At 65.0% G+C, this 53,645-nt stretch carries 57 protein-coding genes and 1 pseudogene (1 of these 58 only partly in view); 45 read left to right on the top strand and 13 right to left on the bottom strand.

What is annotated here, in order from left to right:
• Positions 1-91: 91 nt before the first annotated feature.
• A complete protein-coding gene (locus BP26_RS0111450) occupies positions 92-310 on the top strand; it encodes a hypothetical protein (protein ID WP_029920717.1) in 219 nt (72 codons plus the stop codon).
• Positions 311-370: 60 nt separating this feature from the next.
• On the opposite strand, the gene BP26_RS0111445 is transcribed toward BP26_RS0111450, so the two are convergent.
• The 6 genes from BP26_RS0111445 to BP26_RS0111420 all read right to left on the bottom strand — a co-directional run bounded on the left by BP26_RS0111445 (position 371) and on the right by BP26_RS0111420 (position 5,682).
• A complete protein-coding gene (locus tag BP26_RS0111445; RefSeq protein WP_029920716.1) occupies positions 371-1,828 on the bottom strand; it encodes an MFS transporter in 1,458 nt (485 codons plus the stop codon).
• Complete coding sequence (locus BP26_RS0111440) at positions 1,825-2,352, bottom strand: hypothetical protein (protein WP_211254896.1); 528 nt, start codon at positions 2,350-2,352, stop codon at positions 1,825-1,827. Before BP26_RS0111440 ends, BP26_RS0111445 begins: the two co-directional genes overlap by 4 nt.
• Before the next feature lie 226 nt (positions 2,353-2,578).
• Positions 2,579-3,652, bottom strand: coding sequence for an AsmA family protein (locus BP26_RS0111435; RefSeq protein WP_029920714.1), 1,074 nt, complete (start codon positions 3,650-3,652; stop codon positions 2,579-2,581).
• Positions 3,653-4,025: 373 nt separating this feature from the next.
• Positions 4,026-5,018, bottom strand: a complete 993-nt coding sequence (locus tag BP26_RS0111430) for a lysylphosphatidylglycerol synthase domain-containing protein (RefSeq protein WP_029920713.1) — start codon at positions 5,016-5,018, stop codon at positions 4,026-4,028.
• The gene (locus tag BP26_RS0111425; protein WP_029920712.1) at positions 5,015-5,287 is read right to left on the bottom strand and encodes a hypothetical protein; all 273 of its coding nucleotides are present in this window, start codon (positions 5,285-5,287) and stop codon (positions 5,015-5,017) included. Before BP26_RS0111425 ends, BP26_RS0111430 begins: the two co-directional genes overlap by 4 nt.
• A gap of 131 nt (positions 5,288-5,418) precedes the next feature.
• Positions 5,419-5,682 carry a hypothetical protein gene (locus tag BP26_RS0111420; protein ID WP_029920711.1) on the bottom strand — a complete coding sequence of 88 codons (264 nt, stop codon included), beginning with the start codon at positions 5,680-5,682 and terminating at the stop codon, positions 5,419-5,421.
• A gap of 303 nt (positions 5,683-5,985) precedes the next feature.
• Here BP26_RS0111420 and BP26_RS0111415 point away from each other — a divergent pair, with 303 nt between their 5' ends.
• The 4 genes from BP26_RS0111415 to BP26_RS29460 all read left to right on the top strand — a co-directional run bounded on the left by BP26_RS0111415 (position 5,986) and on the right by BP26_RS29460 (position 8,827).
• Positions 5,986-6,327: a cupin domain-containing protein gene (locus BP26_RS0111415; protein ID WP_029920710.1), complete on the top strand. Its 342-nt coding sequence runs from the start codon at positions 5,986-5,988 to the stop codon at positions 6,325-6,327.
• A 143-nt stretch (positions 6,328-6,470) separates the two neighbouring features.
• Entirely contained in the window at positions 6,471-7,193 is a 723-nt protein-coding gene (locus BP26_RS0111410) for an endonuclease/exonuclease/phosphatase family protein (RefSeq protein WP_245611777.1), read from the top strand.
• Positions 7,190-8,413 carry a cardiolipin synthase ClsB gene (gene clsB / locus BP26_RS0111405; RefSeq protein ID WP_029920708.1) on the top strand — a complete coding sequence of 408 codons (1,224 nt, stop codon included), beginning with the start codon at positions 7,190-7,192 and terminating at the stop codon, positions 8,411-8,413. Before BP26_RS0111410 ends, clsB begins: the two co-directional genes overlap by 4 nt.
• 27 nt (positions 8,414-8,440) lie before the next feature.
• Positions 8,441-8,827, top strand: coding sequence for a hypothetical protein (locus BP26_RS29460; RefSeq protein ID WP_157572487.1), 387 nt, complete (start codon positions 8,441-8,443; stop codon positions 8,825-8,827).
• Between the two features lie 29 nt (positions 8,828-8,856).
• Here the strand turns inward: BP26_RS29460 and BP26_RS0111395 are convergent, their stop codons facing one another.
• Complete coding sequence (locus tag BP26_RS0111395; RefSeq protein WP_029920706.1) at positions 8,857-9,348, bottom strand: GFA family protein; 492 nt, start codon at positions 9,346-9,348, stop codon at positions 8,857-8,859.
• 167 nt (positions 9,349-9,515) lie between these two features.
• Here BP26_RS0111395 and BP26_RS0111390 point away from each other — a divergent pair, with 167 nt between their 5' ends.
• Genes BP26_RS0111390 through BP26_RS27575 form a run of 3 tightly spaced genes read left to right on the top strand, consistent with a single transcriptional unit; the run spans position 9,516 to position 10,650 of the window.
• Complete coding sequence (locus BP26_RS0111390) at positions 9,516-9,941, top strand: hypothetical protein (protein ID WP_051748862.1); 426 nt, start codon at positions 9,516-9,518, stop codon at positions 9,939-9,941.
• Between the two features lie 59 nt (positions 9,942-10,000).
• A complete protein-coding gene (locus BP26_RS0111385; protein WP_029920704.1) occupies positions 10,001-10,183 on the top strand; it encodes a hypothetical protein in 183 nt (60 codons plus the stop codon).
• A gap of 8 nt (positions 10,184-10,191) precedes the next feature.
• Positions 10,192-10,650, top strand: a complete 459-nt coding sequence (locus BP26_RS27575; protein WP_051748861.1) for a PA2169 family four-helix-bundle protein — start codon at positions 10,192-10,194, stop codon at positions 10,648-10,650.
• Between the two features lie 46 nt (positions 10,651-10,696).
• On the opposite strand, the gene ku is transcribed toward BP26_RS27575, so the two are convergent.
• Both ku and ligD read right to left on the bottom strand, forming a co-directional pair.
• The gene (ku, locus tag BP26_RS0111375) at positions 10,697-11,566 is read right to left on the bottom strand and encodes a non-homologous end joining protein Ku (RefSeq protein WP_029920702.1); all 870 of its coding nucleotides are present in this window, start codon (positions 11,564-11,566) and stop codon (positions 10,697-10,699) included.
• Positions 11,567-11,586: 20 nt separating this feature from the next.
• Positions 11,587-14,142 carry a DNA ligase D gene (gene ligD, locus BP26_RS0111370; protein WP_029920701.1) on the bottom strand — a complete coding sequence of 852 codons (2,556 nt, stop codon included), beginning with the start codon at positions 14,140-14,142 and terminating at the stop codon, positions 11,587-11,589.
• Between the two features lie 118 nt (positions 14,143-14,260).
• Between ligD and BP26_RS0111365 the strand changes: the two are divergent.
• Both BP26_RS0111365 and BP26_RS0111360 read left to right on the top strand, forming a co-directional pair.
• A pseudogene (locus BP26_RS0111365) lies at positions 14,261-14,488 on the top strand (DUF72 domain-containing protein); the annotation flags it as partial.
• Positions 14,489-14,625: 137 nt separating this feature from the next.
• Positions 14,626-15,021: a low affinity iron permease family protein gene (locus tag BP26_RS0111360; protein WP_051748860.1), complete on the top strand. Its 396-nt coding sequence runs from the start codon at positions 14,626-14,628 to the stop codon at positions 15,019-15,021.
• Positions 15,022-15,066: 45 nt separating this feature from the next.
• On the opposite strand, the gene nadB is transcribed toward BP26_RS0111360, so the two are convergent.
• Positions 15,067-16,665, bottom strand: a complete 1,599-nt coding sequence (nadB, locus tag BP26_RS0111355) for an L-aspartate oxidase (protein WP_029920698.1) — start codon at positions 16,663-16,665, stop codon at positions 15,067-15,069.
• A 129-nt stretch (positions 16,666-16,794) separates the two neighbouring features.
• Between nadB and rpoE the strand changes: the two genes are divergently transcribed.
• The 30 genes from rpoE (at position 16,795) to BP26_RS0111205 (ending at position 47,411) form a co-directional block, all read left to right on the top strand.
• Positions 16,795-17,370, top strand: coding sequence for an RNA polymerase sigma factor RpoE (gene rpoE, locus BP26_RS0111350; RefSeq protein WP_029920697.1), 576 nt, complete (start codon positions 16,795-16,797; stop codon positions 17,368-17,370).
• A gap of 181 nt (positions 17,371-17,551) precedes the next feature.
• Positions 17,552-18,253 (top strand): sigma-E factor negative regulatory protein, encoded by a 702-nt coding sequence (locus tag BP26_RS27570; protein WP_084183010.1) that lies wholly within the window; start codon positions 17,552-17,554, stop codon positions 18,251-18,253.
• An 11-nt stretch (positions 18,254-18,264) separates the two neighbouring features.
• Entirely contained in the window at positions 18,265-19,293 is a 1,029-nt protein-coding gene (locus tag BP26_RS0111340; RefSeq protein WP_169740690.1) for a MucB/RseB C-terminal domain-containing protein, read from the top strand.
• A gap of 137 nt (positions 19,294-19,430) precedes the next feature.
• Positions 19,431-20,963 (top strand): Do family serine endopeptidase, encoded by a 1,533-nt coding sequence (locus BP26_RS0111335; protein ID WP_029920694.1) that lies wholly within the window; start codon positions 19,431-19,433, stop codon positions 20,961-20,963.
• 7 nt (positions 20,964-20,970) lie between these two features.
• Entirely contained in the window at positions 20,971-21,219 is a 249-nt protein-coding gene (locus BP26_RS0111330; protein ID WP_029920693.1) for a glutaredoxin family protein, read from the top strand.
• Between the two features lie 57 nt (positions 21,220-21,276).
• Positions 21,277-23,091 carry a translation elongation factor 4 gene (gene lepA / locus BP26_RS0111325; RefSeq protein WP_029920692.1) on the top strand — a complete coding sequence of 605 codons (1,815 nt, stop codon included), beginning with the start codon at positions 21,277-21,279 and terminating at the stop codon, positions 23,089-23,091.
• Positions 23,092-23,103: 12 nt separating this feature from the next.
• Positions 23,104-23,889, top strand: a complete 786-nt coding sequence (gene lepB / locus BP26_RS0111320; protein ID WP_029920691.1) for a signal peptidase I — start codon at positions 23,104-23,106, stop codon at positions 23,887-23,889.
• Positions 23,890-23,940: 51 nt separating this feature from the next.
• Positions 23,941-24,333, top strand: a complete 393-nt coding sequence (locus BP26_RS0111315) for a DUF4845 domain-containing protein (protein WP_029920690.1) — start codon at positions 23,941-23,943, stop codon at positions 24,331-24,333.
• The gene (gene rnc / locus BP26_RS0111310) at positions 24,330-25,022 is read left to right on the top strand and encodes a ribonuclease III (protein ID WP_029920689.1); all 693 of its coding nucleotides are present in this window, start codon (positions 24,330-24,332) and stop codon (positions 25,020-25,022) included. Before BP26_RS0111315 ends, rnc begins: the two co-directional genes overlap by 4 nt.
• Complete coding sequence (gene era, locus BP26_RS0111305; protein WP_029920688.1) at positions 25,015-25,899, top strand: GTPase Era; 885 nt, start codon at positions 25,015-25,017, stop codon at positions 25,897-25,899. The genes rnc and era overlap by 8 nt, the downstream gene beginning before the upstream one ends.
• A 105-nt stretch (positions 25,900-26,004) precedes the next feature.
• Positions 26,005-26,694: a DNA repair protein RecO gene (gene recO / locus BP26_RS0111300; RefSeq protein ID WP_029920687.1), complete on the top strand. Its 690-nt coding sequence runs from the start codon at positions 26,005-26,007 to the stop codon at positions 26,692-26,694.
• Positions 26,695-26,759: 65 nt separating this feature from the next.
• Positions 26,760-27,518: a pyridoxine 5'-phosphate synthase gene (pdxJ, locus tag BP26_RS0111295; protein WP_029920686.1), complete on the top strand. Its 759-nt coding sequence runs from the start codon at positions 26,760-26,762 to the stop codon at positions 27,516-27,518.
• A gap of 31 nt (positions 27,519-27,549) precedes the next feature.
• Positions 27,550-28,440 carry a cysteine synthase CysM gene (gene cysM / locus BP26_RS0111290; protein ID WP_029920685.1) on the top strand — a complete coding sequence of 297 codons (891 nt, stop codon included), beginning with the start codon at positions 27,550-27,552 and terminating at the stop codon, positions 28,438-28,440.
• A gap of 158 nt (positions 28,441-28,598) precedes the next feature.
• Positions 28,599-29,300: a polysaccharide deacetylase family protein gene (locus BP26_RS0111285; protein WP_211254895.1), complete on the top strand. Its 702-nt coding sequence runs from the start codon at positions 28,599-28,601 to the stop codon at positions 29,298-29,300.
• An 8-nt stretch (positions 29,301-29,308) separates the two neighbouring features.
• Positions 29,309-30,109 carry a 3'-5' exonuclease gene (locus BP26_RS0111280; RefSeq protein ID WP_029920683.1) on the top strand — a complete coding sequence of 267 codons (801 nt, stop codon included), beginning with the start codon at positions 29,309-29,311 and terminating at the stop codon, positions 30,107-30,109.
• The gene (gene rlmD, locus BP26_RS0111275; protein ID WP_029920682.1) at positions 30,109-31,431 is read left to right on the top strand and encodes a 23S rRNA (uracil(1939)-C(5))-methyltransferase RlmD; all 1,323 of its coding nucleotides are present in this window, start codon (positions 30,109-30,111) and stop codon (positions 31,429-31,431) included. Before BP26_RS0111280 ends, rlmD begins: the two co-directional genes overlap by 1 nt.
• Positions 31,432-31,442: 11 nt before the next feature.
• On the top strand, positions 31,443-31,928 hold the full coding sequence (locus BP26_RS0111270) for a CYTH domain-containing protein (RefSeq protein WP_029920681.1): 486 nt from the start codon (positions 31,443-31,445) through the stop codon (positions 31,926-31,928).
• A 120-nt stretch (positions 31,929-32,048) separates the two neighbouring features.
• A complete protein-coding gene (nagZ, locus tag BP26_RS26640; RefSeq protein WP_245611776.1) occupies positions 32,049-33,008 on the top strand; it encodes a beta-N-acetylhexosaminidase in 960 nt (319 codons plus the stop codon).
• Positions 33,005-33,553 (top strand): hypoxanthine-guanine phosphoribosyltransferase, encoded by a 549-nt coding sequence (locus BP26_RS0111260; protein ID WP_029920680.1) that lies wholly within the window; start codon positions 33,005-33,007, stop codon positions 33,551-33,553. Before nagZ ends, BP26_RS0111260 begins: the two co-directional genes overlap by 4 nt.
• 272 nt (positions 33,554-33,825) lie before the next feature.
• A complete protein-coding gene (locus tag BP26_RS0111255) occupies positions 33,826-35,658 on the top strand; it encodes a CHASE2 domain-containing protein (protein ID WP_029920679.1) in 1,833 nt (610 codons plus the stop codon).
• 36 nt (positions 35,659-35,694) lie between these two features.
• The gene (locus BP26_RS26635) at positions 35,695-36,162 is read left to right on the top strand and encodes an SH3 domain-containing protein (RefSeq protein ID WP_051748857.1); all 468 of its coding nucleotides are present in this window, start codon (positions 35,695-35,697) and stop codon (positions 36,160-36,162) included.
• Positions 36,162-37,034 carry a M48 family metalloprotease gene (locus tag BP26_RS0111245; RefSeq protein WP_029920677.1) on the top strand — a complete coding sequence of 291 codons (873 nt, stop codon included), beginning with the start codon at positions 36,162-36,164 and terminating at the stop codon, positions 37,032-37,034. The genes BP26_RS26635 and BP26_RS0111245 overlap by 1 nt, the downstream gene beginning before the upstream one ends.
• A gap of 40 nt (positions 37,035-37,074) precedes the next feature.
• The gene (locus tag BP26_RS0111240) at positions 37,075-37,839 is read left to right on the top strand and encodes an S-methyl-5'-thioinosine phosphorylase (protein ID WP_029920676.1); all 765 of its coding nucleotides are present in this window, start codon (positions 37,075-37,077) and stop codon (positions 37,837-37,839) included.
• Positions 37,840-37,930: 91 nt separating this feature from the next.
• Positions 37,931-39,031 carry an SPOR domain-containing protein gene (locus BP26_RS0111235; RefSeq protein WP_029920675.1) on the top strand — a complete coding sequence of 367 codons (1,101 nt, stop codon included), beginning with the start codon at positions 37,931-37,933 and terminating at the stop codon, positions 39,029-39,031.
• A gap of 114 nt (positions 39,032-39,145) precedes the next feature.
• A complete protein-coding gene (pyrG, locus tag BP26_RS0111230; protein WP_029920674.1) occupies positions 39,146-40,804 on the top strand; it encodes a CTP synthase in 1,659 nt (552 codons plus the stop codon).
• A gap of 103 nt (positions 40,805-40,907) precedes the next feature.
• Positions 40,908-41,744: a 3-deoxy-8-phosphooctulonate synthase gene (kdsA, locus tag BP26_RS0111225; protein ID WP_029920673.1), complete on the top strand. Its 837-nt coding sequence runs from the start codon at positions 40,908-40,910 to the stop codon at positions 41,742-41,744.
• 40 nt (positions 41,745-41,784) lie between these two features.
• Positions 41,785-43,083 (top strand): phosphopyruvate hydratase, encoded by a 1,299-nt coding sequence (gene eno / locus BP26_RS0111220; RefSeq protein ID WP_029920672.1) that lies wholly within the window; start codon positions 41,785-41,787, stop codon positions 43,081-43,083.
• 4 nt (positions 43,084-43,087) lie between these two features.
• The gene (gene ftsB, locus BP26_RS0111215; protein ID WP_029920671.1) at positions 43,088-43,378 is read left to right on the top strand and encodes a cell division protein FtsB; all 291 of its coding nucleotides are present in this window, start codon (positions 43,088-43,090) and stop codon (positions 43,376-43,378) included.
• Positions 43,379-43,640: 262 nt separating this feature from the next.
• Positions 43,641-44,354 (top strand): 2-C-methyl-D-erythritol 4-phosphate cytidylyltransferase, encoded by a 714-nt coding sequence (ispD, locus tag BP26_RS0111210; RefSeq protein WP_029920670.1) that lies wholly within the window; start codon positions 43,641-43,643, stop codon positions 44,352-44,354.
• Between the two features lie 54 nt (positions 44,355-44,408).
• Positions 44,409-47,411 carry a toll/interleukin-1 receptor domain-containing protein gene (locus BP26_RS0111205; protein ID WP_029920669.1) on the top strand — a complete coding sequence of 1,001 codons (3,003 nt, stop codon included), beginning with the start codon at positions 44,409-44,411 and terminating at the stop codon, positions 47,409-47,411.
• An 11-nt stretch (positions 47,412-47,422) separates the two neighbouring features.
• Here BP26_RS0111205 and BP26_RS0111200 read toward each other — a convergent pair whose 3' ends face one another.
• Positions 47,423-47,620 carry a hypothetical protein gene (locus tag BP26_RS0111200; RefSeq protein ID WP_029920668.1) on the bottom strand — a complete coding sequence of 66 codons (198 nt, stop codon included), beginning with the start codon at positions 47,618-47,620 and terminating at the stop codon, positions 47,423-47,425.
• Between the two features lie 229 nt (positions 47,621-47,849).
• On the opposite strand from BP26_RS0111200, the gene BP26_RS0111195 reads away from it, so the two are divergent.
• Positions 47,850-49,118: an Hsp70 family protein gene (locus BP26_RS0111195; RefSeq protein ID WP_051748855.1), complete on the top strand. Its 1,269-nt coding sequence runs from the start codon at positions 47,850-47,852 to the stop codon at positions 49,116-49,118.
• Between the two features lie 6 nt (positions 49,119-49,124).
• Here the strand turns inward: BP26_RS0111195 and BP26_RS0111190 are convergent, their stop codons facing one another.
• Positions 49,125-49,787, bottom strand: a complete 663-nt coding sequence (locus BP26_RS0111190; protein WP_245611775.1) for a Smr/MutS family protein — start codon at positions 49,785-49,787, stop codon at positions 49,125-49,127.
• On the opposite strand from BP26_RS0111190, the gene surE reads away from it, so the two are divergent.
• From surE to BP26_RS0111170, 4 genes are all read left to right on the top strand, one after another.
• Positions 49,786-50,532: a 5'/3'-nucleotidase SurE gene (gene surE, locus BP26_RS0111185; protein WP_029920665.1), complete on the top strand. Its 747-nt coding sequence runs from the start codon at positions 49,786-49,788 to the stop codon at positions 50,530-50,532. The two genes, BP26_RS0111190 and surE, sit on opposite strands and share 2 nt — an antisense overlap.
• A 272-nt stretch (positions 50,533-50,804) precedes the next feature.
• Positions 50,805-51,497: a protein-L-isoaspartate(D-aspartate) O-methyltransferase gene (locus BP26_RS0111180; RefSeq protein WP_029920664.1), complete on the top strand. Its 693-nt coding sequence runs from the start codon at positions 50,805-50,807 to the stop codon at positions 51,495-51,497.
• Positions 51,497-52,087 (top strand): DedA family protein, encoded by a 591-nt coding sequence (locus tag BP26_RS0111175; protein WP_029920663.1) that lies wholly within the window; start codon positions 51,497-51,499, stop codon positions 52,085-52,087. The genes BP26_RS0111180 and BP26_RS0111175 overlap by 1 nt, the downstream gene beginning before the upstream one ends.
• Before the next feature lie 49 nt (positions 52,088-52,136).
• Positions 52,137-52,985 (top strand): peptidoglycan DD-metalloendopeptidase family protein, encoded by an 849-nt coding sequence (locus tag BP26_RS0111170; protein WP_051748854.1) that lies wholly within the window; start codon positions 52,137-52,139, stop codon positions 52,983-52,985.
• A gap of 100 nt (positions 52,986-53,085) precedes the next feature.
• Here BP26_RS0111170 and BP26_RS0111165 read toward each other — a convergent pair whose 3' ends face one another.
• Positions 53,086-53,645 carry the 3' portion of a peroxiredoxin gene (locus BP26_RS0111165; protein ID WP_029920661.1) on the bottom strand. The gene runs 7 nt beyond the window's last position, so the window shows 560 of its 567 coding nt (coding positions 8-567); its start codon lies off the right edge, out of view; the stop codon is at positions 53,086-53,088.

Raw genomic sequence — 53,645 nt, 5'->3', positions numbered from 1 at the left:
ATGGAATCACCATGCCGCACTCTGTCCGACTTGCACTGCGCAAAAATGACCGCCGTCGCAGGCGCGATTCATTCTGTTACAGGCTCTTAGGATGCTGGAGTCCTGGATGAGCTGCGCGACGCTGGAGATGGCGCTGGCGGTGATCTGGGAGGAGCAGCGGGTCAAGGCCGCTTTGCCGCCGCAGTGGAGTGAGCCGGCGCCCGAGGTGATGAAGGAGTGGCGCCGGCACGGGAAGACGTTGCGCGGTCTCCCGGCGGGGCAGTGGTGGCCGCAGCCGCCGATGGGAACTTCTGCCCGCGCCGCGGCGTGATTGCCGGATAGACGGAAGCGGGTGCGAAACGCGCCGCCTCGCGTGATTCCTGATTGACGTTTACTGCGTGGTACGCACCGGTATGTCGGCCACGGCGAGGCGATGTCCCGATACCTGGCTGCCCGCGTCGGCGCGCAGGCGGGCGAAGGCCGGCCAGGATGCCAGGGTCAACAGGCCCACGGTGTAGAAGGCCGCCGAAAAATCCGGCGTCGACAATTGCGTGGCGTGGCGTAGCGCAAGGCTGGCATTCAATACCTGGGAGCCGACGCCGACCCCGATGCTCAGGGCCAGCTGCTGGGCCGTTCCCGAGAAGCTGGTGGCCTGGCTCATGTCGGCTTCGGCTACGTCGGCGAAGGCCAGCGCGTTGATGCAGGTGAATTCCAGCGAGCGGAAGAAGCCGGTGACGAGCAGGAAGCCGACAATCAGCCAGCTCGACGTTTCCGGGCGCATGGTGCCGCAGATGACCAGGGCGCCGCCGCAGATGAAGGTGTTGCCCAGCAGCAGGCGGCGGAAGCCGAAGCGGCGGACGATGCGCTGCGCCAGCATCTTCATCAGCAGCGCGCCCGCGGCGCTGGCGAAGGTGATGCCGCCCGACGCCAGTGCCGACAGGCCGAAGCCCAGTTGCAACATCATCGGCATCAGCAGGGAGAAGCTGCCCACGCCGATGCGGAACAGAGAGCCGCCGGTGACGGAGGCGCGGAAGGTGGGCAGCGACAGCAGGGACAGGCGCAGCACCGGGGCGTCGTCGGTGCGCGCATGCCGGACATAGAGCGCCAGGGCGATGATCCCCGCCAGTACCGCGACTGGCGGCACTTCCGGTGGCAGGACGTGCTTGCCCAGGTTTTCGGAGCCGAAGACCAGGCCGGCCACGCCGCCGCCGAGCAGCATCCAGCCCGCCAGGTCGAAGGGGCGCTGCTGGCTGCCAGGGACTTCCATGATGAAGCGGCTCACCAGGTAGTAGCCGAGGATGCCGATGGGCACGTTGATCAGGAAGATCCAGCGCCAGGAGGCGTAGGTGACGATCAGGCCGCCCAGCGGCGGACCGACGATGGGCGCGATCAGGGCGGGGATGGTCAGCCAGGACATCGCCTGCACCAGTTCGCTCTTCGGCACCTGGCGCACCAGCACCAGCCGCCCCACCGGCACCATCATGGCGCCGCCGAGGCCCTGGAGGATGCGCGAGAAGATGAGTTCGCCGATGTTCATCGAGGCGGAGCAGGCCACCGAGCCGATGACGAACACGATGATGGCGTTGCGGAAGACGCGGCGCGCGCCGTAGCGGTCGGCCATCCAGCCGCTGACCGGGATGAAGATGCTGAGGCTGAGCAGATAGGACGAAATGGCCAGGCTCAGGTGCAGCGGATCCTCGTGCAGGGACTTGGCGATGCCGGGCAGGGCGGTGGCGATGATGGTGGAGTCCAGGTTCTCCATGAACAGCGCGCAGGCCACGATCAGGGGGACGAGGCGGAGCAGTTTCCCTGATGTGGCGAAACCGGAATCGGTGGAGCCCGGCGTCATTGCCCCGGCGGTGCCGGCGCCGGCGCTACCGGCGCTTCAGTGGTAACCGGAGGCGATTCCGGTGCGCCGGGAATCTCGGTAATGGTGAATTTGCCGAAGTCGACGCCGGCATCCCAGCCGCGGCCGGTGCCCTTGAGCGCGAGCGATACTTCGCCCTTGGTCAGCGCCGAGACCGAGCCGCCGGATTGCGCCACCGTGCTGTGCGCCGAGCCGGTGGCGTAGTCGCCGAGGATTTCGCGGATGTTGCTTACGCCGGTGAACTCGCCGTAGCCGTTGTCGATGCTCGACTTGCCCAGGGTCAGGCCGCCGCCCTTGGAGGACAGCGCCACCCGCATCGAGGTGCCGTTGCCGCAGGTCACGGTGCCCTGGCCGGAAGAAGTCTTGTAGAAGGCCGACCAACCCTTCATGGTGAATTGCATGGTGCACTTCAATCCGCCGTTGAACTGCGCATGCGCACCGGCGGACAGCAACACGCCGGCGGCGAACAGCGTCAGGGCACCGGTCCTGGCTGGCAATTTTTTCATGCTGACTCTCTCCTGCGGAGTGAAATGAGTGTTTCCTGCGGCGCCATGGTTTGGGCTTCGTTTCGGGCCGCGGCGGAAAGCCCCTCTGCGACCCGCGTATTGTGCCCAAGTTCCGGCAGCGCCGGGTGTGGGGCAGTAGGCGCCAGCGTCTTTTTCGACTGTCATCCGGCTACGGAGGTTCAAGACCTCAAGGCATCGGCAGTCGATTCCGCATGCCTGGGATGGATCAATCGCTCTTCCCGGCCTTTTCGAAGGTGGGACTGAATGCTTTTACCGTCGCGTTCTTCACCAGGTTGCCGATGGTGCTGAAGACATCCACGCCGGGGCTGTCGACCCGGCCTTCGATGGGGATCACCGTGGCCAGCTGGTCCTTGCTCTGGTTCTGGAAGATCAGGTTGACCACGCTGCCGACCGCATCCACCAGGAAGTGCAGGGGGTCTTTTTCCTGCTCGGTGATGTGCTTCCATTGCAGCAGTTGCAGGTCATGGAACAGCGGCTTGATGTAGCCTTTGACGCCGCCGTCCTTGGCGTTGAGTTCCGTCAAAACATCGAGTGTGCCGCTCTTGGGGTCGACCAGGGTGTAGGCGCGCAGGAAGTCGCGCATGCGATCCACCTGGAGTTCGGTCAGGCGGGCCTTGAGATTGAAGTCCGGTTTTTCGGCGAAGGGATCGATCTGCAGGTCCAGGCGCACCTGGGCCTGGCCGACGGCGAGGGCGTCCAGTTGCAGGGTCGCCGCCCGCCGCTTCTGCTGGTCTTCCTGGTTGGTCAGGTTGGTGATGATGGCATTGACCTGGTTCAGGTAAACGTCGACCTTGGGGTCGCTGTATAAATCGTAATAGTGCACCTGGCCGTCGATGGTCTCGAAACGGTCGATGCGGAACGGCGTCAGTTTCTTCAGGATGTCCGCCCAGTTGGCGCCCTTGCCGGTCTGCGCCGCATTGCCCGCGTGCCCCGCCGCGAAGCTGAGCTTCGCTTCGAACACGCGAATCCTGGCCACCACCGTGCCCCTGATCAGTGCGCCGCGCAGTACCGAGAACTCCATCTTCGGCGCCTTGAACAGGGGCTCCTGTGTGGCGCTGTTCAATTGGCGGATTTCGATGTCGCGGATTTCATAGGCGCCGCGCCACAGCGCCAGGTGGATGTCGCCCACATGTCCCTCGTAGCCGGAACTCGAGTTGAGGGTGTGGTTGACGTAGTCCTTGACCAGGGAGGGCAGCAGGGCGCGGATCAGGACCAGCAACGCGATGAAAAGCAGTACGCCATAGCCGTAGCGATAGCGCCGGAAATGCGGCCGGTTCACCGGTGTTCCATCACTGCGGCTGTCCTTTATCCATGTCATGTCTACTGGACATCGGATGCCGGCCAAAGTGCAAAAGGTGTGCGCCATTCGGCCAGATCCTCTTCGCGGCCGGTAACAATTACCGGTCACAACGGCCGCTGTTGCATTTATTACCCGCATGCCGGAAAGGCGCTTTTCGCCACAGTTTTCTTAGTGCTTGATCGAACTGAAGATTGCGGCAGGACCAGCAGTGCAGTTCGATGTTGGTGGAGTGCGACGGCAGTCCAGTGGCGATTGGCCCCCCGACACCAACGCACCATGCGGTGACGGCGCCAGGGCATGGATCGGAGGAATACGTGCAGGATCTGCAGGCGATCCGCAGTGTCCTATTTCACTAAGGCTGCTCCGTAGCCGGCTGCGAAGGCGGCTTCGCTTCGAGCCAGCCATAGAGCAACAAGGCGGGCAGCAGTGGCCAGATGTAGTAGACGGCGCGATAGGCGATGAGGGCCGCGAGGAGGTCGTGAGCCCGGTAGCGGCTGCCCAGCAGGGCCAGGAACACCGCCTCGATCACGCCAAGGCCGCCGGGTACGTGAGTGATCAGGCCCGCGATGCTGGCCAACAGGAAGACGGTGAGTACCTGCAGTGGATCGGCGCCGCCACGCAGGAAGGTGTAGACGGTCGCCGCGATGGCCAGCCAGATGAAGGTGGAGAGCGCGATCTGCCCCAGGGCCGTGCGCCAGTGCGGCAGGTCGATGGAACTTCCGAACACGGTCCAGCTGCGCCGGGTCGAGAAGACGCAGGCCAGGACATAGCCGAGAACCAGGGCCAACATGAAGGCGCCGATCACGTGCAGGCCGACGGAGCCGATCTTCCAGTTCGGCGGCAGGTTGAGCGCATGCGAGGAAAAAGCGATGCCGCCGAGCAGCATGTAACCGGACCAGTTGGTGAGGAAGCTGAGACCGACGATGTGGGCGATGGCACCCGCCCCGAGCCCGTGGCGCGAATACAGGCGCAGGCGAAAGCCGATGGTGCCGAGCAGGGCGCCGAAGCTCTGGTTGAACGCATAGCTGACATAGGCGATAGCCATGGCCCGCGGCCGCGAGACGCGGTTTTCCATGTAGCCGAGGGCAAACAGGTCGACACAGCTATAACCGGCATAACTCAGGGTCGAGAATGCCATGGCCAGCAGCAGGCGGGACGGCGGGATGTGCCGCAGCGCTGAAAACACCTGGTGCCAGTCGATGGTGCGGGCGGCATAGCCGATCACCCCCAGGATGGCCAGGAAAAAGGCCGCGGTGAGCCAGGGACGCCAACGTTGCCAGGACGATTTTGGGGCGGAACCTTCCGATGGTCGGGCGGGGATGGCCTGCTCTGCGCTGTTGCTCATGCGAAAGCCTGCAGCACAGTGGCCACGATTTGCAACAGGGAGCCGGCGGCAATCAGCACGAATCCGCGGATCGATTTCACCGACTGGTCGCGAAAGGCGTGTTCGAGTTCATGGTTGTGTTCCTTTCTCGTCACACCGAGCTTGTGGATGTCCTTTTCTTCCACGTAGGCGCCACGCGCCGTGAGCAGCGCACCGCTCATGGTGATGGCGGGGCCGAGGACATCGCAGATCAGGTACGGCCGGCTCAGCCTGCTCCAGAAATCGCTCATCGCTCGTCTCTGCGGCCCTTGGGTCCTGTTTGGAACACCAAAACAGGTTCGATGTTCCTGGCGGGCTGGCAGCATGGCGCTGACGGTGGGCCGATCCGCCTCATTCCCGGGATGGCTAATGGGGTCGAACCTTAGTCCAGGCTTTCCTGCGCGTCTTCGGCTTCGGCCTGATCTCCGATTTCCGGTGTATCGACCGCCGGCAAGGGCAGGCCGTACTGGCGCCGCAGCAGCAGTTCCTTCGCCGTTCCGGTCAGCATGAGGCGCCCCGGCGGCCGATATGCCACGAGCTTGTGCTCGATCAGCCGGCCGATCGCATCCTGCGACACGGTGGCCGGGTCGATTCCCTTTTCCAGTTGTTCCAGCACATCCAGGTCGGTACGACTGGGTTCGTTCACGCTAGTCCTCTTCCTTGAGCAGGGCGCCGTGTTACAGGTGACAGCTTCCGTGCTGCCGCCTGTAATGACGGGCGTTGAGTGGTAATTGTTCCCGGCAATCCAGCAGCAATTTCGGCGAGGTGCGTTCTCGCCTGCGCAGCACCGCCAGGGCCGTTCCGGAACCCGCGACGGGGCGGGCTGTCCGAGCCATGCAGCCATCAACGACATGGAGGTCTGGATGGATAGCGTTCCGTTGCAAGGTCATCGCTCCGGTGTCCGCCCCGGACCGATGGACGTGACCTGCCCGATCGCGGAGGCTGCGCAATGAAACGCAAGTCGCTGCGCTTCGGCAAGGGCTTTCGCATCGCCATCGGCAATGCTCGCGGCAACTCGGCCGAAATGTCCATTCCGCCGGGGCAGTCGGAAGGGGATGCGCACAACCGCCATTCCGGTGCGGACCAGTGGCTGTTCGTGGTCGAAGGCAAGGGCGTTGCGGTGGTCAACGGCAAGCGCTATCCCCTGCACCAGGGCAGCCTGATGTTGATCGAGGCGGGGGATCGCCACGAAATCCGCAACAACGGCAAGGATCTGCTGCGCACGCTCAACATCTACGTGCCGCCGGGCTATAACAAATCGGGCGATCCCTTACCCAGGGCGCGCGCCTGAACATGCCCGGCCAAAGCAGGCGCAAGCCGGCGGACGAACACTCCGGTGCCCCGCCGGCACGACCGGTTTTCACGGCCGGCCCGGGCAAGGCCATCCCGCAGGCCCTCCCGGACCCGGGGAATACGCCGATCCGGATTCTGACCGTGAACATCCACAAGGGATTTTCCCTGTTCAACCGTCGCTTCATGCTGCACGAGTTGCGCGACGCCCTGCGGCAGGCGGCGCCTGATGTGGTGTTCCTGCAGGAAGTAATCGGCGCCGACGCCCGCCATGAAGCGGCGGTTACCGGCTGGCCCGCGCTGCCACACTGGGAATTCCTGGCCGAGACCATCTGGGGCTATTCCGCCTACGGCAGGAATGCCGTCTATACCCATGGCCATCACGGCAACGCGGTGCTGTCCAAGTTCCCCATTGCGGATTTCCAGAATCATGATGTGTCGGTCGGCGATGTGGAGCGGCGCGGCCTGTTGCATTGCCGGATCAACGTCCCCGGTATCGGCGTGCCGGTGCACGCCATCTGCGTGCACCTCGGGTTGCGCGAATGGCAGCGCCGGCAACAGCTTCGGGCCTTGTGCGAGGTCGCGTCCTCCGCTGTGCCCGCCGATGCGCCCTTGATCGTGGCGGGAGACTTCAACGACTGGAGAGGGCGTGCGCATGGCATGCTGGGGCAGGGTGCGGGCTTGCAGGAAGCGTTTGCGTGGAACCAGGGTGTCGCCGCGCGCAGCTTCCCGGTCTACCTGCCGCTGCTGCGTCTCGACCGGGTGTACTGCCGCAATGTCGAAATCGACCGGTGCAGGGTGCTGTCCCGGCAGCCCTGGTCGCGCTTGTCGGACCATGCCGCGCTCTGTGTCGAAGGACGCTTATGAAAGTCCTGCAATGGACCTCCGGCAATACGCTGACTTTTCTCGAGAACGGGGAGGAATTCTTCCCGCGCGTGTTCGAGTTGATCGACCGGGCGCGCAGCAGCGTATCGATCGAAACCTTCATCGTCGCCGACGATGAAGTGGGGCAGCGCCTGCAGCAGTTGCTGATCGCGGCGGCGCGTCGCGGCGTGTCGACGCAATTGGTGATGGATGGTTATGGCTCGGCCCCCTTGCCGCCGGAATACGTGACGGCGATGACCGATGCAGGCGTGGTGGTGCGCTGGTTCGATCCGCGCCCCCCGTTGCTGGGGGTACGGACCAATATGTTTCGCCGCCTGCATCGCAAGCTGGTGGTGTTGGACGACGAAACCGCTTTCATCGGCGGCATCAACTTCACCATCGAGCATCTGCGCAAGTTCGGAGCCTTGTCGAAACAGGACTATGCTGTCGAGGTGCGCGGGCCGGTGGTGGCGCAGGTCGCGCAGGCCATGGCCGCGCCGCCGCCCGCGCGCCGATTCCCCGGCAAGCGGCTATGGCAGAGGTTGTCGTCGGCCTTGATACCGGAAGAGGCCGGCGAAGGCGCGCGGGCGGTGCTGCTGCTGCGTGACAATCAGGAGCACCCACAGGACATCGAGTGGATGTACCGGGTCGGCATCCGCGCCGCCCGGCGGGAAATCGTCATCGCCAATGCCTATTTCTTTCCCGGTTACCGCCTGTTGCGGGACCTGCGCAAGGCGGCGAAACGCGGCGTGGCGGTGCATCTGATCCTGCAGGGACGGCCGGATATGCCCTCGGTGCGCTGGCTGGCGGGGACCCTGTATGACTACCTGCTGCGCGGCGGCGTGCGCATCCATGAATACTGCGAGCGGCCGCTGCACGCCAAGGTGGCGGTGATCGACGGCACCTGGGCCACCGTGGGTTCGAGCAATCTGGATCCCTTGAGCCTGTTCCTCAACCTGGAAGCGAATCTGATGGTGGAGGACGAGGGATTCGCGGCCGAAGTGGGGCGCCATCTGCATCGCCTGATCCAAGGGCAGTGCCGCGATCTGGTCGCGCCGAAAGCCGGCCCCTCGACGCTGATCCGCAACGCAATCGGCTTCGGCGCATTCCATGTGCTGCGCCGTCTGCCGGGGCTGGTCGGATGGCTGCCGGCCCATGCGGACGAGAGGACATTGTTGCAGGGCGCCGAAGCGGCTGTTCCCCCGGTCGCCGGGGCGCCGTAGGTCGGCCACGGTGCACTGGGAGCGGGTTTGGCGACGCCTGATTTCGGCTTGAAACCCATGTTTATCAAGCGCATGCGGCAGGGTGGGCCCGATTTTGCATATGATGGATCAGGCGCAGCCGGCGCGTCATCTCGGCGCATCGCGGCGCCGGCGTTCATCTGTCTCGGGGTAAACATGACCAAGCTGGAAATGCCGCCATCCCACCTTGAAATCTCCGCGTCGCCGGGCTTGTCGGCCGTGGGGCAGGAAAGCGAAACGCATCCCCAGGACCGGGTGGTCAGCGGGCTATTCGGCAACGGCCGTGTCGTGGCCCTGCTGAAAAATGCCGAAGGCTACGCCTATGGACATCGCATCCAGTTCGAGAACGGCATGGAAGCCGAATTGCTGATCACCGGGGTCGCCACCCGTCACTGATTTCGGTCGGGACTGGCCAAGCCGGCGTTTCACTCGATCCACAGGCCCCGCTGGCGGTGCCAGTCCTCGATCGAGTCGGTGGGATAGCCGTCGAAACATTGATCGTCGGGACCAATGTTGGGCTGCACCCAGGAAGCCTTGGAGCCGAGCATCAGGTGCACCCGGCTGGGGGGCACGGGAAGTTCGGAGTCGATGGCCGACGCCATCGGATGCAGCAACTCCGGCCACTCGGGTGAGAACAACCATAGGGACGTGCCGCAGCGCCCGCAGAAATGACGCTCGGCCGAGCTGATGCTGGTATGTCCCTGTTCCGTGATCGGCGCGTGCAAGATGCGACGGAAACGCTTGCCCTTCATCTTCAAGGTACGGGCATCGGCGGAGAGGTTGATGGCGAAGCCGCCCCCGCCGCCGGTGCGGCGGCAGATCGAGCAGTAACAAAGCTGGTAGGGGTACGGGGCGTGGCTGTCCACGGAAAAGCTGATCGCGCCACAGGCGCAGGATCCTTCCAGTCGGAGCGGCATGGTGATTCTCCAGCGAGGCCAGGTGTGAGTTTGCCGCTATTGGACCGTGGCTACGTTGATTTTCTCCCGTTTGCAGGCGTCTGATCTCAGCCGATGGAATCTTTCGCCGGTCTGCCAGTCGGAATATAAGGAGCACGGATTCGCTCCTGTCATCAAGGAACAATGCCATGGCCAAGGATGGTCGCAAAAATGGAACAAAACCCGCGCCGGTGAATGAAGAGCCGCCGGGTGAACTGGATTTCAACAAGGGCGACGAAGGCAGCGGCCGGGTCGGCGATCTGCGTTCGGAGCGTGAGGACCGGAGCGAATTCCCTGACGAGCGGGTACGCAAAGCCGGCATGACCGGTGGAGAAAATCCGGACGGTGAAGTCACTGCCGATGACCTCGCACCCGAAACCCTGCTCGACGAGGATCGTTCACGCACGCCTGACGCGGAAGAAGGCCGTGCCGCCATTGACAGCGTATTACGCGACGTCGCCGAGTCTGAAATCGGCGAGGGTTATGGCAAGGACGAGGCTGAGCTGGCCCGCGATGAAGGAAATCCAGGAAAGGGTGGCGGCCCGTTTGAGCAGCGGCGCAAGGCGGCCCGATAGAACCATGCCGGACGGGCAGGGTCCAATTCTGTATGGCTGGAAACTAGGTGGAGAATGAAATGGATTTCAAAGATCCGCGGGTCGCATTGGCCTGGGCCCTGTTCCGGGCGGAAGAGCCGGAAAATCTGGGTGAGCCCGATCCTGGCGCCTGGGAGGCATTCTTTCTGCCGCGCGCCCAGGACATCATGTTCGAATGTGCGGCCAACGGCTTTGAGTTGACCCACGCGCCGCATGCGCACTGAGCCCGATCATGGCCGCAGCACAGCATGCCGCCAAGTTGAACCACCTCCTGCGGGAGATCGAGGACGGCAAGCTGGGTTTTGCGCAGTTCGCCGCGGAGGTCGATGAGCCGTATCTGAAAAACCTGTTCGACGAATGCTGGAACGATTGTGCAAGAGCCTTGAATGCGCTGCAGAAGAGCGTGCAGTCCATGGGCGAAAGCCCGGTACAGCAAGGCAGCGCTACAGGAACGTTGCGCCAGGGCTGGATCAAGCTGAAGTCCGTAGTAACCCCGGATCAGTCCCTCGTGGCCATCGAAGAGGCCGAGCGCGAGCACGCCCGCATCGAGGCCGCTTTCCGGGATCTGCTCGGCGAGGAAGACCTTGCGCCGACCATCCGCTCCACCGTGGAAGAGGAGAGCGCCCTGGTTGAGAAGAATCTCGAACGCCTGGAGCAGGCGCGCCAATATCACCAGGCATCTGCACACTGACGAGCGGGCCGCGATCTGTGAAGATTCTCCCGCCTGTTGCGGCGGTCTACGCCCGCTTGCGCTGCTTGTGAACTGCGCGGTCGTCCTTGCGTTTCTTCCCTGCGGCCTTCGCCGGCGTACGTTTCTTCTCCTTCAGGCTCTTTTGCAGAATGGCCATGAAGTCGACCACCTTGTCGCTGCCGGCCCTGGTTTCCTTGCTGGCGGGTGCTTTGGCCTTCGCCCCTTTGCGTCGCATGCGCGCCTTGATCACCCGGGACAGCTTGGCGCGGAACTCGTCGTGATAGGCGGCGGGTTCCCAGGCGCCGCTCATCGAATCCACCAGGTGCCGCGCCATCTCCAGTTCCTTTTTGCCCAGGCGGTAGCCAGCCAGGGGTTTGCCCGGGAAGCTGTATTCCTTCACCGGAATCAATTCCTGCGGATAGCGCAGCAACAGGAGCATCAGGGCCTTGTCCCTGGGAATCACCAGGGCCAGGTGTTCGCGGGTGCGGATGACCACCCGCGCAAGGCCGGCCTTGCCCAGTTCGCGCAGGGTTTCGCGCAATAGCACGTAGCCTTTCTCCGCCTTTTTCTGTGGAACCAGGTAATAGGGGCGGTCGAAGTAGGCCATATCGACCTCGGCAGGATCGATGAAAGATTCGATATCGACGGACTCGCTGCTCTCCGGCGCGGCGGCCTTCAGGTCCTCCTTGTTCAGCACGACATAGCTGCCTTTCTGGTACTCATAGGCCTTGACCACTTCTTTCCACGGTACTTCCTCGCCGGTCTCCGCATTGATGCGCTCGTAGCGCACGCGGGCCTTGTCGCGCGCGTCCAGCATGTGAAAGCGCAGATCGGTGTGGCGTTCGCCGGGCATCAGCTGCACCGGGATATTGAGCAGTCCGAAGGAAATTGCGCCGGACCAGAGTGGTCGTGCCATGAGCCGTCCTCGTTGTATTGTCAGGGTTCTACCGAAGGCAGCGACTGGCGCAGCTTGTCGATGCCGATCCAGGGATCCGCACCGAGCCGCGACAGCCGCCGCCGGATGTTGTCGTAGTTGTAATGATCGGGCGCACGCAGGCGCGGCAATTCATCCCAGCGCAGGGGCGTGGCGATGGGCGCGCCGGGCCGGTTGCGCAGGGAATAGGAAGCCACCGCCGTGGAGCCGCGCCCGTTGCGCAGATAGTCGATGAAGATCTTGCCGCCGCGTTTGGCCTTGCTCGCCGTTGAGACGTAGCGTTCGGGTTGCTCCTGTGCCAATGTTTCGGCCAGCGCATGGGCGAAGCTCTTTGCCGTTTCCCAGTCCGCCGCCGGTTTGACCGGAACGACCAGATGCAGGCCCTTGCCGCCCGAGGTGCGCACATACGATTGCAGCTTCAGATCCTGCAGGCGCCGGCGCAGCTCAAGGGCGCACTTGATCACGGCCTTCCACGGCACGCCCGGGGCGGGATCGAGGTCCATCACCAGCCGATCGGCGCGGTCCAGGTCGGATACCGTCGAGCCCCAGACATGGAATTCCAGGCAGTTCATCTGCACCAGCCCGAGCAGGCCTTCGAGGCTGTCGACGTAGACCCAGCGTGTTTTCTCGGCTGGGTCCATTACTTCCCGTACCGAACGGGGAAACCCGGGACTCAGATGTTTCTGGAAAAAACAGGCGCCGGCGGCGCCATCGGGGCAGCGCATCAGCAGCAGGGGGCGGTTGACCAATCCCGGCAGGATGAAGTCGGCGATATCGGTATAGAAGCCGGCGAGGTCCCGCTTGGTGATGCGCGGCTTCTTGAACAGCACGCGTTCGGGATGACTCAGCTGGACTTCGGCCGTGGGCGCTTTTGCGCCAGCCTTGCGCTTGCCGCGGCTGCGGGCGGGTGCGGGCATCTCTACCTCCGGATCGAGCGTGCGCGGGGCTGCTTTGCGCAAGGGGAAATGGGTCCGCGCGATATCGCGGCGCGAGGATTCCAGGGAGCGGATGCTGCGATCCAGGCGCAGCCCCTTGAGGCTCGCCTGGCGCAGCAGGCCATCCTCGGTCAGGCCGCGGAATTCGGTTTCCACCACCAGTTCCGGCTTGACCCACACGGGGGAGGCACCGCGAAGCTCGGCGCGGCCGGGAATGTTTTCCAGATTCTTCGGCCTCGGGGCGGATTTGAAGCGGTGCAGCAGATCTTCGATCATGGCGCTGTCGAAGCCGGTTCCCACGCGACCGATATAACGCCAACCGGACTTGCGCTTCGCACCGGGCGTCGCCAGCAGCAGCGCGCCGAGCGCGGCGCGCGAACCCTTGCCGGTGGTATAGCCGATCACCGCATATTCGTCCGACTGCACGCATTTGATCTTGAGCCAGGCTTCGCTGCGGCCGTCCCCGTAAGGCGCGGATGCGGCCTTGGAAATGATGCCTTCGAGCCCGTTGGCGCAGGCTTGCTCGGCCACCTTCGGACCGTGGCCCGTAACGAAGGAGGTGAGTTGCAGCGGTGCTGTTACGTCCTCCAGCAATGCAGCCAGCCGTTTCTTGCGTTGGAGTTGCTGCAGGGGGCGCAGGTCCTCGCCGTCGAGGTACAGCAGGTCGAAGATCATCACCGACAGGGAGTCCCGTTGATCGTCTTCGCCGAAACGTCTTTGCAGCAGGCCGAAGTTGCTGCGCCCTTCCGCGTCCGTGGCCACCAGTTCGCCGTCGAGTACGCAGGATGCACAGGGCAGGGTGCGCAGTGCCGCCGCCGCCCCCTCCAGCTTTTGGGTCCAGTCCTGGTCGCCGCGCGAAGTGATGCGTACTTCGTCGCCGTCACGCCAGAGCAGCACGCGATAGCCGTCGAATTTGACCTCATGCAGCCAGTCTGCTCCCGCGGGAGCGCGTTCGGTGAGCTTGGCCAGTTGCAGGCCGATGGAGGCGGGCAGGGCGGAGCGCTTCGCGCTGCTTTTCTTCCGCTTCTTCGCCGCCTTCACCTTGGGTTGGGCGGGCGTTGCCGTGGGATGCCGTTTCAGCCATTGCGCCAATGGCGTGTCGTCAGCCTCGTCGCCCTTGCGCGCCGCTTCGTCTCTCGACTTCATCAGCAGCCATTGCGGGCGTTTGCCGCCCAGGTGCGTGCGCACCAGGGACCAGCCGCCATGCAGCCGGCTGCCGTGAAGATCGAAGTGCAGCCGGCCGGCCTTGAGCAGCTTTGCCGGATCACCCTCGGGTGTCCATATCCCTTCGTCCCAGATCCAGACCTTGCCGGCGCCATAGTGTCCTTCCGGAATGGTGCCTTCGAAGTTGCCGTAGTCGAGTGGATGGTCCTCCACTTCCACCGCCAGGCGTTTGTTGGCTGGATCGAGGGAGGGCCCCTTGGGTACGGCCCAGCTGCGCAAGGTATTGCCAACCTGCAGGCGCAGGTCGAAATGGCGGCTGCGCGCGTGGTGCAGGTGGATCACGTAGCGACGAGGTGCGGCTTCGGGGGCAGTGCTCCCGCGGCCGCCCTTGTGGGGTGCCGGTTCGGGCGTAGCCGCGAAGTCGCGTTTGCGCCGGTATTCCGAGAGCCTGCTCGGCATTCGAGTCCTTTCCATAGTCCCGAAGTTAAGACTATAGCTGGCTCCCGATAATTCCCCGGCACGGCTTCGTGCGCCGGTGGATCGAACCTTCTGCCGAAGATCGTTTTCCAAGTACGACATGAAACCCGCAACCATCCGCATCGGCATCTCGGGCTGGCGTTATCCGCCGTGGCGGGGTGCGTTCTATCCGAAGGATCTGCCGCAGCGCGGCGAACTGGAATTCGCCTCGCGGGAACTGGCCACGATCGAGATCAATGGTTCGTTCTACTCTCTGCAGCGCCCGCAGAGCTACGAGAGCTGGTACGACGCCACGCCCGCGGGGTTCCGTTTCAGCGTCAAGGCGCCGGCCGACGCGAAAAGCCTGGCGAAGCGCCTGGGCCTGAGGTGATTTGCTGATCCTGCCGCAACCGCGGAGCTGCAGGCATCGCATCAAATGCCGGATTCGATGTCCTAGTTTCGTAATCAGGCGAGGAGATCATCGAAATGAAGGAAAAATTCGCGCAGTTCGCGCAGTGGCTGTCACGCATGGCCGGGCATGCGGCCACCTTTGCCATCGTCACCGCCGCCATCGTGGCATGGGCCGCAACCGGGCCCTTGTTCAAGTTCTCCGACACCTGGCAGCTGGTGGTCAATACCGCGACCAGCGTCGTGACCTTCCTGATGGTGTTCATCATCCAGAACACGCAGAACCGCGATACCGCCGCCTTGCAGATCAAGCTCGACGAACTGATCCGTGCCTCGGCGAAAGCCCAGAATGTGCTGCTGGATCTGGAGCATCTCGATGACGAGGCCCTGGAGAAGATGCGCAAGCAATACCAGGCGTTGGCACACGAGGCGCGCAGCGGCAAGAAGCAGCAGGAGAATCCGGCGCGGGGTTGATACGGCCGGCAGCGATGGCGGCTTGCGCGGCGCGCAAGCCGCCGATCAGCGGCCGGGCGTCAGCACGGTGGGCTTGGCCACCGCATCGGTCTGCGGAAAATCCAGGGTGTAGTGCAGGCCGCGGCTTTCGCGCCGCTCCAGCGCCGAGCGCACGATCAGCTCCGCCACGGTGACGAGATTGCGCAGTTCGATCAGGTGATGGCTGATGCGGTAGTTGCGGTAGAACTCGATGATTTCGCGCTTGAGCAGGTCGACACGGTGCTGTGCTCGCAGCAGGCGCTTGCTGGTGCGGACGATGCCCACGTAATCCCACATGAAGGTGCGCAGTTCGACCCAGTTGTGCGAGACCACCACGTCTTCGTCCGAATCGGAGACGCGGCTCTCGTCCCAGGGCTTGATCGGCGGCGGCTCCGGCAGGTTGGGCAACTCCACTTCCAGATCCTCGGCGGCGGCCTGGGCGAACGCCAGGCACTCCAGGAGAGAGTTGCTGGCCAGGCGGTTGGCGCCGTGCAGGCCGGTGCAGGCGACCTCGCCTGCGGCATAAAGCCCGGCGACGTCGGTACGCGCGCGCAGGTCGGTGAGCACGCCGCCGCAGGTGAAGTGGGCGGAGGGCACCACCGGGATCGGCTGGCGGGTGATGTCGATGCCCAGCTTCAGGCAGTGCTCGTAGATCGACGGGAAATGCGCCCGCACGAACTCCGGCGGCTTGTGCGAGATGTCGAGCCAGACGTGCTTGACGCCGAGCCGCTTCATTTCATGGTCGATGGCGCGGGCGACGATGTCGCGCGGGGCGAGCTCGCCGCGCTCGTCGAAGCGCGGCATGAAGCGTTCGCCGACGCTGCCGTCCGCATTCGGTACATGCAGGGTGGCGCCTTCGCCGCGCAGCGCCTCGGAGATGAGGAAGGAGCGCGAGTCGCCGTGGTACAGGCAGGTCGGATGGAACTGCATGAATTCCATGTTCGCCACCCGGCAGCCGGCGCGCCAGGCCATGGCGATGCCATCGCCGGAAGCGCCGAAGGGATTGCTGGAATACAGGTAGACCTGGTTGGCGCCGCCGGTGGCGAGAATCACCGCCTTGGCCGGCACCGCCGTGATGCGGCCGCTGGGGCGGTGCATCAGGTAGGCGCCGAGCACGCGCCTGGCCGCGCGGTCGATCACCAGGTCCACCGCCACCGACTGCTCGCGCACGGTGATGTTCGGGTGCTCGGCGGCCAGGGCCACCAGGGTGGTCTCCACGGCGCGGCCGGTGGCGTCGGCGGCGTGCACGACGCGGCGGTGGCTGTGGCCGCCTTCGCGTGTCAGGTGCAGGCGCTGGCCGCGCAATTCGCCGTCTTCCTGGGTGAACGCCACCCCCTTTTCGACCAGCCAGCGGATGCAGTCCGGCCCGCGTCCCACGGTGAAGCGCACCGCCCGCTCGTCGCACAGGCCGCCGCCGGCGATGAGGGTGTCGCGCACATGCGCTTCCAGCGAGTCCTCTTCGTCGAGCACGGCGGAGATGCCGCCCTGCGCCCACAAGGTGCTGCCGCCGGCCAGGGTGCCCTTGGAGACGACGGTGACGCGATGACCATTTTCGGCCAGGCGCAATGCGGCGGACAGTCCGGCGGCACCGCTGCCCAGGATCAGGACTTCAGTAGCAGAATTCACGGCTTGGGTGGATAGCTTGTTACAATATCGAGGAACCGCAGCCTATGGCGGCGGTTTGGGCGGGGACAGGGAGTTTATCCGGAAATCGGGGATGCCGACCGCCGGCTGCGGCAATGACATGACTTGTGCATGAGCGAAGAACAAACAGACGAACAACTAGTCGCACTTGCACAGGAAGGGAATGCCCGCGCCTTCGAGCTGCTGGTGCGTAAATACCAGTACAAGATCATCCAGCTGGTGAGCCGGCTGGTAGGGGAGTCCGATGCCCCCGATGTCGCCCAGGAAACCTTCATCAAGGCCTATCGCGCCCTCAACGGCTTCCGCGGCCAGAGCGCTTTCTATACCTGGCTGTATCGCATCGGCATCAATACCGCGAAGAATCACATCGTTTCGCGCGGGCGGCGTCCGGCCAACCAGGACATCGATATCTCCGACGCGGAACAATATGGCCATACCGAGCATCTGAGCGATGTCGATACCCCGGAGTCCCTGCTCTTGTCGGAAGAGATCAAGCAGAAGGTCGCCGAGGTCATCCACAAGCTGCCGGCCGACCTGCGTCAGGCCATCACCTTGCGCGAGCTGGAGGGGCTGAGTTACGAGGAGATCGCCGAGGTGATGGATTGCCCGATCGGAACGGTGCGTTCGCGCATTTTCCGGGCGCGCGAGGCGATCGATGCCGTGGTGCAGCCTTTGTTGAACGAGTGAGCGCGCAACCGGCATGGCGAAGGCAGCCACCGGGGCGGCTTCCGGGCGGAACGGCCACCATAGGTAATTTTTGCCTAACGGGTGGTGTGGAACTTTTTACACAGTCTGTGGTTTATTAGTTAGATACCTTATTCCTTAACGGCCGCTGAACGGGCCAGGTGCCGGAAAATTGAGAAGCTCAATGTCTGAAGAACTTCTGTCAGCTTTGCTGGACGGGGAATGCACCCCGGTTGAAGTCGAACGCCTGCTCCAACAGCTGGATGAGTCCCCGGCCCTGAAGCAGCGCTGGACCCGCATGTGTGTGACTCGCGAAGCCGTTGAAAACACACGGATTCGTGCGGTTTCACCGGACTTCTGCGCCGGTGTCATGGCCGCCATCCAGCGCGATGGGGCCGCTGCCGAGCCGGTACGTTCGCCCAAGGTCGTGGCTCTGCAGCCCCGGCGGGCCGTCGCCGCGCCTGTCGTGGCCGCGTCCCGCTCGCGTTGGCAGCCCATGGTGGGGTTGGCGGCTGCGGCCTCCATTGCCGCCGTGGTTACGGTCGGGGGCTACCGCGTGCTCAGCCAGCCGGTCGGAGGCGCGCCGGCCGCCGTCGCCAGCGCCGGGCCTTCCGCAACGGGCAGCGCGGGCATGCAGCCGGTCGCTTACGCCGTGGCTCCGCAGCAGCAGGCCAAGCTGGTTCAGGTTTCCAACACCAGCGGCGGCAGCGCCGATGAGCCGGTGGAGACCCGCTGGTCGCAGCTCGACGCCGATACCGCGAGCCAGCTCAGCGAATACATGATGGAACACAGCAATATGCGCGCCGAGCAGGGTGTGGGTGGCGCGCTGAGCTATCCCCGCATGATGGTGCGCACCGCGGAATACCGTACGAGCGGACAGCACTAATGATGGCCCGGTTGTTCCGAGCAGGCGCAACCGCGGCCTGGGCCGCCGCCGTGTTTTCGGCGCATGCCGCCGACCCCTCCGATACCCTGGTCCGCGCCGGCGACTCCGCCCGCAATACCACCTATCAGGGTGTGATCCTGTATCGCGGCGACGATGAATTCGACGTGCTCAAGGTGCAGCACCGGTTCAAGGACGGCAGCGAGCGCGAGCACCTGGTGGCCCTGACCGGCGAACCCCGGCAATTGCTGCGCATCGACAATCGCCTGATCTGCGTCCTGCCCAAGGACCGCATGGTCAGCATCGACCGTCCGGCCGGCATGAAGAATTTCCTGGCCCAGCTCAAGCCCGAGCGCCTGCGCCAGCTGTCGCAGTGGTATGAATTCCGCGACCAGGGTTCCGGCCGCATTGCCGGCCGCGACTGCAATGGCGTAGCGGTGATGCCGCGCGACCAGTTCCGCTACGGCTACGAGATCTGGGCCGACAAGGAAACCGGCCTGCCGCTCAAGGTGAGCCTGGTCGGGCAACAGGGTGAAGTGCTGGAACAGGTCATGTTCACCGAGGTTTCGTTCCCGGCCGCCATCGAAGATGCGGCGTTCGAGGAGCCGGAAGTGGATGCCTCCAAGTTCCGCACCATCGCGCAGGAACTGCCGTCGCTGGACGCCACGCCGGCGACCACCGATGAGGATCGCCCGCAGGTTTCGTTCGAGAAGCTGCCGCCCGGCTACCGGGTCGTGGCGCGCGAACAGCGCCCCCTGCCGCAGGGACAGGAAGGCAAGGTCGAGCACCTGCTGCTGTCGGATGGCTTGTCGGCGGTGTCCGTGTTCAGCGCCATCGAACACCATGCCCCGGAGAAAGCGTTCCGTGGCGTGTCCCGCGTGGGGCCGGTGGAAGCTTACGGCCGCATGATGGGTTCGTTCCATATCACCATCGTCGGCGAAGTGCCGTCCCAGGCGATCCGCATGATCGGCGATGGCGTGCGTCCGGTGTTTCCCATCGAGGTTCCGCCGGCCGCCAATGACGGCGGGGCAAGGGCGCAGTAAGCCGGCGGCGGCAAGTGCCGCTACTTGCCCGCATAATACGGCCGTGTTCAACTGCTGCCCCCGCGCACCGGCAGGAAGCCGGTCCAGGGGTATTGCCGCCCATTTTCATCATCCCTCGTTCATCGGAGTCCTGCCTCATGCGCTTCGCAGCCCCTGTCCTGCGGATCGGTTCGATCTGTGCGCTGATGCTGGTGGCGTCCTGCTCCCATCCGGCCAAGTCGCTGCCGGATTTCGCCGACCTGGTGGAGCAGGTCAGTCCCTCGGTGGTCAATATCAGCGCTGTTTCGGCGACGCCGCAGGGCGATGAGCCGGGGCCCGACGAGGCCCAGGGCCAGGTGCCGGACTGGCTGAAGAAGTTTCTCGACAAGCACGGCAAGGATGGCAAGGGTGGGGGCGACCAGCTGGGCGGCGCCTCCAGTTCCGGCGGCGACGGTGCGGACGATGGCTCTGGCGACGACACCGGGCCGGGCAACGAGCAGTCGCTCGGCTCGGGCTTCATCCTGACCGAGGACGGCTACATCCTCACCAACCAGCACGTGGTGAGCGACGCCAAGGAAGTGACGGTGCGCCTGTCGGATCATCGCGAGCTGCCGGCCCAGGTGATCGGCAGCGACGAACGCGCCGACATCGCCCTGCTCAAGATCGACGCCAAGGGGCTGACCGCGGTGAAGCTGGCCGACATGCGCAAGACCCGCGTCGGCGAGTGGGTGCTGGCCATCGGCTCGCCGTTCAGTTTCGACTATACGGTCACCGCCGGCATCATCTCCGCCAAGGGGCGCAATCTCGACACCGAGCAGTATGTGCCCTTCATCCAGACCGATGCCGCCATCAATCCCGGCAACTCGGGCGGCCCCTTGTTCAACCTCAAGGGTGAAGTGGTCGGGGTCAATTCGCAGATCTACAGCCAGACCGGTGGTTTCATGGGCGTGGCCTTCGCCATTCCCATCGACATCGCCTCGAAGGTGGCGCGTGAACTGAAGGAGCACGGCAAGGTCACGCGCGGCTGGCTCGGCGTGGTGGTGCAGGAAGTGGACCGTAACCTGGCCAAGTCCTTCAACCTGCCCAAGCCGGAAGGCGCCCTGGTGGCCAAGGTCCTGCCGGACAGCCCGGCCCTCCAGGCCGGCCTCAAGGCTGGCGACGTGCTGCTGAAATACAACGGCGGTGAACTGACCACCTCCAAGTCCCTGCCGCCGCTGGTCGGCGACAGCACGCCAGGCGACACCGTCAGTCTGGAATTGCTGCGCGACGGGCGCAGCATTACGGTCAAGGTCGAAGTCGGCACCCTGGATACGCAGGATCAGCCCGATGCGGACAACAGTTCCCCGGCGCCGCGCAAGCCCAAGGCGCCCGGCCAGTCGCCGGGTCCCGGCGCCGACCAGGGCGGCCCGCCGCTGGGCCTGACGGTGCAGGACTTGAGCACCGACGAGCGCAGCAAGGCCAAGGTCGTCACCGGCGGCGTGCGCATCAGCGCGGTCGGCGCCGGGCCGGGCCGTGAAGCCGGCTTGCAGGGTGGCGATGTGATCCTGTCCATCGCCGGTCAGGAAGTCGATAGCGTCAGCCGCTACGGCGAGGTGGTGGGGCGGCTGACGCCGGGCCAGACCGTGCCGATGCTGGTGCAGCGCCAGGGCTCGCCGCTGTTCCTGGCGATCCAGGTGCCGCCGAAGAGCTAAGCCCGTCATGCTGCTGTTGACCCGTCCCGAATGCGGCCTGTGCGAGGAATTCCTCGAAGAGCTGGCGCATGAGTTCCCCCGCCTGGCGGCCGTGGTACGGACCGCCGGTGTCGACGACCGTGAGGACTGGCGCGCGCTGTACGGCCGCCGGATTCCGGTGCTCCTGGGCGAGGATGGGGAGGTCTGGGGCGAGGGCGTGCTCGATGCCGCCGCCATCGCCCGGCGCCTGGCGGCCAGCCCGGACACCGCGGTTTAGACGCCCAAACCGGTATACTTCGCCGCTATTTCGCTGCCAATCCCCGTCTCCCGCTGAATGAAACAGGCGCACATCCGCAATTTCTGCATCATCGCGCACATCGACCATGGCAAATCGACCCTGGCCGACCGCTTCATCCAGCTTTGCGGCGGCCTGGAAGCGCGCGAGATGACCGAGCAGGTGCTCGACAACAACCCGATCGAGCGCGAGCGCGGCATCACCATCAAGGCGCAGGCGGTATCGCTGAATTACAAGGCGCGCGATGGCAAGACCTACCAGCTCAACCTGATCGACACCCCTGGCCACGTCGACTTCTCCTATGAGGTGAGCCGCTCGCTCGCCGCCTGCGAAGGCGCGCTGCTGGTGGTGGACGCCTCGCAGGGCGTGGAAGCGCAGTCCGTCGCCAACTGCTACACGGCGCTGGAGCAGGGCCTGGAAGTGCTGACAGTGCTGAACAAGGTCGACCTGCAGAACGCCGAGCCGGACCGGGTGGCGCAGGAGGTCGAGGACATCATCGGCGTCGAGGCCACCGACGCCCTGCGCATCTCGGCCAAGACCGGCCTCAACGTGCCGGACGTGCTGGAAGCGGTGGTCAACAAGCTACCGCCGCCGGAGGGCAACCCGGACGCGCCGCTGCAGGCCCTGATCGTCGATTCCTGGTTCGACAACTACCTGGGGGTGGTGTCCCTGATCCGCGTGGTCAACGGCCGCATCCAGAAGGGCCAGAAGGTCCGCGTGCTGTCCACCGGCCGCGACCATGAAGTCACCATCCTGGGCGTGCATTCGCCCAAGCGGGTGGTGAAGAACGCCCTGGAAACCGGCGAAGTCGGCTTCCTCGTCGCCGGCATCAAGGACATCGACGGCGCCCCGGTCGGCGATACGCTGAGCGAGGGCGGCCGCTATTCGGCGGAACAGCTGCCGGGCTTCCGCCGGGTGCAGCCGCGGGTATTCGCCGGCATGTTCCCGGTCGACGCCGACGACTTCGAGGATTTCCGCGAATCGCTGAAAAAGCTGCGCCTGAACGACTCGGCCCTGCAGTTCGAGCCGGAAAACTCCACAGCGCTGGGTTTCGGCTTCCGTATCGGCTTCCTCGGCATGCTGCACATGGAGATCGTGCAGGAACGCCTGGAGCGCGAATACAACCTCAACCTGATCACTACGGCGCCTTCGGTGGTTTACGAACTGGCCATGGTCAATGGCGAAGTGAAGAAGATCGAGAATCCCTCGGATCTGCCGGATACGACGGAAGTCGACGAGATCCGCGAGCCGATCATCCTGGCCCGCATCCTGATGCCGCAGATCTATGTCGGCCCGGTGATGCAGCTGTGCATGGAAAAGCGCGGCGTGCAGAAGAACCTGAAATACCACGGCAACCAGGTGCAGCTCGAAGTGGAGATGCCGCTGGCCGAGGTGGTGCTGGACTTCTTCGACCGGCTGAAGTCCGTGTCGCGCGGCTTCGCCAGTTTCGAATACGAGTTCGTGCGTTTCCAGGCGGCCGACCTGGTCAAGCTTGATGTGCTGGTCAACGGCGACAAGGTCGACGCGCTGGCCAGCATCATCCATCGCGACAACAGCTTTGCGCGCGGCCGCGACCTGACCGAGCGCATGCAGGAAGTGATCCACCGCCAGATGTTCGATGTCGCCATCCAGGCGGCCATCGGCGCCAAGATCATCGCCCGCACCACGGTCAAGGCCCTGCGCAAGGACGTCACGGCCAAGTGCTACGGCGGCGATATTTCGCGCAAGCGCAAATTGCTGGAGAAGCAGAAGGAAGGCAAGAAGCGCATGAAGCAGGTCGGCGCCGTGGAGATTCCGCAGGAAGCCTTCCTCGCGGTGCTCGGCGTGGAACGCAACAACAAGAAGAAAGAATAGGAACGTATCAGCATGAGTTTCGTTGAAGGATTCAACCTCGTCCTCACCATCCTCACCTTCATCACCGGCGCGGTATGGCTGCTGGACAAGTTCTGGCTGGCCAGGCGCCGCAAAGCGCTGGCGGCGCCCGAAGCCGAGGTGCGGCCGGGCGCGATCGTCGATTTCTGCGTCAGCCTGTTTCCGGTGATCCTGGCGGTCTTCGTGCTGCGCTCCTTCGTGGTCGAGCCGTTCCGCATCCCATCCGGGTCGATGAATCCGACCCTGTACAACGGCGATTTCATCCTGGTCAACAAGTTCGGCTATGGTCTGCGCTGCCCGGTGGGCAACTGCAAGCTGCTGCCGATCGGCGAGCCGAAGCGCGGCGACGTGGTGGTGTTCCGCTATCCCGCGCAGTCCGCCACCGATCCGAACCTGGGCAACGACTTCATCAAGCGTGTCGTCGGCATCCCGGGCGACCACATCCAGTACACCGACAAGGTGCTGTTCGTGAACGGCCAGAAGATCGAAGTGCAGCCGGCCGGGGTATTCCCGGTCGACGGCATCGCGCAGCGTTTCACCGAAGACCTCACCGGCGTGCAACACAACATCCTGATGAATCCCGGCCAGCCCAGCCCGGAAGTGGACCGCATCATTCCCCCGGGCCACTATTTCATGATGGGCGACAACCGCGACGGCTCCAACGACAGCCGTTATTGGGGCCTGGTGCCCGAGGAAAACCTCAAGGGCCGGGCCATCGTGATCTGGATGAGCTGGGACAATGGCCCGGCGCTTTCCCGCTTCGGCAAGCTGATCCATTAAGATTGACCTGGAGCCAGTGTGGGCTGGTGCGGAATTAGGGAGAGCAACTAGATGAAAACGAGACATGGACAACGCGGCATGGGCATTTTCGGCCTGATTTTCCTGCTGGGGCTGATCGGCTTCGTCGCGCTGGTGGTGATCAAGTGCCTGCCGCTGTACCTGAACCAGATGACCATCGCGCGCGACCTGCACGAAGTGGCCAAGCAGGTCAGCAGTTCCGGTAGCGAGATCGACATCACCGATGTCCGCCGCGACATCGAGCGCCGCTGGGACATCGACTACGTCAGCCAGCTGGAGCCGAAGGACATCAAGGTCGGCAATACCAGCAAGGGCATCCTGGCCATCTCGTACGACTACGAGGCGCGCGCCCACCTGTTCTACAACGTCTTCATCGTCATCCATTTCGCGGAAGACATCCCCTTGCGCGGCCACGCAGTCGGTTGAACGAAGATCTCGCCCGCCTGCAGCGCGCGCTGGGCTATCGTTTCCAGGACGAAAGCGCGCTGACCCGCGCGCTGACCCATCGCAGCGTCGGGCACGACAACTACGAGCGCCTGGAATTCCTGGGCGATGCGCTGCTCAACTTCGCCATCGGCGAGGCCGTGTTTCAGCGCATGCCCAAGGCGGCGGAAGGCGATTTGTCGCGGATGCGGGCGACGCTGGTGCGGGAGGAAACCCTCGCCGTGGCCGCCCGCCGCATCGAGCTGGGCGAAGTGGTGCGCCTGGGCTCGGGCGAGCTCAAGAGCGGCGGGTTCCGCCGCGATTCGATCCTGGCCGATGCGCTGGAAGCGGTGATCGGCGCCGTTTATCTGGATGGCGGCTTCGCGGCGGCACGGGATCTGTGCCTGCACCTGCTGGCGCCTGAACTGGATCATCTGCCCGATCCCGCCACCCTGAAGGATTCCAAAACGCGCCTGCAGGAGTACCTGCAGGCCGCTGGCCGGCCGCTGCCGGAGTATGCCGTGCTGAGCGAGGACGGGCCGCCGCACCGGCGCAGTTTCCGCATCCGCTGCCGCCTGCCGGACGATGGCACGGAAAGTTCCGGCGAAGGCGCCAGCCGCAAATTTGCCGAACAACAGTCGGCGGAGCGTATGCTGCACAGTCTGATCGAAGCCGGAGGGCGTCATGCTTAGTGGTATCGTCGCCATAGTAGGGCGCCCCAATGTCGGAAAATCGTCGCTGCTCAACGCCCTGGTCGGGCGCAAGATCAGCATCGTCGCGCCCAAGCCGCAGACCACGCGCCACCGTATCCAGGGCGTGTTGCACCGGCCGCAGGGCCAGGTGGTGTTTGTCGATACACCGGGCCTGCACCGCAAGGCGCCGCGCGCGCTCAACCGCTACATGAACGATGCGGTGAGCGGCGCGCTCAGCGACGTCGACCTGGCCCTGTTCGTGGTCGAGGCCGGCCGCTGGACCGACGAGGACGAGGCGGTTCTGGAAAAGCTCAAGCAGGGCAGGGCGCCGGTCGGGCTGGTCGTCAACAAGGTCGACAAGCTGGACAACAAGGCCGGCCTGTTGCCGGAACTCGAAAAGCTTTCGGCGATGCACAGCTACGCCTTCATCGTGCCGTTGTCGGCCAAGTCGGGCGACAACCTCGATGCCCTGGTGCGCGAGCTGTTTTCCCGCATGCCGGAAGGCCCGCCCCTGTATCCGGAAGGGCAGATCGCCGGGCACGACCTGCGCTTCACAGTCTCCGAACTGGTGCGCGAGAAGCTGATGCGGGCGCTGGCGCAGGAACTGCCCTACGCCCTCACCGTGGAAACCGAAACCCTCGATCATTCCGGCACCATCATCCGGACTTCGGCGGTGATCTGGGTCGAGCGCGACAACCAGAAAAAGATCGTCATCGGCGAGGACGGGGCCATGCTCAAGCGCATCGGCAGCGCAGCACGGCGCGAACTCGAGTACATGACCGGCGCCAAGGTGGTGCTCAAGCTGTGGGTCAAGGTCAAGGAAAACTGGACCGACGATCCGCAGGCGCTGAAGCGCTTCGGCTACCTCGACAACTGAGAAGCAAGTGGCTGGTGATTAGTGGTCAGTGACCAGTCAGCGCAAAAGTGGTGGTCATGTCTTTACTAACCACTAGTCACTGCCCACTGGCCACTTGACGTAGTCATGCGCGCCCGCATCGAATTCGAGCCGGCCTACCTGTTGGCGCAGCGGCCGTACCGCGAGAGCAGCCAGCTGCTGGAAGTGTTCACCCGCAATCACGGCCGCGTCGGCCTGGTGGCACGCGGCGCGCGCGGGCCCCGTTCGAAATTGCGCGGCGTGCTGCAGATGTTCACCCCGCTGCTGTTGTCGTGGAGCGAGTCGGGCGAGCTGGGCACCCTGACCGCGGCCGAGTCCGATGGCCCCACCGCCGAACTCAGCGGCGAGCGGGTTTTCCATGGCTGGTATGTCAATGAACTGTTGCTCAAGTTGACCGGGCGGCACGACCCCCATCCCTGGCTGTATCGCGACTACATCATGACACTGGCAGAGCTGCCCGGCAGCGGCGGCGAAGCGGCTCTGCGCATCTTCGAAAAGCACCTGCTGGCCGAAATGGGCTACGCCCTGCCGCTGTCGGCGGATCTGGAGCCGCTGCAGCGCTATCATTTCGACCCGGAGCGGGGCGCACGGGTCATCGCCAGCGCCGAGGCGGACAGTTATGCCGGTGCCAGCCTCATCGCCCTGGCCGAAGAGCGGCTGGAAACGCGCGAAGCCCTGCGCGATGCGCGTAAACTGTTGCGTGTCGCGCTGCACCACCAGCTCGCCGGCCGTGAACTGGAAACCCCGCGCCTGTTGCGCGCACTGCGCGGGATGTAAACGCCCCTCTACAAGAACCGGGCGGCCATGCCCGGATTGTTCGAAAAAGCTGGAGTCCCGCACCGATGGTCCAATCCTCACCGATCCGCTTGGGCGTCAACGTCGACCACGTCGCCACTTTGCGCCAGGCGCGCGGCACCGCTTACCCCGACGCGGTGGAGGCGGCCCTGTTGTGCGCCAGTGCCGGTGCCGACAGCATTACCGTGCACCTGCGCGAAGACCGCCGTCATATCCAGGACCGGGACGTCGAACGGTTGCTGCCGCGCAGCCCGGTCCCGGTCAATCTGGAAATGGCGGTGACGGACGAGATGGTGGCGTTCGCCTGTCGCCTGAAGCCGCGCTATGCCTGCCTGGTGCCGGAGCGGCGCGAGGAGCGCACCACCGAGGGCGGCCTCGACGTGGCCGGCCAGCAGCGCGAGGTCGCTGCCGCCTGTGCGCGGCTGGCGCAGGCCGGCATCGAGGTATCCCTGTTCATCGACGCGGAAATGCGCCAGCTCGGCGCCACCCTGGATTGCGGCGCCCCGCATATCGAGATCCACACCGGTGGTTATGCCGATGCGCTGACCGCTGGCGCCCAGACCGGTGAGCTGGAAAAAATCGCCGCCTTTGCCCAGGCGGCGCGGGCGGCGGGGCTGCAAGTGCACGCCGGCCACGGCCTCAATCTGGACAACGTGGCGCCAATCGCCGCGATCCCGGAGATCGTCGAACTGAATATTGGCCATGCGATCATCGGCCGCGCGGTGTTCGTCGGCCTGCCCGCGGCGGTGGCCGAGATGCGGCGGGCCATGGTGCAGGCGCGTTGCGGCTTGGGCGGCGGGGACTGAGCAACGGCTCCGGAGCCGGTAGAATAGGCGGATGGCCATCTCCACCATCGCCGGCACCATCGGCAACACCCCGCTGGTGCGCGTCACCCGCCTGCCGGGCATCGGTGACAATACCCTCCTGCTCAAGCTGGAGGGCAACAATCCCGCCGGCTCGGTCAAGGACCGTCCCGCCTACTCGATGATCAGCCGTGCCGAGGAGCGGGGCGAGATCAAGCCGGGCGACACCCTGATCGAGGCCACCTCGGGCAATACCGGCATTGCCCTGGCCATGGCCGCGGCGATCAAGGGTTATCGCATGGTGCTGATCATGGCGGCGCACATGAGCGCCGAGCGCCGGGCGGTGATGAAGGCCTTTGGCGCCGAAATCGTGCTGGTGACGCAGGCCCAGGGCATCGAATACGCGCGCGACCTGGCCGACCAGATGGAGCGGGAAGGCAAGGGCAAGGTACTCAACCAGTTCGCCAACCCGGACAACCCTCGCGCCCATTACGAGGGCACCGCTCCGGAAATCTGGCGCGATACGCAGGGCAGCATCACCCATTTCGTCGCCACCATGGGTACCACCGGCACCATCATGGGCTGCTCGCGCTTCTTCAAGGAGCAGAATCCGGCGATCCAGGTCGTCGGCGTGCAGCCGGACGGCGAATCCTCCATCCCCGGCATCCGCAAATGGCCCGAGGCCTACCTGCCGAAGATCTTCGACGCGCGCCGCATCGACCGTGTGGTCGAGGTCAGCGCCCGTGATGCCGAGGACACCATGCGCCTGCTGGCTTCCAGTGAAGGCATCTTCGCCGGACCTTCCTCGGGCGGCTCCGTGTTTGCCGCGCTGCAGCTGTGCCGCGGCCTCAGCGGTGCCACCGTAGCCGCCATCGTCTGCGATCGCGGCGACCGCTACATCTCCACTGGCGTCTACCCGGATTGATGGACGGAGCCGACGTTACGGGCGCCGCCATCGCGACGACGATCCAGGCGAACGCGCCATTGCGCTGGAGGCCGGCGCCGCTGGTTCGGCTGTCCATCATGTTCCACGGCCTGTTATTCCTGGCCTTCCTGGTATTTCCGGCGCATTGGTGCGGCTTCTTGCTGGCGCTGCTCGGCAATCACCTGGTGCTGGGTGGGCTTGGATTGTGGCCTACGAGCCGCCTGGTTGGTCCCAACATCCTGCGCTTGCCCGCTACGGCAGCCGCACGCTGCGAGATCGGCCTGACCTTCGACGATGGGCCGGATGTGCAGGTGACGCCACGCTTGCTCGAATTGCTGGACCGCTACGGCGCCAAGGCGAGCTTCTTTCTCGCTGCCAAGCAGGCGGCCCTGCATCCGGCGCTGGTGCAGGACATCGTGCGCCGCGGTCACAGCATCGAGAACCATAGTTACAACCACAGCAATGCCTTTGCCTGGTACGGCCTCGGCCGGCTGCACCGCGAAGTTGCCAGTTCACAGGCCTTGATTGCCACGTTGTCCGGACGGTTGCCGGCTTTTTTCCGAGCGCCGATGGGCTTGCGCAGCCCACTGCTGGATCCGGTATTGGCGCGCCTCGGATTGCGTCATGTCGCCTGGACGCGGCGCGGCTTCGATACAGTAAAACGCGACCCCGACGAGGTGCTGCGGCGCCTGATCAATGGACTTGCGGCCGGGGACGTGCTGCTGTTGCACGACGGCAATGCCGCGCGAACCCGCGATGGCGAGGCAGTGGTGCTGGCGGTCCTGCCACGATTGCTCGACGCAGTCGCCGCCATGGGCCTGAAAAGCGTTTCGCTGCCCATGGCTTTCCAGGATAAATAGGGGGATTCATGCCGATCCGCGAGCCGATCCTGGTCTTCGATATCGAAACCATTCCCGATCTCGAGGGTGGCCGCCGCATTCACGGCTTCACCGGTCTTGACGATGAGGCCGCGGCGCAGGCCATGTCGGCACAGCGCCTGGCCGAGAAAGGCCACGATTTCCAGCCCCAGCACCTGCACCGGGTGGTGGCCATTTCCTGCTGCCTGCGCGCCGGCGACGATTTTCGCGTCTGGTCGCTGGGTGAGCCGGACGCGCCGGAGGCGGAATTGGTCAAGCGCTTTTTCGACGGCGTCGAAAAATACCGGCCGACCCTGGTGTCCTGGAACGGTTCGGGCTTCGATCTGCCGGTGCTGCACTACCGCGCCCTGATCCACCGCCTCAGCACCCCACGTTACTGGGATACCGGCCACTTCGACCGCGAGTCGAAATGGGATAATTACATCAGCCGCTACCAGTTCCGTCACACAGACCTGATGGACGTGCTGGCGCTGTACCAGGCCCGCGCTTATGCGCCCCTGAATGAAATGGCCCTGCTGCTGGGCTTTCCCGGCAAGCTGGGCATGGACGGCTCCAAGGTGGCCGAAGCTTTCCGTGCCGGCAAGATCGGCGAAATCCGCGCTTATTGTGAAACCGACGTGCTCAACACCTACCTGATCTACCTGCGCTTCCAGCTGATGCGCGGCCTGCTGTCCGCCGCCGAACATGAACAGGAAGTGGAGCGCGCGCGGGAGTTCCTGGCGCAGAGTCCGGCGCCGCACTGGGCCGAATTCCTGGCCGCCTGGGACAGCAACGCGGGAACTGCTTCCTGATGGGCTCCCGCTCACGCCGCCGGGCCGTACCGACGGAAGAGTTCACCGCCGATATCGTCGATCTCGACCATGATGGGCGCGGCGTCGCGCGCGTCGGCGGCAAGGTCACCTTCATCGCCGGCGCGCTGCCGGGCGAGCGGGTGCGTTACAAGCTGAGCCGCACCACTCGCGATGTCGATGAGGGCGCTGCGACGGCGGTGGAGCGGGCCTCGCCGCACCGGGTCGAGCCCGGCTGCGCCCATTTCGGTGTCTGCGGCGGCTGCACCCTGCAACACCTTGCGCCGGAACAGCAGGTAGTCTTCAAGCAGAAGCAGTTGCTGGATGCGCTGACCCGCCTGGGCGGCGTGGAAACGGAGGAAGTGGCGGCCCCGGTGACCGGTCCGGTGTGGGGCTACCGCCGCCGCGCCCGGCTTGGCGCCAAGCTGGTGCCGAAGAAGGGCGGGGTGCTGGTCGGCTTCCGTGAGCGCGAATCGCCTTACCTCGCGGCGATCGAATCCTGCGTGGTGCTCGATCCGCGCATCGGCACCCGCCTGCGCGCGCTGGCTGCGCTGATCGGCGGCTTGTCCATTGTCGAGCGTTTGCCGCAGATCGAGGTTGCCTGCGCCGATCACTCGGCCCTGGTGCTGCGGGTGCTGGACGAGCCGAGCGCGGCCGACCGCGAGGCCCTGACCAATTTCGCCGCCGCGCACGATTTCGATTTCTACCTGCAGACCGGCGGTCCGGATTCGATCAAGCCCCTGGGGGAGGCTCGTACCTTGCGGTACTCTCCGGACGGCAGTGCGCTGCAACTGGAGTTCGCCCCGACCGATTTCGTGCAGATCAACGGCCCTGTGGCGCAGGCGATGGTGCTGCAGGCCCTGGACTGGCTGGCTCCGGCCCCGGGGGATACGGTGCTGGAGCTGTTCGCCGGGCTCGGCAACTTCACCGCTCCGCTGGCGCGCAGCGGTGCCCAGGTGACCGCGGTGGAGGGCGAGGCCGCGCTGGTCGAGCACGGCCGCGACAACCTGCGCCGCAACGGCCTCGACGCGCGCTACTTCCGCGCCGACCTGTTCGCGCCGGATCCGCACGCGGCCTGGCTGCAGCAGCCTTACGACCTGGCCTTGCTGGACCCACCGCGCTCCGGTGCCCGCGAAATCCTGCCGCTGCTGGCGCGCGCCAGGCCGCGGCGCATCGTTTACGTGTCCTGCCATCCGGGTACGCTGGCGCGCGACGCCGGCCTGCTGGTGAAGGAACACGGTTACCGCCTGCGCCGCGCCGGCGTGCTCGACATGTTCCCGCATACCGCGCATGTCGAGTCCATGGCCCTGTTTGAGAAGATCTGAAACCCGAGCCGATGCCGACTGAAATCGAACGCAAATTCCTGGTGGTGGGCGATAGCTGGCGCGCCGAATCCGCGCGCTCCACCCCGATGCGCCAGGGGTACCTGGTGGAGCTGGGCGGCCCGGCCTCGGTGCGCGTGCGGCTGGAGGGCAAGGTCGGCAAACTCAATATCAAGGCGGCGGTAGTCGGTGCGGCGCGGGCCGAGTACGAATACGAGATTCCCGCGGCCGAAGCCGAGGAAATGCTCGCCACGCTGTGCAGCGGCCTGGTGCTGAAAACGCGCCACTACGTCGAACGCGATGGCCTGACCTGGGAAATCGATGTGTTCGAGGGCGCCAACGCCGGCCTGGTGGTGGCGGAGGTCGAGCTCGACGCCGTCGACCAGGAATTTCCGCACCCGGCATGGCTCGGGCGTGAACTCACCGACGAGCAACGCTATTACAATCACGCCCTGGCCAAGCGGCCTTATGGTGAATGGAGCCAGGCCGAGCGGGAATAAATAGTGCGCGGCGCGGTCAATCTGTGCGCTGATGCAACATCCGCCGCGCGATTGTATGAGAGCATGCACGCCGGGACCGCGTGGCGGTCCTATAGACAACCGTAACAACGTCAACAACTCATGAGCACTATCGGGCCATTGATGGCCGACGTCGGCGGGCTGGTCCTGACCGCCGAAGACCGCGAAGTCCTGGCGCATCCCCTGATCGGCGGGGTGATCCTGTTCGCACGCAATTACAGCGATCCGGAGCAGCTGCGCGCGCTCTGCACCGAGCTGCTGGCGCTCAAGCGCCCCCGGCTGCTGCTGGCGGTGGACCACGAGGGCGGGCGCGTGCAGCGCTTCCGCGTCGGCTTTACCCGCATCCCCGCCATGGGTACCCTGGGCAAGCTGCACGACGAATCGCCGGCCAAGGCGGTCGAAGAGGCACAGGCCCAGGGCCTGATCGTGGGCCGCGAACTGGCGGGCTACGGCATCGACCTGTGTTTCGCCCCCGTTCTGGACCGCGACACCGGCATCAGCCAGATCATCGGCGACCGCGCCTTCTCGGATAACCCGGAAATCATCATCAAGCTGGCCCGCGCCTTCCGCGCCGGCCTCAATGCGGCCGGCCTGGCCGCCACCGGCAAGCATTTCCCGGGTCATGGCGCCGTCGCCGCCGATTCCCATACCGAGCTGCCGGTGGACCGGCGCAGCTACGCCGATATCGAGGCCAAGGACCTGGCGGCGTTCCGCGCCCTGATCGACGACGGCATCGAGTCGCTGATGATGGCCCACATCCGCTATCCCTCGGTCGACGAAAAGCCGGCCTCCTTGTCGCGCCGCTGGATCCGCGGTTTGCTGCGCACCGAGTTCGGCTACAACGGTGCGGTGATCTGCGACGACCTCAACATGGCCGGGGCCAAGGTTGCCGGCGAAATCGTCGAGCGCGCCCTGATGGCGCTGGACGCCGGCTGCGACATGCTGCCGATCTGCAACGACCGCGAGTCGGTGCTCAAGCTGATCGCGGGGCTGCCGGTGAAGCCGCGCAAGCTGGCCAGCGCCCGTCTGCAGAAGCTGTACCGCCGGGACATCCCGGCATGAGCCGGCTGGAAGAAGCACAGGCGGTATTGCGCGACGCGGACTGCGTCAGCGACGCGGCGGCGGTCGATGCCGCCTACGACCGCCTCGCCGCCGCGTTGCGCGCGGAATACGCCGGCAAGAACCCCCTGGTGCTGACGGTGATGATCGGCGGCCTGGTGCCGGCGGCGGAAATCCTCAAGCGTGTCGATTTCGCCTTCGAGCTGGACTACCTGCACGCCACCCGCTACCGCGGCGCCACCACCGGCGGCGGCCTGCTGTGGAAGCGCCAGCCGGACACCAGTCTGGAAGGGCGGCACGTCCTGGTGATCGACGACATCCTCGACGAGGGGCACACCCTGGTTGCGGTGCGCAAGGCCCTGCTGGAATTCTCGCCCGCCAGCCTCAAGGTGGCCGTGCTGGCCGACAAGCAGCACGATCGCCGCGCGCCGGAGGCGCATGCCGAGTTCATCGGCCTGACACTGCCGGACCGGTATGTTTTCGGCTGCGGCATGGATTACAAGGAATACTGGCGCCAATTGCCGGCGATTTACGCGGTCAAAGAGTAAGAGCTTATCCGTGGGTAAATCGCGCCTGCGTTGCAGTCCAAAATCGCGTCAGGCAAGGCGGAGGGCTGAGCCATGGTGATTCCATGGCTCAGCCTGACAACGCAGCCTGGCGCGATTTTGGGCGCAACCCTTCGGGACGGGGCCATTTTTGCGTATTGCTGCGCCGGCCAGAGCTTGCATGGAATCACCATGCCGCACTCTGTCCGACTTGCACTACGCAAAAATGACCGCCGTCGCAGGTGCGATTTACCCACGGATAAGCTCTGACCACCGTGGGCGCCCGCATCGCCGTTGCGCTTGCCCTGGTCCTGCTGGAAATCGCCTCTTTTGCCTGGCTCGGCCAGCCCGAGCATCGGGTTCAGGACTGGTTGTTGAGCCTGCATGCGCAGCGGCGCGTGGCGGATGCGGATATCGTGCTGGTCAACATCGACGAGCGCAGCATCGCCGCGATGAATCCCGAGTTCGGTCCTTACGAGTGGCCGCGTTCGGTCTATGCCGAATTCATCGAGAAGCTGGGGCGGCAGCATCCCGCCGCAATCATCTTCGACCAGTTCTTCGCCGACCCCCAGCGAGAGCACCCGGACCAGGACGCCTACTTTATCGACACGGTGGTGGCCGCGCCGAATGTTTATGTCGGCATGGCCCGGCTCGACGGCGTGGACGAAACCCAGGGCCTGGCCCTGGCGACCTACGGCGAGCGCCTCGGCTTCGAGCGCGGGCCTGCGGCCGATCCTGCCGCCCGCCTGCCGCTGCTGCTGCCGTTCCAGCGCATCGCCGAGACCGGCCGCATCGGCCTGATCAACTTCCTGCCGGACGACGACGGTGTCGGGCGGCGCTACTTGGCTCGGCTGTCGCATCACGGCTGGCGCATCCCTTCGCTGCCGCTGCGGGTTGCACGCGATCTGGGCTGGCCGCTGCCGGCGGACAGCGACATCGAAATCAACTGGCGCGGCCTGCCGCAATCGCGCGCCAGCGTGTCGTTCTCCGATGTGTTTCTCGATCTCGACCGCCAGCATCCGCAGCGGCCGCCGGACGAATTTCACGGCAAGGTGCTGATCATCGGCGCCACCGCCATCGGCCGCAACGATCTGCACCCGACGCCGCTGGCGCAGCAGCAGACCGGTCCGGAAATCCTTGCCGCCGCACTGGAAACCATCAAGCACGGCGACGCGCTGTTGCGGCCGCCGCTCTGGTTCGGCGTGTTGATCGGCCTGTTGCCCCTGTTCCTGCTGGGGCTGGCCTACCTGCGTGGCGTCGGCCTGTTTCCGTTGGGCCTGGCCCTGGTGATTTTCAGCCCCCTGTCCCTGCTGTTCGCCTACGGGGCTTTGCAGGAAGGCTGGCTGGTGCGGGTGGTGGCGCCCCTGGCCAGCCTGTGGGTGGCTTATCTGGCACTGGCCTTGCGCGAATACCTGCGCGAACGGCACAAGCGCGACCATGCGGTGCGGATATTCAGCCGCTTCGTCAATCCGCACGTGGTGAAGACCCTGGTGGCGGAACAATCCGGTCTGCTGCAGCAGGGGGCGCAGAGCCAGCAGATCACTGTGCTGTTTTCCGATATCCGCGGCTTCACCACCTTTTCCGAGTCGCGCACGCCGGAGCAGGTGGTGAGCCTGCTCAACCGCTATTTCTCCCGCCAAGTCGCCATCGTGTTCAAGCATGGCGGCACGGTCGACAAGTTCATCGGCGATGCCATCATGGCCTTCTGGGGCGCGCCGTTGCCGGATCAGCGGCAGGCCGAGCGCGCGGTGCAGGCCGCGCTGGAGATGGCGCGGGTTGCCGTTGAATTCGCCCGGGAAGTGGCGACCGAAGGGGTGGAGTTCGACGTCGGCATCGGCATCCACAGCGGTCCGGCGGTGGTAGGCTTCATCGGTTCCGAAAACAAGACCGATTACACCGCGATCGGGGATACTGTGAACCTCGCCAGCCGCATCGAGGGGCTGACCAAGGGGGTGGCGCGGGTGCTGGTGTCGGAACAGACCCGCCAGGCCTGTGGTTCGGTGGTGGACTTCATCGACCGCGGCGATTTCAAGGCCAAGGGGCGCGAGCAGCCGGTGCGATTGTTTGAACCGGTGCCCGGTTCCGTCGTGCCGAAGCGGGCAGACTAGGGCCTGTCGATCCGGTTGCAGGGGGAAGGGGAATCCATGATACGCAAACTGTTTTGGGCCTTGCTATGGCTGCCGCTGCTGGCGGTAGCCGAGCCCGGTTATATCTCCGATGCCACCGATCTGCGCGACGGGCCTTACGCCGACGCCAAGACACTGCAATCGTTGCCCGCGGCGGCGCCGGTCGAGATCCTTGGCCGGCAGGGCGGCTGGTACCAGGTGCAGGTTGGCCAGCAGCAGGGCTGGGTACGCATGTCCTCGCTGCGTCTGCGCGCGCCCGGCGCCAAGGCCGGTGTGCTCGACGGCGGCCGCGCGGTGGCGACGCAGACCGTCGCCACCACCGGCGTGCGCGGCTTCGGCAAGGGCGAGTTGCAGAACGCGACGCCGGATGTGCCGGCGGTCGATGCCCTCGAGGCTGCAGTCGTGGCCGAGGCCGATGCGCGTGCCTTCGCCGGCCAGGCCGGCCTGCAGGCCAGGCCCGACTCCGGCAAGGGAGGGAGCCCGTAATGTCCATCCGTACTTTCATTTGTGCGGCTCTCGCCGGCGGCGGCCTGCTGGCGAGCGCCACAGCCGCGGCCATCGACTTCGACCTGGGCAAGATCGTCAGCGGCGTCAAGCAGCTGAAAACGGCGGTGATCGGGCCCGACCAGCAGGAAGAGCACGAACTGGGACGCATTGCCGCCGCCACCTTGCTGGGCGCGGCCAAGCCGATGAGCAACCGCGAGCTGCAGGCCTATGTCGGCAAGGTCGGCCTTTGGGTGGCGCTGCAGAGCGAGCGGCCCGATCTGCCCTGGCGCTTTGCGGTTCTGGACGACAACTCCATCAACGCCTTCGCCGCGCCCGGCGGCTACGTCTTCGTCACCCGGGGCCTGCTCGCCAGGCTGCATAACGAAGCCGAGCTGGCCGGTGTGCTGGGGCACGAAATCTCCCATGTGGTGCTGAAGCACCACCTCAAGGCCCTGCGCCGCGAGGCGGGCACGCAGCTGTTGAGCGACCTGGGCTCCGACGCCCTGGCGCAGAAAGCTGGGCGGGCCAGCATCCCGCCGGAACTGCTCAATACCGTTTCGGCCCAGGCCAAGACCTTGTATACGCGCGGCCTGGACAAATCCGACGAGTACGCCGCCGATCAGCTCGGGGTGCAGCTGGCCGGCCACGCCGGTTACGATCCCTACGGCCTGCTGGCCGTGCTGCAGACGCTGGACAGCATGGATTCCAACGACGGCTCCCTGGCCCTGCTGTACCAGACGCATCCGCGGCCGGCCGACCGGCTGGCGCAGCTCGACAAACTCAGTGAGCAACTGGATGCTTTCGGCCAGCAGCCGACCCTGGAACCGCGCTTTGTCGCCAGCGCCAGTGCGGCTGTAACCGCGAAGAAATAAGCTATGCAATATTGTTTGAATTTCAACGGACGGAGTTTGCATGGCTTCGGTAGCAGTGATTGGCGGCACCGGCATGAACCAATGGCCGGGACTGGTGGTACAGAAGCAGTTGCTGGTCGAGACACCTTACGGCGCGCCGTCGGCGCCGCTGCTGCTGGGCAAGGTCTACGGCATCCAGGCCATCTTCCTGGCCCGTCACGGCGAGGGGCATCGTATCCCGCCGCACGGCATCAACTACCGCGCCAATATGTGGGCCCTGAAGCAGGCCGGGGTCAGCGCCGTCGTCGCCATCGCCGCGGTTGGCGCCATTGCGCCCTGGCTGCCTCCGGGCGCAGTGGCCGTGCCGACCGACGTGATCGATTACACCTACGGCCGCGAGCACACCTATTCGGACGGTGAACATGCCGAGCTGAAGCACGTCGAATTCACCGAACCCTACAGCGAGCGCGTGCGGCGCGAGCTGCTGCACGGGGCCCTCGAAGCGCGCGTCGACATCGCCGAAAGCGGCGTCATGGGCGTGACGCAGGGGCCGCGCCTGGAATCCACCGCCGAGATCAAGCGGCTCAAGCGCGACGGTTGCGACATGGTCGGCATGACCGGCATGCCGGAAGCCAGCCTGGCGCGCGAACTGGGCCTGGACTATGCGGGCCTCGCGGTCAGCGTGAACTGGGCCGCCGGCCTGGGTTCGGGCGACATCCACGGCGAGATCCACCAGTCGATCGAGGCCGGCATGGCCAAGGTGCGGGCGATCCTGGAGCGGGCACTGCCGGCCCTGCGCGCGCGCGACGAGGTGATGGACAGTTGAACGCGCTCCGGGCGTGCGCCCGGAAGCGTAGACTGTCGATACACCGGGCGGCACAGCCCGGGTTTTTGGGTTACGGGGCATTGCGGATTTGATGATGCGGGTTTCTTTGCAAGTCGCGGCGCTGCTGTTGGGTGCCGCCGTGTCCGCCGCGCGGGCCGGGGATGTGCTGACGGTCGACAGTGTGGCCGGCGAGGCCAGCGTGGACCGGCTGGGCACCCATATCAGCCTGAAAGCCGGCGACCAACTGAATGAGCGCGACGTGGTTCGTGTCGGCGCGGGCGGTAGCCTGACCCTGGATTTTTCCGGCCACGGCTTTGTCGAGGTGGGGCCGGGGGCCGAATTCGGCATCGAAAAGATGCCCTTCGCCAGCTATGCCGACGACCTCAAGACCATTTTCAGCCTGACCCGCGGTTACCTGCGTGTGGTGTGGAAACTGTCGCCGCTGGCGGGCCGCTGGCCGCTATACGTGTATTTCGGCAGCCAGCACGCGGCGCTGATTCCAGGCGAATATTTCTTCGACAACCAGTCCGGGGTGGCGCGCGCCTGCGTCGCGGCGGGACATCTGTCGGTATTGCCCAACGCCGGCACCGAGCTGCAAAAGCTGCGTCCCTCGGCCTGCTACCGCTTCGTGGCCGGCCTGCCGCCGGAACGGGTGGCGCATGACGCCAGCGCCTGGATCGCGGTGCGGCGCAGCTTCGACATCGACGCCCCGACTTCGCCGGAGGCGATGCTGGCGGCGAACGACGCCGGCAGCGATGATCCGGTAGCTGATCCCGTTCCGGCCCCTACTCCGCGGCCGGCCGCCGCAGCGCCGAAGCCGCCGCCGGCGGCCTCGGTCAAATCCGCCGGGCCGGGGCTCGCGACGCCGAAAGCGGATGCCCTTGCAGCCGCTCCGCCGGCCGCCGCCGCGCCCGGTCTGCCCCCGGGCGGTTCCGGCGAGTGGGGGGTCAATGTCGCTTCCTACCCGACGCTGGAGGATGCGAACAAGCATATGCAGCAGCTGCGCGGCGCGGGCTACGCGGCCACGGTACAACAGGCGCTGGTGAAGGATCACACCTGGTTCCGGGTCCAGCTCAAGGGCTATCCGTCCGCGGACGCCGCGCGCGCCGCGGCCGGCGAACTGCAGGCCCGCTTCGCTTATCAGGGCCTGTGGGTCAACAAAACCGGGCCGGCGGGCGCCGCCGCTCCCTGAACCGTGCGGTATGCCGCATCGCGGCACGAGCGGAATCACGGATCGGCGCCTAGCACGGATGCGCGGCTGCGCGTATTCCCGTAAAATTGCTGAAACCTGCAGCATGAAAACCAAATGCCCGACGTCGCGCAGACCCGTTTTATTTTCGTTACCGGCGGCGTGGTGTCCTCGCTGGGTAAAGGCATCGCCGCGGCGAGCCTCGGCGCGATTCTCGAATCGCGCGGACTGACCGTCCATATGATCAAGCTGGATCCCTACATCAATGTCGATGCGGGGACCATGAGTCCGTTCCAGCACGGCGAGGTCTTCGTCACCGAAGACGGCGCCGAGACGGATCTGGATCTTGGCCATTACGAGCGCTTCCTCCGCGGCAAGACCAGCCGCCACAGCAATGTCACCACCGGCCAGATCTACCGCAATGTGCTGGAGAAGGAGCGCCGCGGCGACTACCTTGGCCGCACCGTGCAGGTGATCCCGCACATCACCGATGAAATCCAGCAGCGCATCCGCGAGGGTGCCCGCGGCGCCGATATCTGCCTGGTCGAGATCGGCGGCACGGTGGGCGACATCGAGTCGCTGCCGTTCCTCGAGGCGATCCGCCAGATGGGCGCAGAGCTGGGCCGCAAGCAGTCGATGTACATGCATCTGACCCTGCTGCCCTTCGTGCGCTCCTCCGGCGAGTTGAAGACCAAGCCGACGCAGCACTCGGTGAAGGAACTGCGCTCCATCGGTATCCAGCCGGATGTGCTGCTGTGCCGCTCCGAGCGGCCGATTCCCGATGCCGAGAAGCGCAAGATCGCCCTGTTCACCAACGTGCCGTACCGCGCGGTGATCTCGGCCATCGACCTCGACGATATCTACAAGATCCCCGGCTGGCTGCAGCAGCAGGGCCTGGACGAGCTGGTGGTCGAGCACTTCGGCATCGACGCGCGCCAGTCCGACCTGTCGGCCTGGGAAAACGTGGTCAGCGCCCGCGACCGCCAGGACGTGGAAGTGCAGGTGGCAATGGTCGGCAAATACGTTGACCTCGCCGATGCGTACAAGTCGCTCAACGAGGCCCTGTACCACGCCGGCCTGCACACGGCCACCCGGGTCAAGATCCGCTACATCGAGTCCGAGGCGGTGGAAAGCCAGGGCGCGCGCGTGCTGCAGGGCGCCGACGCCATCCTGGTGCCGGGCGGCTTCGGCGAGCGCGGCATCGAAGGCAAGATCGCGGCGGCGCGCTATGCGCGCGAAAACAGGATCCCCTACCTGGGCATCTGCCTGGGCATGCAGGTGGCGGCGATCGAATTCGCCCGCAATGTGGTCGGCCTGACCGACGCGCACAGCACCGAGTTCGCGCCCAATTCACCGCATCCGGTGATCGCGCTGGTGACCGAGTGGCAGGACGCCAGCGGCCGCATCGAGCGCCGCAACCAGAACTCCAATCTCGGCGGCACCATGCGCCTGGGCGTGCAGAAATGCCGCCTGGTGGCGGGCTCGAAATCGCGCGCGCTGTACAACGCCGAGCTGATCAGCGAGCGCCATCGCCACCGCTACGAGTTCAACAACAACTATCGTGAAGCGCTGACCGCCAAGGGCATGACCATCGCCGGCATGTCCGAGGACGGCGAGCTGGTCGAGATGGTCGAGCTGCCGGAGCATCCCTGGTTCGTCGGCTGCCAGTTCCATCCGGAATTCACCTCCACCCCGCGCGACGGCCATCCGTTGTTCGAGGGTTTCATCCGCGCTGCGCGTGAGCAGCATCTGGCCCACCAGGCGAAGGCAGCATGAAAAAAACAGCGATTAGTGGTCAGTGGTCAATGACTGGTGCCGCTGCTTTGGTTGCTGCTGTTTTTTACTGGCCACTGGCCACTAATCACTGGTCACTGCCGTCATGATGCTCTGCGGACGTGATGTAGGCATCGACCATCCGATCTTCGTCATCGCCGGCCCGGACACGCTGGAGTCCGAGGCCCTGGCGATCGAGGTCGCCGGACACATCAAGGCGATCGCCGACAAGCTCGGCATCCTCTACATCTTCAAGGGCAGTTACGACAAGGCGAACCGTTCTTCGCATACGTCCTATCGCGGTCCCGGCCTGGAAGGCGGGATGAAGATCATGCAGGCGGTGCAGAAGCAGATCGGCGTGCCGGTGCTGACCGACGTGCATGAGGACACCCCGCTCAAGGAAGTGGCCTCGGTGGTGGACGTGATCCAGACCCCGGCCTTCCTCTGCCGCCAGACCAACTTCATGCAGAGCGTGGCCAAGCTGGGCAAGCCGGTCAACGTCAAGAAAGGCCAGTTCATGTCGCCCTGGGAAATGGGCAACGTGATCGAGAAGATGAAGGCCGTGGCCGCGCCGCAGTTCTTGCTGTGCGAGCGCGGCTTCTCCTTCGGCTACAACAACCTCATCGCCGACATGCGCGGCCTCGCCGTGATGCGCGACTTCGCCCCGGTGGTGTTCGACTGCACCCACACCGTGCAGCTCCCGGGCGGCATGGGCAACGCCTCCGGCGGCCAGCGCGAGTTCATCCCGGTGCTGGCGCGCGCCGCGGTCGGTGCCGGCGTCTCCGGCCTGTTCATGGAAACGCATCCGCGCCCGGACGAGGCGCTGTGCGACGGCCCCAACTCCCTGCCGCTGAAGCACATCGGTGGCCTGCTGGAAACGCTGGTCGAGCTGGACCGCCTGACCAAGCGCAGCGGCCTGCTGGAACGCCAGCTGACCTCCTGATCCTTTATTCTTAGTTAAATTAATCAATAGAAACAATAGCATGTCGAAAATCGTTCAAGTCAGTGCACTCGAAATCATCGATTCCCGCGGCAACCCGACGGTCGAGGCCGAAGTGGTATTGGCCTCCGGCGCACGCGGCGTCGCCGCCGTTCCCTCCGGCGCTTCCACCGGCAAGCGCGAAGCCGCCGAGCTCCGCGACGGCCTGCCGAAGAAGGGCAAGGCCCGCTACCTGGGCAAGGGCGTGCTGCAGGCGGTGAAGAACGTCGAAACCGAGATCGCCAAACTGGCGAACGGCTTCGACGCGCAGGACCAGAGCGAGCTGGACCAGGCGATGATCGATCTGGACGGCACCGAGAACAAGTCGCGCCTCGGCGCCAACGCCATCCTCGCCGTCTCCCTGGCCAGCGCCAAGGCCGCAGCCGCCGAGAACGGTCAGCCGCTGTTCCGCCACCTGGGCGGCATCCAGGCCGATACCCTGCCGGTGCCGATGATGAACGTCATCAACGGCGGCGCCCATGCCGACAACAACGTCGACGTGCAGGAATTCATGATCCTGCCGGTGGGCGCGCCCAGCTTCAGCGAGGCGCTGCGCTGGGGTGCGGAAATCTTCCACTCCCTGAAGAAAGTGCTGCACGCGCGCAAGCTCAGCACCGCGGTCGGCGACGAGGGCGGCTTCGCCCCGAACCTGCCGTCCAACGAGGCCGCGCTGGAATGCCTGCTGGAGGCCATCGGCGCCGCCGGCTACAAGGCCGGCAAGGACATCTACCTGGGCCTGGACGTCGCCTCCAGCGAGCTGTTCAAGAAGGGCAAGTATCATCTCGAAGGCGAGGGCAAGCAGTACACCGCGGCCGAATTCGCCGACTACCTGGCCGATCTCGCCGCGCGCTACCCGATCATCTCGATCGAGGACGGCTGCGCCGAGGACGACTGGGCCGGCTGGGGCATCCTGACGCAGAAGCTCGGCGGCAAGGTGCAGCTGGTCGGCGACGACCTGTTCGTCACCAACACCAAGATCCTGGCGGAAGGCATCATCAAGGGCATCGGCAACTCGATCCTGATCAAGCCCAACCAGATCGGCACCCTCAGCGAAACCCTGGAAGCGATCCGCATGGCCACCGACGCCGGCTACTCGGCCGTGGTCTCGCACCGCTCCGGCGAAACCGAGGACGCCACCATCGCCGACATCGCGGTGGGCACCAGCGCGACCCAGATCAAGACCGGCTCGCTGTGCCGTTCCGACCGCATGGCCAAGTACAACCAGCTGCTGCGCATCGAGCACATGCTCGGCAAGCGCGCACGCTACCCGGGCGCTTCGGCGTTCCCGATCGGTCTGCCGTAAGCCCTTGAAGAAACGCCTCGCCCTCGTCGCCCTGTGCCTGGTCCTTTCGGGACTGCAGTACCGGCTTTGGATCGGCGATGGCGGGATCTTCGATACGCGCCGCCTGCAGAAGGCTGTCGATGAGCAGGCCGAGTCCAACACCCAGTTGCAGCTGCGCAACTCGGTGCTGGAAGCGGAAGTGGCCGACCTGCACAACAGCGGCGCCGCCATCGAAGCGCATGCCCGCACCGAGCTGGGCATGATCCGCAAGGGCGAAACCTTCTACCTCGTGGTTGCCCCTAACACGCCCCAGTGAAAGGCACTGTTTTCAAGGCTTTCGCGCATGCGTTGCCCTCCAAATCGCGCCAGGCAAGGCGGAGGCCGCCTGCCCATAGACTCTATGGGCAAGGCCGACAACGCAGCATGGCGCGATTTGGAGGGCAACCCCTCACGGGACGGGGCCGTTTTCGCGCATTGCTGCGTCGATCGTCGCTCATGTACTTGAAGTACACATTGCTCCTCTCTCCTTGCACTGCGCGAAAACGGCCTCCGTCGCATGCGCGAAAGCCTTGAAAACAGTGCCTAAAGTTCCGCGTTATTGGGCGGTGGTCGCATCTGCCGGTGGTGGTGCCCGCATGGGGCTGGGCAAGCCCAAGCAATACCTGCCCCTGCGCGAGCGCGCCCTGCTGGAATGGAGTCTGGCGCCGTTTTTCGACGCCGGCTGGATCGACGGCGTGGTTCTGGCCCTGCCAAAGGGCGACACCGATTTCGCCAAGCTCCCCATCGCGCGGCACCCCAAGATCGTCACCGTCACCGGCGGCGCCACCCGCGCCGACTCGGTGCTGGCCGGCCTGCAGGCCGTGACCGAGCGCAGCGCCATGCTCGATGCACCGGTCTACGTGCTGGTGCACGACGCCGCGCGTCCCTGCCTGACCGTGGACGACGTCGAGACCCTGCGCGACGAAGCCAGCGACGAGCAGGGCGGCCTGCTCGCCGTGCCGGTGACCGATGTGCTGAAGCAGGAAGAGCGCGAGTGCTCTGCGCGTACCGTGGACCATGCCGCCCTGTGGCGTGCCCAGACGCCACAGCTGTTCCGCCTGGATCTGCTGCGCTCCGCGCTGGAACAGGCCATCGCCAAGGGCAAGCCCCTGGGCGACGAAGCCGCCGCCATGGAACTGGCCGGCTACAAGCCCATGCTGGTCCGCGGCCGCGAGAGCAACCTCAAGGTGACCTATCCCGAGGATCTGCCCCTGGCGGAATTCTGGTTGTCACGGCAGGAATATGCTCGATGAAGTGGTTCTGATCGGCCGCTAAGGCAGACGGGTGGGAAGGGGGAGAGGTCGCAGGTGCAGCAAGAGTCCTACAAGTACTGGGCGTTCATCTCCTACAGCCACCGCGACCAGGCCTGGGCCGAATGGCTGCACAAGGCGCTGGAGACCTACCGTGTGCCGCGCCGCCTGGTCGGCCGCGAGACCGCCGCCGGTCCCGTCCCGAGACGCTTGTTCCCGGTCTTCCGCGACCTTGAGGAGCTGCCCAGTTCCCCCAATCTCAGTGGCGCCATCGACCAGGCACTGCTGCAATCCCGTTACCTCATCGTCATCGCCTCGCCCTATGCGGCGGTTTCCAAGTGGGTCGACCAGGAGATCGCGCGCTTCCGCGCCATGGGCCGGGGCGACCGCATCCTTTGCTTGATTGTCGACGGCGAGCCGCATGCCGATCTCCAGCCAGGGAAGGGCTTTCTGGAGTGCTTTCCACCTTCTTTGCGCACCAAGGATGGCATTGAACCGATTGCCGCTGACGTGCGGCCTGGGAAAGATGGAAAGCCAGCGGCCCGGCTGAAGTTGATTGCTGGCCTGCTCGGCACCGGTCTGGACGAATTGCGCCGCCGTGAGCGTCGCCGCCAGCTGCTCCGAAATCTGAGTTGGACTGCATTCAGTTGCGCGTCGGCCTCTGTCCTGGTCGGATTGTGGCTCATGCAACAGCATGAAAAGCAGCAGGCACTGGCACAACAGGCTTTGCACACACATATCGAGACTGTTTACGAGCAAGGGCGGCAGGAACTGATTGCGCACAATCAGGCGCGGGCCGCTGTCTATCTGAATGAAGCCTACCGGCTTGGTGTCGACACGCCGGCATTACATTTCCTGCTGGCTCGGGCGATGCGGATCGTGGATGCCGAAAAGCTTGCATTCCAGACCGGTGCGGCCGTGTCGGCCGTTCGCTTCAGCCCCAACTCCCGCATGCTCGTCACAACAGGTTCAGACGGTGTGGCAAAAGTCTGGAATACTGTCACCGCAAAAAAAATATTCGAATTCTCCGTCCAGGACAGCGGCAGCAGTTCGCTTCCCAGATTCAGTCGCGATAGCCGGTTGATTTTCGTCTTCATTGCTCCGGATAGCGCTGATCACGGGATGCTGAATGTGTGGGATGTGGAAACCGGGCGGCCGTTGGCAAGCCTTCAGAATCCCAGGAATACGGAGCACACGTTCAATCCGTTCGATCGCGGTAGCCATCGGGTAGGGCATGTCGCTCCAGACCATGCAGCAGAAATTATTGATCTCCAATCCGGCCAGGTATTAAAACGACTGCCAGGCGAGTTCAGCGTGGCGGGGTTCAGCAGGGACGGAAAGCATTTCCTTGCCGGCTCCGAGAACGGGGAGGTAACAGTATGGGATGATCAAGCCTCGCGCAAAATGCGCACGCTGCGAGGTTTGAGCAGCCATGTTGTTGCTTTAGACGATACCGAAGACGGTTCGTTGATTGCGGCAGCTGCCCGTGATGGAGCCATTCGTGTATGGCGTACCGCCGATGGAGGGCAGCAGGTAGTCGCAGGGCATCCCTCACCAAATCCATCCCTGATATTCAATGTCGATGGCAGTCGTCTATTGACCAAAGCCAGCGACGGTGCACGGGTGTGGAACACCGGCAATGGACAATTGGTTTATGTCCAGCAATTTGCCGGCGCAGCAACGAACAAATTCGACATCAGCTCCGCCGGTCGCTGGGTGATGAGTTCGAGCAGTTCGCGATTGGCTGTCCAGGATGTCCAGTCGGGAGTTGAGTTGTTTACCCTTGACGGGCATCGCGGCATGCCGGAAGCCCGCGATATCAGCGAGGATGACCAATTACTTGCGACTGGTGGCCCCGATGGTCGAGTGGTGTTATGGAATATGCCGGGTATTCCGGATTTCGAATTCCACCACGAAGTCGACCCTGTCCGTTGGGCTGTCGAGACCAAGCCGCCTGGTGTAGCAGCCGTTTTTAGCCATAAGGGTGATTTGATCGCGAGTGGGGCGGGTGACGGAGATCTGAAGTTCTGGGATGCATCGACGCATCGGCTCGTTCGCAGCATCAAGGCAGATGCACGTTCGGTCAACACGCTTGAGTTCAGCGCCGACGATACACAGGTCGTTACCGGCGGGCATGTCGATGGCGTAAAAATTTGGGATGTTGCTTCGGGGCGTCTGCTGAATACACTGGATTGCGGTGGCAAACGGATTTTGACCGTTGCCTTGAGCAAGGACGGGCATACAGTCGCCGCCGCAATACTGGGTGGCATCACTCGCCTGTGGAATGCGGATACCGGCGAAATCATCGAGACATTCGAGCGCGATGAAGCCAGAGCAGGACGCTTCAGCCCGGATGGCCGTTTTTTTGCGGTGGGTGTTCACCAGGCGATAAAACTCCTGGACATAGCCCGGCGCCGGGAGTTGTGGTCGGCGCCGCTTGCGGAGTCTACGAATGAAACCAAAGAAGACATTGCTGCCATCGATTTCAGCGCCGATGGCGAGCAGCTTCTTGCCTCGGGTTATGGACAAGCGGCGGTATTGCTCGATTCCCGGAACGGCCGCGTACTCGGAAGAGTTCGCGATCCCTCAGCTCGCCGTTTCAACTCGGCGCGACTGGATCACAGCGGTCGCAATGCTGTGTTCACAGATCAAAACGGTGGCGTTTTTCTGTGGTCGCCGGCAAAAGGAATATCTCGTAATTTGCGCGGACACGCCGGTGAGGTGAGCGCTGCTGAATTTTCACCCGATGACCAATTCGTTCTGACGTCCGGCGCGGATGCAACTGCCAAACTTTGGGATGTATGGAGCGGCGAACTGCTCGACACCGTTGCCGAACACGGCAGTCCTATGCCGGATGCTCCATACAGGTCGATGGCGTTTAGCCCTGATGGTCGGTGGATGCTAACCGGTTCGACCGATGGCGTGATCCGCGAGTGGGAGCTGCGCGTCGAGCCGCGCAGCTCCCAACAGATCGAAAATATCCTACATTGCAGGGTTCCATGGAGGCTTGAAGGTGAAACCCTGATCCCTTCCACTCCCGGCCTTGACGCGTGTTGGTGAACTGCGTCGGATCAAACAGCCGGCTGAGCGGGGATCTTGCGCGTCTTCAGCCAGCTGTGGCCGAGCGAAACGGTGCAGCAGAGCAGCGCGAGTACCACGATTTCGAATTTCGACTGGCCATTGGTTTTATCGTCGCCGCAAGCCGTCAGCAAAAACGGCGTCATCGCCATGGCGGTGGTCAGCAGGCTGTCGCGGAATGATTTGAGCATCGGTGTTCTCCCTGGAAGAGCTTTCCGCACCCCAACGGGCGGATGTGCAGAAACTACACGCAGCGACCAGTGCCGTCCATCGATTCCCGAAGGCGTTTGTGATGCAGGTAGCAAATTATCCACAGTGGCCTTGCCGCCAGGCTGAATCCGGGCCCCTCGTTCGCGGATATCATATGCGCCGCCGGGCGCGCTGCCCCGCTTGATTCCGGAAGGTACAGGGCCTGTTTGCATGTCGAGTTTGAACCGCTGCATCGCAGCCATCGATTTCGGAACCTCCAATTCCGCTGTCTGCCTGGTCAATGAAGGGCAGACCTTTCTGGTCCCCCTGGAGCACGGCCGGGAGACGATTCCAACCGCGGTCTTCTATAACGCCGAGCAGCGCACCACGGCTTTCGGCCAGCAGGCGCTGGCGGAATACGAGGAGGGCAGTGAAGGGCGCCTGATGCGCTCCCTCAAGAGCCTGCTCGGCAGCGAGCTGCTGGGGGAAACCACCCTCATTGGGGGCAAGCCCGTGGCCTACCGCCAGATCATCGGCGAGTTCCTGGCGCATCTGAAGGAAGTGGCCGAATCGCACGCCTCCTGCCGCCTGACCCATCTGGTCCTCGGCCGCCCGGTGCATTTCGTCGACGACGACGAAGCGCGGGACCGTCTTGCCGAGACGACCCTGACCGAGATCGCCAGGGAAATCGGCTTCGAGGAAGTCCGCTTCCAGTTCGAGCCGATCGCCGCAGCGCTCGATTTCGAAGCCACCCTGGAACGGGAAGAGCTCGTCCTCGTGGTCGATATCGGCGGCGGCACCTCCGACTTTTCCCTGGTCCGCCTCGGTCCCGCGCTGGCCGGCAAGACGGACCGCTCCGGCGACGTGCTGGCCAATGACGGCATCCATCTCGCCGGCACCGATTTCGACCAGAAGCTGAGCCTGTCCACCGCGATGCGGGAACTGGGCTACGGCTCTGCCGGCACCGACGGCAAGCCGGTCCCGGTGGCCGTTTTCCACGACCTTGCGACGTGGCACAAGATCAACTTCCTCTACACCTGGAAGCAGCTGGCCAGCGCCGAGGAGCTCAAGCTGTTCATGGGCGATCTGCGCATGCATCGCCGGCTGATGAACGTGCTGCGCGGAAGGCAGGGCCACCGCATCGCCTCCCACGTGGAAGGCGCCAAGATCGAGATTGCCGAAGGCGGCGCGGGCAGCATGGACCTGGCCTTTATCGAGGGCGATCTGGCCGTGCCCATCGCGGAACAGGTGCTGTCGACCGCGATTGGCCCCCTGCTGAACCGCATCGTCCAGTCCGCGCTGGACGCCGTGTTGCGGGCCGGGATCACCCAGGACGAGGTCACGGTCCTGTACTTCACCGGCGGCTCGACCGGCATCGCCGAATTGCGCCGGGCCTTCCAGAAGACCTTCCCCAAGGCCCGGGTCGCGGTGGGCGACAAGTTCGCCAGCGTCGCGCGTGGACTCGGCGCATCCGCTCCAAAGCTGTTTGCCGATGCCTAGAGCCGTTTAACCATTCGACGACTGGCGCGTCTGCGATGCGCGCAGCAGGACGTAGACAGCCCCGGTGCCCCCGTCGTGCGGCCGCGCCGAGCAGAAGGCCAGCACATCCTTGCGGCGGCGCAGCCAGCCGTCAAGCAGGGTCTTGATCACCGGGCCGCTGTTGGGCGAACCGCGGCCCTTGCCGTGGATGATGCGGATGCAGCGCACGTCGTTGTTCTGGCAGGCGGCCAGGAAGGCGGAAACTTCCTGCCGCGCGGCGTCACGGTTGAAGCCGTGCAGATCCAGTTCTGCGCGGATGTGGTAGTTGCCGCGGCGCAGCCGCCGCCAAACCGAATCCTGGATGCCTTCGCCGCGGTAGGTGAGGGTGTCGCCGCTCTCGATGTCCTCGGGGTCCAGCGTGTCAGACATCATTTCCTCGAGCACCGCCTGCTCGTCCGCCTCGATGCTGCGCGGGCGCGTGCTGGGGCGGCGCACCAGGGGTTCCAGCCGGTCGGGGGCGGCGTGCGGGCGCACCCCGCTCATCGCCGTGCGGAAATCCACGTCCGGCTCGACCCCGGCGGGGACGTCGGCAGGAGGTTTTCCGGGCTTGTTGACGGGATCGCGCGACATGCAGGCATGATAGCCCGGCAGACGGTAAACTACTGCGCATTCCCGAGTTTTCACGCGCATGCGCATACTCCTCTCCAATGATGACGGCTGCACGGCTCCTGGCTTGCGCTGCCTGGCCGAGCATCTGCGGCCGGTGCACAGCCTGGAAGTCGTGGCTCCGGACCGCAACCGCAGCGGCGCCAGCAATTCCCTCACCATCCTCAACCCGATCCGGGTGCAGAAGCACGCGGACGGCACGTATTGCGTGGACGGCACGCCCACCGACTGCGTGCACCTGGCCCTGACCGGCCTGCTGACCGAAACCCCGGACATGGTGGTCTCCGGCATCAACGCCGGCTCCAACCTGGGCGACGACACGCTCTATTCCGGCACCGTCGCCGCCGCCATGGAAGGGCGCCACCTGGGCCTCGCCGCCATCGCCGTATCCTGCGCCGGGGTCAATCCCCAGCACTACGACACCGCCGCGAAAATCACCCTGCGCCTGATCGAGCACCTGCAGCGGGCGCCGCTGCCCGGCAATACCATCCTCAACGTCAACGTGCCGGACGTACCGTATGAGGAACTGCAGGGCATCGAAGTGACCCGCCTGGGAAACCGCCACAAATCCGAGGACGTGATCGAATCCCGCGACCCGCGCGGACGGCGCATCTACTGGATCGGCGCCGCCGGTGCCGAGCATGACAGCGGACCAGGCACCGATTTCCACGCCGTGCAGGAGAAGCGGGTGTCGATCACGCCCTTGCTGGTGGATCTGACCCGGCATAGCTCTATCGAACAACTCACCGCGTGGGCGAGGGGCCTGTGACATGATGAATCGCACCTGCGACGGAGGTCATTTTTGCGCAGTGCAAGTCGGATGGGGCGCGGCATGGTGATTCCATGCAAGTCCCAGCCGACGCAGCAATGCGCAAAAATGGCCCCGTCCCTTCGGGTTGCGCCCAAAATCGCGCCAGGCTGCGTTGTCAGCCCCGGCCATGGAATCACCATGGCCGGGGCCTCCGCCTTGCCTGACGCGATTTTGAGCGGCAACGCAGGTGTGATTCATCATGTCATAGGCCCCAAACTGTGAATGGCCCGATGAGCCCGAAACCCGGCAGCCACCCCCACAGTCTCGGTCAGGGCCTGACTTCGCCGGCCAGCCGTGCCCGCCTCATTGCCGAGCTCAAGCGCGAGGGCATTGTCGACGAGCGCGTGCTGGAGGTGCTGCAGAAGCTGCCGCGCCACGAGTTCGTCGAAGAAGCCTGGCGCGGCGAGGCCTACAAGAACAAGCCCCTGCCGATCGGCCAGTCGCAGACCATCTCGCAGCCTTACATCGTCGCGCTGATGACCCAGCTCCTGCTCGAACCCGCGCCCGGCGGCGCCCCGCGCAAGAAGGTGCTGGAGATCGGCACCGGCAGCGGCTACCAGACCGCGGTGCTGGCGGAACTGGTACAGAACGTATTCTCGGTGGAACGCATCAAGACCTTGTCCGAGCAGGCCCGCATCCGCTTGCGCGGCCTGGGCTACCGCAACATCCACTTCGGCTACGCCGACGGCACCGCCGGCTGGGCCGCGCATGGGCCGTACGACGGCATCATCGTCACGGCCGCCGCCACCGAAGTATCGAAAGCCATGCTGGAGCAACTCGAACGGGGTGGGCGCCTGGTGATCCCGGTGGGACCGCCGGCCCAGCAGTCGCTACGCGTGATCGACCGCGTGCTGGCCAACAAGTGGCAGAGCCGCGACGTCGCCGGTGTCAGCTTCGTGCCTTTGCTGGAGGGGCGCAGCTGATGGCCGTTTTCCAGGAGTGGCTGTCCCATCTTTACGCTCACCTCGGCTATCCCCAGATCATCCTGCTGATGGCCCTGGAATCGAGCCTGCTCCCGGTGCCCTCGGAGCTGGTGATGATCCCGGCCGGCTATCTCGCGCACCAGGGCCAGCTCAACCCGCTCCTGGCCATTGCCTGCGGCGGCCTAGGCTCGATCTTCGGCGCCGGCATCAACTACCTGATCGGGCGCAGCCTGGGGCGGGCCTTCCTGCTGCGCTACGGCAAGTACCTGCTGATCAGCGAGAAGAAGTACCACGAGGCCGAGGCGCTGTTCCTGCGTAATGCGCGCATCTCCACCTTCCTGGGGCGCTTTCTGCCGGTGATCCGCCACCTGATTTCCCTGCCGGCGGGTGTCTTCGGCATGCCGCTGCTGCCCTTCGTCCTGCTCACCGGTGCCGGTTCCGCGCTGTGGTGCGCGGTACTGGTCGGCTTCGGCTACTACCTCGGCGAACCCGCGGTGACGCTGGTGATGCGTTACACCCACGAACTCGCGTACCTGTCGCTGGTTGTCCTGGTGCTGGGCGCGGGATGGTTCATGATCCGTCGCCGTTGAGGTCGCCGTTTAGTATCCTGTCGGCATGAAGCCATGGCAGCGCCTTGGGGTGTCGATCACGCTCGCGGCGCTGCTTTCGGCCTGCAGCGGCAGCGAAGTGCACGAGCAGAGCGCCCGACGCGGCCGTTCGGCCGCCCTGCCGCGGGCTGTGGCCGGTCCCGGCCAGTACACGGTGCAGCGCGGCGATACGCTGTATTCCATTGCCTTCCGCAATCAGCTCGATTACCACGACCTCGCCAGCTGGAACGGCATCGGTCGTGACTACGCCATTTACCCCGGGCGGGTGCTGCGGCTGACGCCGCCGGGAAGCATGGTCTTGCCGGAACCCTCACGAACGGCTGAGTCGGCGGGTCCCGGGGGCGGCCGACCGGCTTACACAGTGCAACAGGGATCTGCGCGTGCCGTCCCCACTGTCCCCCCGCTGCCTCCCAATACGGCCGTGCCGCCGCCCGTTGTCCGCGCTGCACCTTCCTCCGAATCCCCATCCGGCTCCATCGCCGCCGACGTCCGCGGTCCGGGCTTCGATGCCGGCCGCTGGGAATGGCCGACGCGGGGCAAGGTGGTGCGCGGCTTCACCGCCGACGGCAGCTCCAAGGGCATCGACATCACCGGCGACACCGGCCAGATCGTCATCGCCTCCGCCGCCGGCAAGGTGGTCTACAGCGGCAGCGCACTGAAGGGCTATGGTGAACTGGTCATCATCAAGCACGACGAGCAGTACCTGACCGCCTACGGCTATAACCGCCGCCGCCTGGTGGAAGAAGGCCAGCAGGTGCTGGCCGGCCAGCCCATCGCCGAACTGGGCCTGGGGCCGGAGCAGCGGCCGTTGCTGCACTTCGAGATCCGCGATCGCGGCAAGCCGATCGATCCGTTGCCGCTGCTGCCGCGGCGGCAGTGATCAGTGGCCAGTGACTAGTGGGCAGTTAAGACCAACCAAGAACAACAAGGCCTGGATTTGCGGCTTTGGCCGTTACTGATCACTAGTCACTGGCCACCAGTCACTGCTTCTGCGTCGCCTTCCACCGCTGCAGCGCATCCATGGTGTTCTTCACATGCGCATCCGGGCTCAGGGCGGAATAGCTGTAGAGCACGGTGCCGTCCGGTGCGATGACGAAGGAGGTACGGTCCGAATGCCCTGGCATGAACCAGGCGGTGGCGTCGTAGGACTTGGCGATGCTCAGGTCCGGATCGGCCGCCACGGCGAATTTGCTGCGGCATTCGCTGACCGAGAATTTGTTGAGCGTCTCGATATCGTCGTGCGAGACGCCGATCACGGTGGCACCCAGGGCCTTGAACTTGTCCGTGGCTTCGGCGAACTCGTGCGCTTCCACGGTGCAGCCGGAGGTGAAGGCGGCCGGGTAGAAGTACAGCACCACCGGCCCCTGTTTCAGCGCTTCCGCCAGCGAAAACGAGAAAACCTTGCCGCCCAGCGAGGCCTGGGCGCTGAAATCCGGCGCCTTGCTGCCCGCCTTGAGGCCGGCATAGGCCGCCAGGCTGAGGCTGAGCAGCCCCGCGGCCAGCACCGCAAGTCCGGCGGAACGCTTTGAACGGACGTGGT

Source organism: Nevskia soli DSM 19509 (genome assembly GCF_000711955.1).
In the GTDB taxonomy this organism is placed as follows: domain Bacteria; phylum Pseudomonadota; class Gammaproteobacteria; order Nevskiales; family Nevskiaceae; genus Nevskia; species Nevskia soli.
Note: the sequence above shows the minus strand (reverse complement) of the source record. Positions and strands in the feature narration are given on the sequence as shown.

Excerpts from the sequence above, each read along its gene's own strand:
- BP26_RS0111240 (WP_029920676.1), top strand. The coding sequence starts at position 37,075 with ATGGCTTCGGTAGCAGTGATTGGCGGCACCGGCATGAACCAATGGCCG.
- BP26_RS0111445 (WP_029920716.1), bottom strand. The coding sequence starts at position 1,828 with ATGACGCCGGGCTCCACCGATTCCGGTTTCGCCACATCAGGGAAACTG.
- BP26_RS27570 (WP_084183010.1), top strand. The coding sequence starts at position 17,552 with ATGTCTGAAGAACTTCTGTCAGCTTTGCTGGACGGGGAATGCACCCCG.
- ku (WP_029920702.1), bottom strand. The coding sequence starts at position 11,566 with ATGGCACGACCACTCTGGTCCGGCGCAATTTCCTTCGGACTGCTCAAT.
- surE (WP_029920665.1), top strand. The coding sequence starts at position 49,786 with ATGCGCATACTCCTCTCCAATGATGACGGCTGCACGGCTCCTGGCTTG.
- BP26_RS0111190 (WP_245611775.1), bottom strand. The coding sequence starts at position 49,787 with ATGCGCGTGAAAACTCGGGAATGCGCAGTAGTTTACCGTCTGCCGGGC.
- BP26_RS0111175 (WP_029920663.1), top strand. The coding sequence starts at position 51,497 with ATGGCCGTTTTCCAGGAGTGGCTGTCCCATCTTTACGCTCACCTCGGC.
- clsB (WP_029920708.1), top strand. The coding sequence starts at position 7,190 with ATGAAAGTCCTGCAATGGACCTCCGGCAATACGCTGACTTTTCTCGAG.
- cysM (WP_029920685.1), top strand. The coding sequence starts at position 27,550 with ATGGCCATCTCCACCATCGCCGGCACCATCGGCAACACCCCGCTGGTG.
- BP26_RS0111385 (WP_029920704.1), top strand. The coding sequence starts at position 10,001 with ATGGATTTCAAAGATCCGCGGGTCGCATTGGCCTGGGCCCTGTTCCGG.
- eno (WP_029920672.1), top strand. The coding sequence starts at position 41,785 with ATGTCGAAAATCGTTCAAGTCAGTGCACTCGAAATCATCGATTCCCGC.
- recO (WP_029920687.1), top strand. The coding sequence starts at position 26,005 with ATGCGCGCCCGCATCGAATTCGAGCCGGCCTACCTGTTGGCGCAGCGG.
- era (WP_029920688.1), top strand. The coding sequence starts at position 25,015 with ATGCTTAGTGGTATCGTCGCCATAGTAGGGCGCCCCAATGTCGGAAAA.
- BP26_RS26635 (WP_051748857.1), top strand. The coding sequence starts at position 35,695 with ATGATACGCAAACTGTTTTGGGCCTTGCTATGGCTGCCGCTGCTGGCG.
- nagZ (WP_245611776.1), top strand. The coding sequence starts at position 32,049 with ATGAGCACTATCGGGCCATTGATGGCCGACGTCGGCGGGCTGGTCCTG.
- BP26_RS0111425 (WP_029920712.1), bottom strand. The coding sequence starts at position 5,287 with ATGAGCGATTTCTGGAGCAGGCTGAGCCGGCCGTACCTGATCTGCGAT.
- BP26_RS0111260 (WP_029920680.1), top strand. The coding sequence starts at position 33,005 with ATGAGCCGGCTGGAAGAAGCACAGGCGGTATTGCGCGACGCGGACTGC.
- pyrG (WP_029920674.1), top strand. The coding sequence starts at position 39,146 with ATGCCCGACGTCGCGCAGACCCGTTTTATTTTCGTTACCGGCGGCGTG.
- BP26_RS0111415 (WP_029920710.1), top strand. The coding sequence starts at position 5,986 with ATGAAACGCAAGTCGCTGCGCTTCGGCAAGGGCTTTCGCATCGCCATC.
- ligD (WP_029920701.1), bottom strand. The coding sequence starts at position 14,142 with ATGCCGAGCAGGCTCTCGGAATACCGGCGCAAACGCGACTTCGCGGCT.
- BP26_RS0111335 (WP_029920694.1), top strand. The coding sequence starts at position 19,431 with ATGCGCTTCGCAGCCCCTGTCCTGCGGATCGGTTCGATCTGTGCGCTG.
- BP26_RS0111180 (WP_029920664.1), top strand. The coding sequence starts at position 50,805 with ATGAGCCCGAAACCCGGCAGCCACCCCCACAGTCTCGGTCAGGGCCTG.
- BP26_RS0111440 (WP_211254896.1), bottom strand. The coding sequence starts at position 2,352 with ATGAAAAAATTGCCAGCCAGGACCGGTGCCCTGACGCTGTTCGCCGCC.
- rlmD (WP_029920682.1), top strand. The coding sequence starts at position 30,109 with ATGGGCTCCCGCTCACGCCGCCGGGCCGTACCGACGGAAGAGTTCACC.
- lepA (WP_029920692.1), top strand. The coding sequence starts at position 21,277 with ATGAAACAGGCGCACATCCGCAATTTCTGCATCATCGCGCACATCGAC.
- BP26_RS0111360 (WP_051748860.1), top strand. The coding sequence starts at position 14,626 with ATGAAGGAAAAATTCGCGCAGTTCGCGCAGTGGCTGTCACGCATGGCC.
- BP26_RS0111235 (WP_029920675.1), top strand. The coding sequence starts at position 37,931 with ATGATGCGGGTTTCTTTGCAAGTCGCGGCGCTGCTGTTGGGTGCCGCC.
- BP26_RS0111430 (WP_029920713.1), bottom strand. The coding sequence starts at position 5,018 with ATGAGCAACAGCGCAGAGCAGGCCATCCCCGCCCGACCATCGGAAGGT.
- BP26_RS0111270 (WP_029920681.1), top strand. The coding sequence starts at position 31,443 with ATGCCGACTGAAATCGAACGCAAATTCCTGGTGGTGGGCGATAGCTGG.
- BP26_RS0111280 (WP_029920683.1), top strand. The coding sequence starts at position 29,309 with ATGCCGATCCGCGAGCCGATCCTGGTCTTCGATATCGAAACCATTCCC.
- BP26_RS0111330 (WP_029920693.1), top strand. The coding sequence starts at position 20,971 with ATGCTGCTGTTGACCCGTCCCGAATGCGGCCTGTGCGAGGAATTCCTC.
- BP26_RS0111395 (WP_029920706.1), bottom strand. The coding sequence starts at position 9,348 with ATGCCGCTCCGACTGGAAGGATCCTGCGCCTGTGGCGCGATCAGCTTT.
- rpoE (WP_029920697.1), top strand. The coding sequence starts at position 16,795 with ATGAGCGAAGAACAAACAGACGAACAACTAGTCGCACTTGCACAGGAA.
- BP26_RS0111245 (WP_029920677.1), top strand. The coding sequence starts at position 36,162 with ATGTCCATCCGTACTTTCATTTGTGCGGCTCTCGCCGGCGGCGGCCTG.
- BP26_RS0111200 (WP_029920668.1), bottom strand. The coding sequence starts at position 47,620 with ATGCTCAAATCATTCCGCGACAGCCTGCTGACCACCGCCATGGCGATG.
- BP26_RS0111390 (WP_051748862.1), top strand. The coding sequence starts at position 9,516 with ATGGCCAAGGATGGTCGCAAAAATGGAACAAAACCCGCGCCGGTGAAT.
- lepB (WP_029920691.1), top strand. The coding sequence starts at position 23,104 with ATGAGTTTCGTTGAAGGATTCAACCTCGTCCTCACCATCCTCACCTTC.
- BP26_RS0111315 (WP_029920690.1), top strand. The coding sequence starts at position 23,941 with ATGAAAACGAGACATGGACAACGCGGCATGGGCATTTTCGGCCTGATT.
- kdsA (WP_029920673.1), top strand. The coding sequence starts at position 40,908 with ATGATGCTCTGCGGACGTGATGTAGGCATCGACCATCCGATCTTCGTC.
- BP26_RS0111450 (WP_029920717.1), top strand. The coding sequence starts at position 92 with ATGCTGGAGTCCTGGATGAGCTGCGCGACGCTGGAGATGGCGCTGGCG.
- BP26_RS0111195 (WP_051748855.1), top strand. The coding sequence starts at position 47,850 with ATGTCGAGTTTGAACCGCTGCATCGCAGCCATCGATTTCGGAACCTCC.
- pdxJ (WP_029920686.1), top strand. The coding sequence starts at position 26,760 with ATGGTCCAATCCTCACCGATCCGCTTGGGCGTCAACGTCGACCACGTC.
- BP26_RS27575 (WP_051748861.1), top strand. The coding sequence starts at position 10,192 with ATGGCCGCAGCACAGCATGCCGCCAAGTTGAACCACCTCCTGCGGGAG.